The following is a 57,671-nucleotide window of genomic DNA, read 5'->3' as shown; positions in this document are numbered from 1 at the left end:
GTAAGACCACGCTGTTAACCATACCTGTGGGCTCAATCAAGGCTCAGGGGGACACTAGCGCGAATATAATGAAGAGTATCGGCCAAGCGTTGGTTGCTGCCGGTTATAACTCTGATCTAAAGACTTCTTTTCGATCCGCCAATGCAGGATATCTTCGCGCCCACGTTGAAGAGATCAAATTTGGCAACTTCTTCTTTTCAAGCTGGGGGACAATTATTTTGCACCTGCGCCTAGAAACCCGCGACGGCGCATTGCTCTGGAAAAGGCGTGTACGCACATCAATCAATGCCATCAACAACTACGACCGAACGGCTATCGTAGCTATGAACCAGCTGGTAAAAGATATGGCCAAGATTTTTGTAGAGGATGAGTTCTACGCTGCTACCCAGAGGGTTAAGCGGCACAATGACTTTTTAAAAGATAATGCGCCAGCAACAACGTCAGAAGCACAACAGACTTCTAGCCTATAGTTAGGTCCTGTTAACAGGACTTAACGTCCGAAAATTGCATCGCCAAAATTTATATCAAATACAAAACACCAGACACTAATACCATCGAAATCATTCAAGGTTACGCCGTTGGGCAAGTCGATTGTTATTGTCTCGTTAACATAGGGCCGACCATTAATCGCAGCACCTAGAGGAAAGCCTATTGGCGAAGAATAGTCACCATCAGTACCTCCATAAAACGCTACAGCAGGTCCTCCACCATCGTAATTAAAGTTAGTTATTTCAATGCGGCAGTTACTAACTACTCTTAAGTCGCCACTAACATTATGCTGAAATGTGGAAAATGTCGCTGTTGATCCGACTAGCGGATGGTCATTACCACAACCAGCAGCAGCATTTAACATCTCCAAAGTCTGCATAAGGTGGCTAACAGCATTTTCAGTAGTTTGTAGCGCTGTTCGAGATGAGCCGCTATTTGCTATTAGATTCACCACATCGGTATCGAAGGAAGTTGCTGCAAAATCAATATTTAACCCCATACTCATTTCATGGGCTTGATCAGCAATAGTAATACCATTACTTGGATCATCATCTACATCTAACGATTGCAATAATCGAGCAAGATTAGCCACGGATGTGTTAGAGAAATCTGTAGTATTAAATACTTCTAGGGGAGTAATTAAACTTGTAGCTGAAATTGTGGGAAGATCAATATCACCAATGGAGAAAGTAATTTCCTCTCCCGCGATATAAAGGAATTCCCCATCACTGTTAGTTGTACCTTGCTGTGTCTGCGTTCGATAACGCAAGCCTTCAACCGCAGAATCAACAAATCGTCCGGTAACAGCTACGGGAGTGGGCGTTGGTGTTGGGCTTTGAACAGGAGTCGGGGTTGGAGTAGCTGCAGCTGCAGCGCCAGATCCACTATCGCTGCCACCGGAACCACCACTGCCGCATCCATATAATGAAAAGCAGAAGACTGCTAACAAACACGAACCGTACTTATTCAACATTTAAAACTCCCCACAGATAAAAGAAAAATATCGCGTACGGGAAACTTTAAATAAGCATATTTTTATGCAAGCGTATACTGCAGCAAAAGCTATTTCAGGCCTATTAGCACTAATTTGATAGCCCCTAATATCCGTACAATTATCGTGCAAAGAGAGTTACAAAACGCATTAGAGACTTCATCACAAAAGTGTAGCCAATGTATCACCTTTATTTACTTCTAAAAATATGGATATGGCAATGTATCCACTAACTTTTAAGCACCTTAAACGTGTATTAGTAGTCCGTAGTAAAATAGGGCTAGTTGTTACAGCATTCGCACTTCTCTTTGAGGGAAGGGTATAGCAACTTTATTTTCTTGTAGGGTATCCCAGATAAGTTTATTAATGGCAAAGCGGGAAGCTATCGCTCTATTTGTCAGAGCACTATATCGTACTTGTAAATTGACACTGCTATCAGCAAACTCTTTAATTCCAACTTGAACAGGAATTTTTTCATCGACCAAGTCATGCTTTTCAACTACTTCTGTTAACACGTTAATTACTTGCTCTAAATCGGAGCTGTAGCTAACACCCACATCAAGTTCCACTAGAGTTACTTCATCAGAGTTGTGGATAATCTCACCGACAATATGCTTGTTAGGTATTGTAATTCTTACATCATCTTCATTAACGAGAATTGTATAAGCAAGAAAAATATCCTGTACCTGACCGCTCACACCCTGCACTGAAATAGTATCGCCTACAATAAATGGCCGCGTTAAAATGATATTGAGACCAGCCCCATAATTGGAAAGTAGGCCTTGAATTGCGAGACCAGCGCCGAGAGATAGAGCACCGATAGCAGCCACTAAAGGAGTAATGCTAATACCTATCATATTCAGACAGATAATGCCCACCATAACCACAACGACTATTTTGGCGATATTTGCAATAAAGCGTGAAAGCGTAATATCTAATTTTTTACTTTCACAAGCTTTTAAAACTAACTTATTAACTTTATTAGCTACGAATAGACCCACCAACATAACCAGTAGTGCGCCCAACAGCTGGAAGCTGTATGTGACCAAAAAATTTACAATAATATCGTAGACTTTTTGAAGCTGCTGAATATCAGCGCCAAGGTTTTCCATAGCATCCTCATTCTTTTATGTTTGTTTGGCCTTCTTCAAAAGGCTCTAGGGCATCTCTATAATGAGAAAGGATTATCACAGTTTCTATGTTCAAAATACACTCTCATTATTATCGATGGCGTGTATGAATATTCACATTGCGGCTATTATCATTTGCTTTTTCTACAGCATCTATTGTTTTTGTGTGAGTAATATCAATAAGAGGGTTTTTACTCAGTAGCAAAAAACCTGTTTAATAACCTAAAGCTATTTTCACTGAGCTAGTCTTCATCCAATGTGGTTCTTTACATAGCCTAAGAATGGGCCTTTCCCTTTTTTACCAAAGCTTCTGTTTGGTTCAGTTTGGTGATGTCACAAAAGCTCTGGCCACATGCGGTCAGCTTTTATTTCGTTCCGCCATTTGAGTGGCTTTTAGCGCCGGCCATCTCTCTGATTGAAGTCCATCAAACCGGTAATCACATTATTGTCCCGTACCACCGATCACAGTATCAAAACTATCGACCGACCCAAAATCGAGACAATTTACCTCTTATTAAGTATCACTGTGGGATGAATTAACTTAGTCTCACCACATCCGGCCAGAAAGCTCACATTAGCAATAGCGGTTTTAAAAGAAACCCAATTGAACAGAGTATGATCCACAGCCTTTTCATGTTTACAGTTACACACTGAAAGCAACTACTCACTTACATCAATTTGGTCACCCTCATTAGCACAATTAAAAATACAAGGCGCACAGTGACCACCTTGTGATGATGTGCTTTGCTAGTTTATTGAAAGTGTTTGCAGAAATGATCTACCCAAAATCATCACCTTGATGTCGTCATTCAATGTTATCGGCGATCATATTTCAGCAAGGCAAGGCTATTAATGTGTCTATATAGGCCAAATTAGATATACAACTGATCCAAACAAAGCTTAGGTGATGGTTTTCCAAGCAGCTTTGAGGAAAATTGGCGTAATATCTAACATACAAAATAACAATATAACTATTACTTTATTTCATCCCGCCCGCCCCTCAACCTAACGAAATTAGAACTTCACTGGTGAGAAGCATTTTGAATAATCCATTATGCTTGCCACTAGTACACTTATCTATATCAAACAGATGGCCTTATTGATAAAGTGGGAAATTACAATGAATAGAAATAGAACATACATTTAAATAAGAAAAATATGCCCAATATTCTATTAAAGGCTGTTAAAGGCCACAGGCACATTGTTCTTATTTATTAACTGAGCGCAGACAATAGAACATGAAGTTTTTGTCTTATATTCCGAACAAATATCGTGCTATTGTCCGTGAAAAGGCAATAAGTAGAGCTAAAACACGTATTGTGATTGCAGGACGTGACCCTGAAGATTTTTCTCAAGAAGACCTCGAAGTAGTGGTACATGAGGAAGAAAACAAAATTAAGAGCGAGTTAAAAGAGAAAGGCTTGTTAGCTGCATTGGCGCTACTGGGCTTGAACTTTTTTTCATAGACAATGTTTAAGCACGTTATTAAATATACGCTTGCCGCTGTAATTTGGAAAAAGTATCGAAAAGTCATTATTGCCACGATAATGCTGCTCTTATACTGGTGGATCGTCAGCCGGCTGCATGGAGATTTCATCGCTTATGCAGAGTTGAAAAATGCTGAACAGCATATCGGCTTGTCATTTATTGTAAAATGGCTGATGTTCGGCCTAGGTTTCGCGATCTTTATCACTTTTTCTTTTATCGCTTTGAGGCCAGAGAAACCCTCAGAACCAGAGAAAAAAGCTGGTGAGACAAATCAAGCTCAATCTCAGCCAAAGAAATCCTCAGAAAAACCTGATCAAAATGATACTGTATTCGATTCTGTACGTAGTAAATCATCGCTACGCAGTAAATCAGATATGATTATTGAGAAATATCCCAAAAAGAAATAGGGCTTTGTTATCGAGGAAAATCTCTACATCGCCATGGATCCCCCTATTATTGTTGACCTCAACTTAACTTGAGGTCTTATGCTCCTCTGAAATCTAATTCAATCGATACTAATGAAGGGGAGCTAGAATGAAATATAATTATGGCAATATTGCAGAAAAATACCGGGAAAACTTCTGTTCTCAGTTGAAGGCGCTAGAGAATAGCAATAATCCTGTAAAAAAAGATTCACATGAGGAGTTTTGGGTTAAGACTAGGGAATTTTTTAATAAATTGATGAATCAAAAATAATATAATAATGTCTTATTGATACAATTCTACCTATATAGATATAGAGCTAATAATAATCGGCCTGGATACACTCAATGACAATTCGTTTCGATCGGCTTTTACAAGACTGGTACCCACGCAGGGATGAACTGGACTGGGTATTAGGTACTATTGTCGGCACCCAAAAATCTACTTATAGAAAAGCTGGTGCAATGATGTTATTCAATAGCCTAGGTCAGATGTACGGCATGTTGAGCGGTGGCTGCCTAGAAGGAGAACTTGTAAACCAAGCGCGTAAAGCCTTGATGATGAATAAAGTTCTTATCGAGGAGTATGACTTACGCCACGAGAGTGACTCTGGTTGGCAGCGCGGTATTGGCTGCGGTGGAGCGGTTCGTATAATTCTGCAACCTCTCACAGCAGAACATAATTATTTAGGCCTGGATAAAATCCACCATAGCTTAAGCCAAAACAAGAGTAGCATTTATCTACAAGATATTGATCCTCCCGGCACCGATGCCCATAACTGGAGCGTTGAAGCTGCAGAATCCGATCAAATTTTTTTTGAAAAAAAACATAAGTCACAATCAAAACTGATTACTAAAGATGGCAAAAAATGCTTAGCGTCGCTTATTTGCCCAGCGCCTCATTTGTTAATTTTTGGCGGTGGTCTTGATGCTCAACCTCTGGCATTATTGGCTCAAAATATTGGCTGGCGGGTTACAGTTGCAGATACGCGTGTTGCGTACGCAAAGTCGAGTGACTTCCCAAAAGCTACCATAATCCGAACTGCGGCGAATACTTGGCAAGAAGACCTAAAGCCCGATGCTATCGTTATTATGACTCATAGTTTACAACTTGACGCTGACGCGTTAATTTATGCACACAAATCCAAAGCGCGTTACATCGGTATCTTAGGGCCAGAACATCGGCGAGAAAAAGTTGAAAGTATTGCAAAAATCAATAAAAGAGATTTTAGTCAATATTACTGTGGGCCAGCGGGCTTAGATATCGGGGCAACACTGCCAGAAACTATCGCGTTATCTATTTTGTCGGAATGTCATCAAGTTATTGAAGGTCGGGTGAGAGTATCTAATTTCGAGAACAAAATACAAGGAGCTTAAGTATGAGTCATCACCCAAGGTTGGCGTATGTGTTACTCGCCGCAGGTAGCTCGCGCCGATTTGGTAGCTGCAAACAGCTAGCCACTATTGATTTTAAGAAAACCTTACTTGAACATAGTTTGGAAAGAGCTCTAGATGTGGCTCCAGGTGAGGTTAACTTAGTCCTGGGAGCCTATCTTGATGAAATTATGGAAACCTGTGCAATAGAAACACGCTTTCCAAGAGTCAATGTTGTTGTTAATAGTAATTGGCAACAAGGGGTTTCAACATCGATTGCCTCTGGTATTCGTAAAATTAGTGATGAAGCTTACGATGGTGTATTAATTTTACTGGCGGACCAAATATCAATCACCGCTAGTCAACTAAAAGATATGCGAGAAGTTTGGTACCAGCAGCCTACTCGAATCGTTGCTGCGCACTATAACCAAATACTCGGAGCACCCACTATATTTCCGAGACAATATTTTAGTGCACTACTAGAATTACAAAGTGATAAAGGTGCGCAATGGCTTATTGAGCAAGAACAGCAAAACGTAACAGCCTTTGCTCTTGAAGAAGCAAAATACGATATAGACACAGAGCGCCAGCTTAACGATTGGCAAATTGATACATTATAAGACCACCTCTTTATTAGGATTATTAGAGCTGGCCATAAATTAAATAACTTTCGCAGTAACTTATCCGCACGATCATTCAATATAAACTTTTATTGATACAGCAAACTACCGTTGAACCAGTCTGTTATACGGAGCTAAGAGTTCAAAAGGGGAAATTCTATGCAAACACTAAAAATAAACGATAAACCAGTCGAACTGGATGTCGATCCCAATATGCCATTACTTTGGGCGATTCGAGATATAGCCAAACTCACAGGAACTAAGTTCGGTTGCGGAAAAGGCTTATGCGGTGCCTGCACAGTATTACTGGACGGTAGCCCAATACGCTCTTGTAGCTTGCCGGTATCGGCTGCAAAAGGTAAATCAGTTACAACCATCGAAGGTCTATCAGAAAATGCCGATCACCCAGTACAACTTGCATGGCGTGAACATAAAGTGCCTCAGTGTGGCTACTGCCAATCTGGCCAGATGATGTCAGCAGCTGCATTGCTAGCAACCAATGCAATGCCCAGCGATAGTGAAATTGATGTGGCTATGTCGGGCAATATCTGCCGCTGTGGCACCTACCCAAGAATAAAAAATGCTATTAAATCAGCAGCTAAGATGAAGAAATAGGAGCTTACTATGACCATATCCAAAATTTCTCGTCGCGACTTTTTATCTCTTACTGGCAAAGCCAGTGGTGGACTAGCACTTGGAGCATCGAGTTTAACGGTATCCTTACCTGCTGTTGCTAATGCACCTTTCCCAATCGCACCAGAAACACCGAAAGATGCGCTTGCGATGAATATTTTTGTCCAAATTGACTCGGATAATACGGTCTATATCGTTGCTCACCGCTCTGAGATGGGGCAGGGCTCGCGTACAGGTTTACCCCAGGTTGTAGCCGATGAACTTGAAGCCGACTGGGATAAGGTAAAGGTTGTGCAAGCTCGAGGAGATGCCGCCTACGGTAGCCAAAATACAGATGGCTCGCGCAGCGTAAGAGATTTTTATTCGGTGATGCGTGAAATGGGGGCTACCGCAAAGCTGATGTTACGAAAAGCTGCCGCCGCTAAATGGAACATTCCATTAGAACAATGTGAGGCGGAAAACCATAAGATTATCAGAAAAGGAACGAAGGCTAGTTTCACTTATGGTGAGCTGGCTGAAGCTGCAGCGAAAATACCCACGCCTAAAACTGCAGAGCTAACATTCAAGTCGACAAAAGATTTTCGCTATATTAAAAAGCCTGTTGAAATTGTTGATTTGGAAAAAATCCTGGTTGGCGATACTGTCTACGGTATGGATGTTGATTTACCCAATATGGTGTATGCAAGTATCGAACAGTGCCCCTATCTCGATGGAGGAGTGACATCTTTTGATGCTAGTGAAGCGAAAAAAGTCCCCGGTGTTATTGATGTAGTTGAAATTAAAGCACGGCCAATGCCTGCGGTTTTTCACCCCCTTCCCGGAATTGCAGTTGTTGCAAGTAATACTTGGGCAGCTTTTGAAGGTCGCAAAAAACTTAAAATTCAGTGGAAAAAAAGCTCTCACCAAAACCATAACTCAGCTGAATATATGGCGGAGATAAAAGACTCCATCAAAAATGGCAAAGCGAATATTGTGCGTAAGAAAGGGGATATCGATAAAGCGTTTGCTGCGGCCAATAAAGAATTCGAGGCACTCTATACTGTGCCCTATCTCGTCCATGCTCCAATGGAACCTATGGCCGCCGCCGCAATTGCCACTAAAGATAAGATAGAAGTGTGGGCAAGCACACAAACACCTCAGTCGGCGCAAAAAAATCTAATGGAGCGCTTCGGACTTAAAGACGATCAAGTTAAAGTTAATGTGACCCTGTTAGGAGGCGGCTTCGGCAGAAAATCAAAGCCTGATTTTATTCTAGCAGCAGCGGATGTATCCATGGCATTAAATGGACGCCCTGTGCGACTCATGTGGAGCCGTGAGGACGACATTAGACAAGGCTACTACCACGCTATTAGTGCGGTTCGACTAAAAGCAGCCATGGACAAAAAGAAAGATATCACTGCCTTCCATGCCCGTGCTTGCTATCCTTCCATCGGCTCCCTTTGGAATATCAAAGGCGATAATCCTTCAAACTCAGAGCTGGATCTTGGTTTAACAAATACGCCTTTTAATGTGGCTAATGAACAGGTGGATACCACCCCCGTTTTCGCCCATACCCGAATTGGCTGGATGCGTTCTGTATGTAATATCCAACAAGCCTTTGCTTTGGGTAGTTTCGTGGATGAGCTGGCAAAGGAAACAGGCCACGATACTGTGGACATGTGGATGCAAATGATCGGCAGTGATCGCAATATGGATTACGCCAGTCACGGCTACAAGCTTTCTAATTACAGTAAATCAATGGATGAGTATCCGTTTGAAACACAACGTTTAAAGAACACCTTAAAGTTGGTTGCCAAAAAATCTGGCTGGGGTAAGAAAACACCCAAAAACGAAGGTTGGGGAATTTCCTGTCACTATAGCTTTTTGACCCATGTGGCAATAGCAACCCATGTTACCTTAATGGATGGAAAACTAACGGTAGATGAAGTGCACTGTGCAGTAGATTGCGGACTTGCTGTCAATCCGGATCGCGTGAAATCTCAAATGGAAGGAGCGGTTATTTTTGGCTTAAGTGCAGCACTTATTGGTGAGATAACCTTTGCAGATGGTAAAGTAGAACAATCGAATTTCCATGATTATCCCGTTCTACGTATGTCTCAGTCACCTGAGATTCATATCCATTTAATAGACCGCAACGACGCCCCAAGAGGTGTTGGCGAGCCAGGTGTTCCCCCCGTAGCACCTAGCCTTACTAACGCCATCGTCGCAGCAGGTGGCAAACGTATACGCGATTTACCTGTTAATAAAGTCTATAACGTTTAAACCATAAACTTAGAAATACGGCCTTTGAGCTTCGAATGTTTCAGCAAAATACTTACATCTTTATTGATGATAAGTATTTTGCTTGCCTGTGCTCAAATCAAAACACCAGCCAAGGCGCCGAATAAGCCTTCTATAGAAAAAAATAATTACTCATATACCCGAGAGCATCTTGCTTGGATGATAGACAGGGAAATGAGGAAACATAAAATTTCGGGGGTCAGTGTAACGCTTGTTGCCGGACAAGATATCGTATGGCAACAAGGCTTTGGCTACGCTAACCGAAAAACACAAGAAAAAGTCGATCAACAGACTTTATTTCGCGCAGGTTCTATCGCCAAGCTTGTTAATGCCATCGCTGTTATGCAACTGGTAGAGAGAGGCCAGTTAGAACTTGACCGTAGTGTAAATGAGTATTTACCCGAATTCCAACCGAAAACACGTTCACCTCTATCTAAACCCATTACTATTCGATCGCTACTCACTCATCAATCTGGATTACCTTCAGATTTAATAAAAGGTATGTGGAGTTCAACACCGGCTAATTTTCATAGCGCCCTTGATTACCTTAATAGCACTTACGTTACACGAGATATAGATACGGCATTTTCGTATTCTAACCTCGGTTTTGATGTTATCGGCGCTGTTATTGAAAAAGTCAGTGGTAAAAGTTATGAAAACTATATGAATACATTGTTAAAAAATTTAGGCATGCAAAGCTCAGCATTTAGCCCAACCCCACATATTCCCAGAACAGCGGTAGGCTATAAAAAAAATAAGTTCGAGCAAGAACTATCTATTCGCGATGTACCTGCAGCAGGCTTAACAAGTAACGGGCGAGATTTAGCAAAATTGATTATGTTATTTAATAATAACGGCGTCTTAAGTAAAAAAAATATTTTACAAAAAAAGAACATTGAACATATTTTAGATGATTACAGTTCCGATAAAACTTTAAATTTCGGCAAGAGAGTTGGCTTGGGTTTATTTTATTACGATGGCATTTTTTATCGAGGAAACTCAGTTGTTGGCCATGGCGGTGCTACGGTAAACCACCGCGCACTTATTAAATTTTCACCCAAACATAAATACGGTGTGATATTACTCTCTAATTCACGCAACGCCAGCGCGAGCTTACATCGTATTGCTAACAAAGCCTTAGTCCTAATGCATGAGGCAAAAACAGGAAAGCCGGCACCAACCCAACATAGCTATTGGCCCCAGGTTTCTTCACAAGACCATATTAGCGATCAAGATATTATTGGCCACTACGCTACAGCCGCAGGTCTAGCTAGAATTTATCGAAAAGGAAACAAACTCTACGCTACAATAGCCGGTAGAAAGCTACGTTTACACCAACGCCAAGCCAAAGGTTTTTATTATTTAAGTTATCGGTTTATGGGTATATTCCCCATAAATCTAGGTGGCTTAAATAATATCGGCTTAGCAATACGAAAAGTAGATAACAAAGAAGTTCTAATTGGTGTTAATACACTTGGACTAACTGTGTTACTAGGAGAAAAAATTCTTCCTACGCCCATTCATACAGCATGGCAACAACGCATAGGCAAATACCGTGTTGTTAATCCACTGGAAGTTATTAATTTACCTTCAGGCGGTTTAAAAATACGTGATGGTTTTATTATCGCTTATGCAAAAACAGAAGAGGGAGACAAATTAGAATTTGTCTTGCAATCACAAAGCAATGATCAGGCTGTCATTGCAGGAATAGGGCGCGGATTAGGAGAAACTGTATTTGTTGTTAACCCAGATGGAAAGGAGCAGTTAAAATATGCCAATTTAATCTTTGAAAAAATTGAATAATAAAAGCCTTATGTAAAAACTAATATTTTATTATCTGTACGTAAATTTCATACCTCAATACCATTTCGCTCTTCTCGATATATACAAATTGGACATACCAAATTAATTAATTTTTGTCTTAATGTTAATAGAAAATAAAAAATTAATAACTTATATTGTGTGTTTTATCCAACTACTTACTTATTTTTGTAATTCAAACTGGTAATACCAGTAAGTTCTATACCTGGAAATAAATAAAAAAATATATATTGGATTTACCAAAAATCTAGCTAATGGCTGCCCGCAAATAAGCCCTAGCTAATTAAAATAATGAAAAACAAGGTTAGGTTATGAATATGTTAACTAAGAAACGTTTGATAAAACGTTGTTTTCTTGCGCCCATATCTTTTCCAGTTTTTTTAACACTGTTATTTTTTAGCGCAACAACACATGGCATTAGTGTCAGTGCCAGTTCACACGACGGTAATATACCTGCCAATACTCTCGATAATGATTTATCTACGCGATGGTCAGCATTTGGAGATGGTGAATCTATTACCTATGATTTAATGTCCGTTAAAAATGTAGATAGCCTCGATATCGCTTTTTATCGCGGCAATGTTAGAAGAACACGAATAGATGTCGAAGCCTCATCTGATAATAATAATTGGCAAAATATTTGGAGTGGCGATCAGCCTGAATTAAGCCTAGACCTCCAGAAGATAGATGTGACAAATATCACCGCCCGCTATATTCGTATAGTTGGCCATGGCAACGATGCCGGTTCTTTGTGGAATAGCCTGACCGAAGTAAAAATTAATGAAGTGCCAGCGACGCAAAATACCATTCAAGTTACGGCTAGCTCCGATGATGGCAATTCACCTACAAATACGCTGGATAATGACCTTAACACTCGCTGGTCAGCGCTTGGTGATGGCCAATGGATAAGATACGAACTACCAACACCTACAATAATTGATAGTGTCGATATCGCTTTTTATAGAGGCGATAGACGACGCACCAACATCGATATCCAAGTTTCTGCTAGTGGTAATACTTGGCAAACTCTTTGGAGTGGCGACCAACCTTTAAAAATACTGGCTTTGCAAAATTTTAACCTCAACAATACAGAAGCCAAATTTGTTCGAATTGTCGGCCATGGCAACGACGGCGGAAGTCTCTGGAATAGTCTTACAGAGGTGCGAATTAATACTTTGTCTGGCACACCACCTAGCCCCACCACCACACCCGTGCCAACCCCTACACCAACATCGACACCAAGCCCAACCGCTATGCCCACTCCAACGGTGACACCCACACCAAGCCCCACGGCAGCACCAACATCTACACCTTCGCCGACTCCAGCACCTAGTACCACACCTTTACCACCCTCTGTGCTCAATACTGTGCCGGATATAAATTGCACATTGACTGTATCAAATGCTTCTCAACTGGAATCCAATACCGACTCGTCTATCAGCCCTGGCACAACAATATGTATTACCGATGGCATCTATAAAGACATTGAGCTGACGATTGAAGGTAATGGTACAGAGAATCAGGCCGTCACTGTCGCAGCGGTCAACCCCGGTAAAGTGTTCTTTGAAGGGGACTCACAGGTAAGGATGTCAGGAAGCTATGTGGTATTCCAGGGAATAACATTCAGAAATGGTAACTCCTCTAGTAGCGATCTGTTCCAAACGCGTGGTCGCGGCGGCGCGGTGTGCAACCACTGCCGTATTACCGAAATTACAGTTATCGATTGGGATCAACAGTTCCAAGGTAGCAATAGATGGTTTTTAATCTACGGCCAGCACAACCGCATAGACCATAGTTGGTTTAGCGGCAAAGCTAATCGAGGGGCATTGCTGACTGTGGATAGAGGAGTAGTTGACCCTGACTATGCACAAATAGACCACAACTATTTTGGTAACCGCCCTCCTGTTGATGGGAAAGAGTTTCCCGATACATCAGATAATGAGTTTGAAGCTGTGCGCATGGGCACCAGTGGCACACACCAAGCCGCCGCTTACTCGCGAGTGGAGTACAACTATTTTGAAAAAATTCGTGGCGAAGCCGAGATTATTTCTAATAAATCCAGCTTCAATGTTATCAGTCATAACACCGTGCGTAACAGTTATGGATCAATTGTCTCACGCCATGGTAGTGATGCAGAAATTAGCCATAACTTCATATTCGCCGATGGCTATCCTTTCACTGGTGGTATTCGCTTGACCGATGCTAATCACCGCGTATTTAATAATTATATTGAAGGTTGTAGTTTTGAAGCCAGTAACTTTAACGGTGGCATAGTATTAACCGATTCGGACGGTTCTAGCGACAGCGGTTATCAGCAAGTGGACAATATTTTTATCGCACATAACACTATTGTTGACTGCATCAATAGTATTAATTTCGCTGGCGGTAAAAGCAGAGCTTCACGTCATCCCACCAATATTACAATGATCAATAATATTGTTGCCAAAGCCAAAGGCCCGGTATTTATTAATGTTGATGAAGGGATTCCCAAAGGATCAAAGTTTGCTGGTAATTTTATCAGCGGCGACTCATTTTCTGATGGTAACCTGTCATCGTTAACGGGCTTTACCTTTATCGATCCTCAGTTATTACGCGCTAGTGATGGTCTCTATCGTCCGCAATCAACAAGCCCTGTTTTATCTGGCGGCAGTAATGATTTTGGTAGTTTCCCCTTTATTGGGGTTGATATGGATGGCCAAACACGTCGAGCAACCAACCCCGATGCTGGTGCCGATGAAGTCTCAAGCGATACCATCAGAAAACGGCCATTAACGTCAAGGGATGTCGGTCCGATAAACTATCGTCCATAAATATGTTTTAACATCACTCACCCGAGTGTTGAAAAAGAAGGCGTTGCATTCTTACAACGCCTTTTTTATGCATTGATATTACCTGCAGTTAGCAGCGTATAATGGTCGAAGTACGTTTTTGATCGCATTTGAATAGCAGGGTTTAATATGAATAACTTTAATTTTTACAATCCAACAAAAATTATTTTTGGCAAAGATAGAATTTCGGAGCTTGATAAACTCATCGACAGTAATGCAAAAGTTCTTGTTCTATATGGTCAGGGTTCAGTAAAACGAACCGGCGTTTTGGATAAAGTAATCGCGGCTCTAGGCGAGCGAAAAGTTGTTCAATTTGGCGGTATTGAACCCAACCCAACATACACTACATTAATGAAGGCTGTGGAAATTGCCAAAGCGGAAGGAATTGATTTTCTTCTCGCCGTCGGTGGCGGTTCTGTTATGGATGGAACAAAGTTTATCGCTATGGCTATAAGCTACCAAGGTAAAAACTCAGAAGACTTATTAAAACCTGGATTTGCTTCAAAACACGTCATTCACGCAATTCCTTTGGCCACGGTAGCCACACTTCCAGCTACAGGCTCAGAAATGAACTCTTTTGGAGTTATCAGTCACAAAGCAGCAAAATACTCGGTTTCTAGCCCTTTAGTTTTTCCACAATTTTCCCTACTTGACCCTTCAATAACATTTACACTTCCGCCAATTCAAGTGGCTAACGGTGTGGTCGACGCTTTTGTTCACACAGTCGAGCAGTATGTTACCCAACCAGTAGATGCACGCTTTCAAGACAGAACAGCTGAAGGCATTCTTAAAACACTTATTGAGATAGGTAAACAAACTGTTGATCACCCTACGGACTATGATGCTAGAGCAAATTTAGTCTGGTGTGCGAGTAATGCACTTAATGGGCTTATCGGAGCCGGTGTTTCTCAAGATTGGGCCACCCATCTTATTGGTCATGAATTAACAGCAATGTTTGGGATTGATCATGCGCAAACTTTAGCAATTGTTTTACCTTCTCTTTGGCGAGTTAGAAAAGAAAATAAACATGCTAAGCTTCTTCAATATGCACGTAGAGTCTGGGATATTAATGAGCAAGATGAGAGTACAGCTATTGATTTAGCGATCGACAGAACCCAAGAATTTTTTGAAAGCTTGGGCATCAAAACAAAACTTTCTAACTATGGTATAGAAAGAGATAAAATTGACGATGTTATAGATGCTTTAAATGCAAATGGTATGACCGCTTTATCTGAGACAAGAGATTTAGGTCTAGATGTGTCGAAAGAAATTTTAAATCTCGCCTACTAAAAAGATCACAGTTAACACTTATTTCTCTGCAAAAAATAAAACGCCGCTTCTATGTAATTATTGGTCAATCAAAATGAATGACCAATAATTATTCTGTAGATAATCATGTAATTTCAATGTTCATAATGCCATATTTATTTTTTCATCATCTGGCAAATAAATAGTGTACGTATAAGTGGAAAATTAAAAACTCACAGAGGAATTAAAATGAATAGCGTAACAAAAGTTATAAAATATTTATTTGTATGTTTAACTTTAACAACACTTTATGGCTGCAAAGTTCAAACTGTCGCTTATGTCGATATTGAGCGTTACATGGGGTTGTGGTATCAAATTTCGGCTAATCCGAGTTTTTTTAGTGAAGGTCTTGTAGGTATAACGGCAGAGTATTCTTTGCAAGAAGATGGCAGTGTTAAAGTTGAGAATAAAGGCTTTGTTGGGAGCTTTGATGGTGAGGTAAGTGAAATTACCGGAAAAGCTGACGTTTTTGATACAGAAAGCAATGCTGTGCTAAAAGTGACCTTTCCAGGTCAACCAGATTTACCTCTTCCCAATTACCTGATCGTGGTTCTAGATGAAGTAGACTATCAATATGCGGTTGTTACCAACCCTTCCACCACGTCACTTTTTGTATTGAGCCGAACTCCAACTATCGATCAAGATTTATATGAAAATATACTTTCAGAATTAGAAGCCAAAGAAATTGATACATCTAAATTAGAATTGACACCTCAGAGCTTATAGTAGCTATAGAATTCCTAAGAGATGTGACCAATTGATATAAAAATTTGAACTCAAACGCCTATGTAGAGTCTTAGGGCCAGTTAAAAGGCCCTAAGGCATTTCGGTAGATAAATATAGATCGGAGTAAAGTTCAGAATGACAAGTAACAATATGGTTTCTAAGCTTTCGACTTATAGCGTCAATGAAACTATGGACAAATTTGAAGCTATTATTAAAGAAAAAGGCCTAGGAGTAGTAGCACGAGTGAATCATCAAGCTAATGCACAAAAAGTAGGCCTGGAAATGAATGAAGCCCAGGTCATCATTTTTGGTAACCCTAAAGCTGGCACATTAATCATGCAGAAAAATATTGCAGCCGCTCTTGACCTGCCAATGCGGGTCGTCGTCTATAAAGACGATAGTGGTAAAGTTTATATTGCTTATCGCTCGCCCAAAACAATAGAAGAAAGCTTCGCTATTGCTGATTGCCCAGTATTCGATCAAATGTCAGAAGCTTTGGACAAGCTAACTTCGGCTGCAATCGCGTAATTAAATGAATTTGTATAGCTTTTATACCCGGCGGCAGTATATATCAGGACGATATATGTAGCCACCAAGTTAATAGAGTAAAAAGATCGGACAAAACTATTGGAAATAACACTACAGGAAGTCACTAAGGCCAACTACGAAAACGTATGTGATCTTGATGTATCAGAGCATCAGCAAGACTATGTCGCTTGTAATATGTGGTCGTTAGTAGAATCAATGTTTAATCAAAACCATACAACGAGAGCTATTTATAGGGATGAAACTCCCGTTGGTTTCTTTATGTGGGTGCGAGAAGATACAAATAAGGTATCCATTTGGCGTTTTATGGTGGATAGTAAGTATCAGGGCCAAGGTATAGGACGAGCAGCTCTGCAAATAGCACTGGAAGAGATTAAAGCTGTCGAAAATATCCAGCAAATAGAAATCTGTTATAACCCTAATAACCCAGTTGCTAAAGATTTTTATGGCAGCTTCGGCTTTATTGAAATAGGTATGGATGAAGATAACGAAGACATGCTCGCCGTTATCACTCTATAATTCCAACATTTCAACTAATGTTTCGTTGTTTACCTTGAGTTAGCACGTTTTTCTTTTTTTATCATTCTCTTAAAAATGATTACTTCATAAATTTTTAGGAGAAGTAAAATGAGTATATTGAAAGTAAGAACAGCGAAGTGCCTCAGACCTTCTTCAACCGCAAATATTTTGGTCGGTAAAGCATTTACTGCTATTGGCGCAGTGAGTAAAAATGAAACTACATTGTCAGAGGCCACTATCAGTGATGGGGCTTATACTGATGAGGCATTTAAAGGTGGGGCATTGTTAACAGCTATCAGCCAAGCTCCTGAAAGTCGCTTTATTTTCAAAAATTTGGCGACTTTATTTCAAAGATCAGATGACTTTTGTATGGAAGTCGACAATGAGCGCTTCTGGCCCCAGGTAGAAGATATGTACATGGCATCTGCAGATACAGCTTATATCAATAGAACTCTACCATTTGAGAATATTATCCGCATCAATTTGAAAAACCATCAAAATTCAGAATTTAAAGATAGCTTAGCTTTTTTAGAAATAAATACTAGCAAATTGGAAACAGACTTCATCGATAGTACATTTATTATTGCTAGCCCAAAAGAAGAGTGTATCTATGAATTGGATATATATGTGGAAAAATAATTTCAGAGTCTGCATTTATAATAAAGTTGTACGATATACTCTCATTTGTTTTTAGTATATGAAGCAAAAACAAAGAGAACTGCCATGCTTATCCAAGCTCAACAACTGCAAGAAGAGTTAAGTAATATTAACCTATGTATTTTTGATTGTCGGTTTGCAATGCCGGGTCCAGATTTCGACCCAAACTACGGGCGTGAGCAATATCATCAAAACCATATTCCCGGTGCACAGTATGTAGATCTTGAGCAAGATTTAAGCCGAGAGGTGACACCTCAAACCGGTCGCCATCCTTTTCCCAATGACAATATATTTTTGGACAAGCTGCAAAAATGGGGGCTGTCACCAGAGAAAAAAGTCGTTGTTTATGATGACAAAGGTGGTGTCATTGCTGCACGTTTATGGTGGATGTTGCGTTACTGGGTAGATCATAAAGATGTCCACCTATTAGATGGGGGTTTTACGAGCTGGCAACAAGCAAAAATGCCAATAACAAGTGAAGCACCTGCAGTCCAAACAAGCAGCCATCGCTATACAACCACACAGCAGTATTTGCGCTCTACCACTGAGGTTCGAGCTAATATCGAAGAGAAAAAAGATATTGTCGTTGATGCTCGCGCTCGTCCCCGTTTTATGGGAGAGCAGGAAAATGTTGATCCTATTGCAGGGCATATTCCGCAGGCATTGAATCTACCTTGTATGGAGAATCTTGATGCATTTGGGAAGTTCTTAAAACCAGAACAGCTAAAATCCCGTTTTTCCCATTTACTCGAAACAGTTGGCGAGCAGGGAAAAATTATTCACTCTTGCGGGTCAGGCGTAACAGCGTGCCACAATATTTTTGCCATGGACTTAGCAGAAATTCACGCTAGCCTCCTCTACGCGGGTTCTTGGAGTGAGTGGATTCAAAACCCCGACAATCCTATAGCGGTGGGTGAGTAAGCACCGCTATTGAGAATACTGCTGTAAAAATGGGCTTCAGGCTAGAGTCTGTTAACTAGCCCGAAAGTCTTGTTGAAAACGCTGGTGTTGCTGTTTCACTTCTTGATCATCATTGTCGTACAAAGCATTTACAACAAATATCGCAATAGAGGAGAAAAGAAAACCAGGCACTAATTCATAAAGATCGAATATACCTCCTGAAATCCCTTTCCATACAACAACTGTTGTACCTCCAACAACAATGCCCGCTAAAGCGGCAGTCCTACTCATACGAGAAGAATAGAGGCTAATCAATATCGTCGGTCCAAATGCTGCTCCTAAACCAGCCCACGCGTAACTGACAATATCCAACACCTTACTATTGGGGTCTAGAGCAAAAATAAGAGCAATAAAGCCAATGACAAATACAGATATTCGACCGAGCATTACCGGGTTGAGGAATTTATGCTGCTGATGAGTTTTTCCCGCTAGCATATCTTCTGCAATTGCTGAAGAGCAGACAAGTAGCTGCGAATCTGCAGTGCTCATGATCGCCGCCAAAATAGCCGCCATAATCACTCCTGCTATAACAGGATGAAACAGGGTATTGGCAAGAATCATAAAAATTTGCTCATTATCACTAATCGCGCCATTTTCATTGAAAATGACTACAGCGAATAGTCCCACACAGATTGCACCTGCATTGACAACTAAGGACCAGATAATCGCAATAGAGGATGCCTGTGGAACTTCGCGATGTTCCCTAATTGCCTGAAAGCGCGCCAGAATATGAGGTTGACCGAAGTAGCCAAAGCCCCAGCCTACAAGGCTCATGATACTAATCCAGCTCAGAACTTCGCCCTTAGAGTTTGTAAAAGGGTTGAGTAATTCTGAGTTTAGAGTAGCCACTTGCTGCAGGGAAGCACCCACACCATCATTGGCAACTATCACCATTACCGGTGTAATCAATAAAGCCAGCAACATTAGCAGACCCTGCAGCACGTCGGTCCAGGATACCGCCAAAAAACCACCGATAAAGGTATAAATGACAACAAAACCAAAGGTCAGCCAAAGTCCCCCCTGGTAGCCGGTATCAAAGACGGTGGAGAATAGTTTAGCGCCAGCGACAAAGCCTGAACTGACATAAAATAAGAAAAACAACAAAATAAAAAACGCGGTCACTAAACGCAGCACTGGCGTTTTATCGTTAAAACGTCGTTGCAAGTAGGTAGGAATGGTCAAGGCATTATCGAGCTGTTCGGTATAACTACGTAAACGTCGTGCCATACTCAACCAACAAATAGCAAGCCCCAGACATAAGCCTCCAGACAACCAAATGGATTCCAAACCGCTGGCAAAGGCATATCCTGGCAGTCCAAGCAACAACCAACCACTCATATCCGATGCTCCAGCGCTCAGTGCCGCCGTTGTAGCAGATAGCTGACGTCCACCGAGGAAATAATCTTCCGAAGCAGAAGTCTTTTTATATGCCCACCAGGAGATATACGCAACTAGTATCAAATACAACAAAAACGTCGATGTTAGGATCATAGAAATTATTTACCTAGGCGATTTTTATTTTTTCTTAATGATATCTTATTAACGCTTTAGGAGGTATTTTCATGAAAGCGAACTTTCCTTTATTTAGAGCTACCCACTGTACATATGGATTACTACGTTAAGTGCGTAAATGTACTTGCACACATCTGGTTTAAAACGGGGCCAATATTATGAAGACAATGCTTCCAGCTACTAGATTTACCGGCCCTGGTGCGATATCCAAGGGGTTTGAAAAATCGCCCATTGATACCAATACTGCAAACTTGGTCAGCGCAAAAACCTCCAAACCTAAGATTTTATCTAAGCCAATAACTAAAAGCTTATTACAGCCGTTGGGAGAAAATGGCCGAAGAAAGAATGCTGCTCGTACAGCAGTTGCTCTGGGAATAAAATATGGTGGCAAACAAGCAGCAATAGCGGCGGCGGCACCTTACGGTCCAGGAGCAGCTTTAGTAGCTAATATAGCCATGAGTAAACTTCAGGCTAAAGCTGAAAAAGATCTAAAACAAGCAGCTCAAAATGGTGAAAAAGGTGCAGGTATTGCAGCAGCTATTACCAATAACCCCATTGGTGGTAAAGGCGCTAAGCTGATTATCGATCGATTATCAAAGTAATTCTCTACAAGAAATTCCTGACAATTTACCTAGGGCCTGTTCACTTTACAAACAAACCTTAATACAAACGGCTCAAAGCCATGCTTTAGTAAGAGGAGATTAAAAGGTTGACAGTTATTAGTAGACCTGCATTTTTTATCCCGACTCAGACTGCCCTCAGAGATACTAGCGCTGAGACAAGCAATGTAGATAAAGCTTCAGAAGCAAGTAAAGTATCAGATAGGTTAATCGATTCTGTAAATCCGCAGAGAGCATTTGTAATTTTTGCCCATGGCAGCGGACAAAGTCGCAATACCAAAGACTCAACAATTGCACATATAGCGAGCCAAATTAATGGTAATGAAAATGAAGACTATATTATTGTTGATGGCCCAGCGGCCGGCAAACCTCCAGGTAGCTATGCATATAACGATTTAGATAGAACCATGACTCGAAAAAATATGCGAGAGACATTTGGAACGATTGCAGGTAGTAGTTATAAAACTGCAAAAATAAAAGCATTTGTGACAGGTAAAGGTTCAGAAAATAGTGCAGCGACAGCTGTCAGTAACATCATTGATTTGAAAGACAAAGGGGGCATCCCAGGCACAGTTAACATTATAGGTTACAGCCGAGGTGCTGCTGTAACAGCAAGCCAAATTGTCCATCAACTCAAATCAATTTTTGGCTACAAGCTCCCAGAGGAGGAGTCACAGCCACTGAAAATTAACTTATTTTTGATCGATCCTGTCGCCGGAGGGAGTAAAGGTAAACAACCTATCAATAAACTTAGCCTCAACGGTGAGAATGACAACGTGCACATAAAATCTCTATATGCCCTTTATTCTAGAGATGAGGAAAAACAAACGTATGTACCCCAATACCCAAAGGACTTCAATATCAGTGATGACGTTAAAACGGGGTTCTGCGAACTCCCTGGACGTCATGCTACACTGGGTAGATCAAACACCAGCTTAAAAGACCCTACAGGCTCAAAAGAAATACCAGAAAATGAAGAAGGTAGTCTTGCATCACCATCTAAGTTAATTGCAAGTTATGCACAAATATTTCTTGGCAATAATGGTATAAAAATTCAAGAGCCCGAAGATTCTTCTACTATTTCAGATGAGCATGATAAAATTTTAGATGATCCTGAATACAAAAAGTTAAAACAGAGTAATATCAAAAAGCGTTCTAATGATTATGCTTTTTCATTATTACTCGGAGGATTAAAACCGTTCAAGCCACGTGGAGGCGATGAGAGAATTAATAATCCAGATAACTTTTTAAGGAGTCTTAAAGGTGAATAATTGGGGTAATAACTACACCTTATTTATATAAATATGAGCATGATTACTGGTAATCATGCTTCAGGGACTTTTGCACAACTTGATTAATAAGCTCTGGTATTGCCGCATAGGCGGCTTTTATAGAGTTTTCATGCCTGACATCACCAAACTCTTGGTATTCAATTCCTAGCTCATAAAACTCTTCTACCCCTAGATATGTGCCAGTCGTGCGAATATGTGGGCCTAGATGATTCATTTCTCTTCTTACCCCATCTTTTCCAAATCCGAATTCCCCACAAGAAGTTAATAGTACAAGTGCTTTACCGGACATTGTAGGTTGCAATGGAAAATCACCGCGCTTTAAGTCGAAACTAAAGGTCTCATTGACCCTGATAACCTGGTCAAACCAGGCTTTCAAATGTGCTGGCATACCGTAGTTGTACATAGGTGTTGTTATTACAATAATATCTGATTGGGACAGTTCTTTAATAAGCAAATCTGACAGAGCAATAGATGATTTTTGCTCATCTGTTCGAAGTTCACATGGAGTGAAAGCGGCTTCGATCCAGGCTTCTGAAATAAACTCGGGAGGTTGTCTTCCAAGATCCCGATAGATCACTTTATCTTGAGGGTATTTAGCTTGCCATTGTTTGATAAATTCGCTTCCAAGAGCTTTAGATATTGAACGTTTAACACGCACGCTAGATTCTATATGTAGTATTGTTGCCATAGAAACCTCCGTTGATAGCACTCTATTAATTACGAGAAATTATTACCAAGCCCCAACTGTTTGACAAATGATAGAATTTCACATATAGATGAATTTAATTAACTTATAATGAGTTTTCTATGTTTTCTCACCTTCCACAGCTAAATAGTCTTAAAGTGCTCGAGTCGGCTGCACGTTTGAATAGTTTTAAAGCTGCTGCAGAAGAATTAAATATCACACCAACAGCTATATCCCACCAAATAGCCAAACTAGAGGAAAAGCTAGGGGTGTCGTTATTTATACGTCAAACGCGTTCGATAAAACTTACAAGTGAAGGTTCTAAGCTCGCTCAATCAGCTCATCAGGCATTACAACAACTTTCTTCTACTTTGGAAGAGATATCTAATGTTCAATCAGTTTTGAGGATTGCTACAACTACGTCTTTCGCTTCGATGTGGTTGGTTCCACATTTACAAGAATTTCAAACTTTGTATCCAGAAATTAATATTGAAATTAAAACAGGAGAAGAGCTTGTAGATATAGCAACGGATCGTCGCATAGATATTGCCATACGTTATGGGTGTTTCGATGACGCAGATGATAGCTGTATTAAATTAGCAACCGAAACATTTGATGCCTATGCTACTGAAAACTACTATGATAACTGTATAAATTTGGCCCATGCTAAATTTATACAAGCTAAGTGGAAGAATAAAAATTTACCATCAATCACTTGGCAGAAATGGTTTGAGCATAATAAACTTTATGATCCTTGTTCAGCAATAATATATTTTGATCAAGAGGATCATGTTTTTCAAGCCGCTCTAGCAGGGCAGGGGGTAGCTCTTATAAGCTCAGTATTAGCGCAGTCCGCACTTCAATACGGTTGGTTAAAAGCTTACAAAAACTCTCGCTCTCTACCTGGTCTAGATTATTATTTACTTATATCGCCTTTTAGCAAAGGTTTAAGCAAAGTAGATTTTTTTCAAAGTTGGCTAGTGAAAAAGTTTAGCGACTGTACTTTTAAGTAATATGTTGTGTGAAAACTTAGCGTCAGGCTGTAGTGTAGTTTTACAATTTTTAAAATACTATACTAGGCTTGACGCTTTCTAAATGTATAAAATAAAAACAACTCTAGTTACGCGTAAGAACGAGAGCGTCTATAGTTTTGACGACTATTAATTTCGTCTATCTGGCCATTTAAGGTCCAATAATCATACAGCACACCTAGACCAAAGAATCCTAAAGTGACAAGGTATAGTAAACCGGAAATCCATTTACCCATGTACATCCTATGTACCCCGAAAAATCCTAGAAATGCCAGTAATATCCAGGCTAGAGAAAAATCTATCGAACCCTCTTCATAGCGAAAGTCTGCTTCTTCATCCATGGAAGGAATAAGAAAGAGGTCAATTATCCAGCCAATGAAAAATAAACCGAGAGTAAAAAACCAAATCGTTCCTGTAATAGGCTTGCCGTAGTAAAAACGGTGTGCTCCCATAAAGCCAAAGATCCATGCAATATAACCAATAACTTTCGAATGTGTGTTGTTTTCTCTCATCTTCCTTTCCTTTTTACGATCTAAATACTTTTTCTATTATCTGGCTCTGATTTATTTCTCTACTCTCGATTAAAAATAATTTAATCGAAACAGCAATAAAAGACATTATTCCTAGCATCCAAAAAATAGAATTATTTGTTAATTTCTCTAAAGCTAAAAAAGCAATAGCAGTAAGTGTTAATGTTGTGCTCTTAAGTAGTTGTAGGCTCATAGTAACCTCACAGACTACACGCTGCTATGTTGTGGCTCCAATACTTTGGACCATGCTGTAAACTCAATCATCAGGGAGCATACAACCAATACAAAAAGTGTGATGCTCAAACCGAAAACTAAACAACCACTTGCTAACAGCAACAAAGCGAACTGAATAAATCCTCTATATTGCATGGTTTTCTCCTTACTTTTCCAAGTCTGCAAATTGTCGATTAAGATTAAATTTGTTTGATGTTACATAGTGTTCCATATCGTCTACTCGATTCATTATTTTTTCGAGTTTAGATTTGGCTCTACTTAACCGCTCACTCGTACTTCGACGATAGCGAAACATTTTTTTGCGGCGATAACAGCGTTCACCTTCATCATATTCATAGTCCATTTTATCAGCGCCACCTTTACTCAACTCTCTATCACTTAGAGACTTAGGCACCAATACAATCCATGCAATAAAGTATCCCCAAAAGGCGATGGGACCTGTAAAAATGACCGCTGCGACAAAGGCGATACGCATAATGTTATGATCGATCTCAAAATGATCTGCTATTCCAGCACAGACGCCACCAATCTTTTTGTCTTTAGTATTGCGATATAAGTTCATACTAAAGCCGTTGCGACGAGAGTTCATATATCTTTCATATTTTCCATGTGTCATAGCTTATTCCTCAGTTTCTTTTTCCAGTAGATTTGCGCCAATTTGGGTGCTCTGCATCGAGAATTTCTTCTAGTGTTTCTACTCGATCAATCAATTTATCCAATGTTTCCAACATTTCTTCTATATCGCTCACTTCTTGGCTGCTAATTCCCTGAGCCATTTTTGACTTATAACGATAATGAAGAATAAGCCAAATAGGAGCTACGATAACTAAGAACAAAATAATTGGTGCGTAAAAGAATTCCATTGTCGGGTCCTTGTTAGGCCATTTTCTATGGCCTTATTAATTAAGCGAATTTATTTTTTTAATGTCATTTGTTCTTTTAAACGACTTAACTCTTCATTAATAGCATCATCTTTTGCTAATTGATCAATTTCTGACGCAAGATCGTTACGGCCTACATCAAATGATTCTACGTGGCCCTCAAGTTCATCCATACGTTTTTCGAAAAGTTCGAATTTAGTAAAGGCATCATCAATATTTTTCTTATTGATTTGGCGTTTTACTTTATAACGATTCTCAACTGTTTGAGCTCTTAAAATTAATGCTTTTTGTTTGGCTTTAGCATCATCAAGCTTAATTTGTAGTTGGGCAACTTCATCATTTAGTGTGGCTAAATGATCTTCTAAAGATGCAAGTTCAGCTTCTGCTGTGCTTACTTCTTCTTCAATTGCAGATTTTTCTGCAATAGCAGCTCGAGCTAAATCATCTCGTCCTTTACTGATAGCAAGCTTTGCTTTGTTTTCCCACTCACTAGCTTCCTGTGTTAGACGAGCTAAGCGACGATGCAACTCCTTTTTATCAGCAATGATTCTTGCGCATGAGCTTCTGACTTCGACTAAAGTTTCTTCCATTTCCTGAATAATTAGACGAATCATTTTCTTTGGGTCTTCTGCATTATCAAGTAATGCATTGAGATTCGAATTGATAATATCTGTAAAGCGCGAAAAAATTCCCATGTTTGAGACTCCTATTTAATTGACTTATCTGACTTACGCTTTATCAGCGATTGTCATACATACCTTTACAGATACCATGCCAACTCTTTTAACTCATTGTTTTATATAGGAAAGTCATTTTTCGACCAATAAAATGAAAATTTATATTGGTTTTTTTAACCATTAAATGGATAATAAAATCACACATAATGGCTAAATAAACCAAACTCATGCAAAGAATTATTGGAGAATCCAGCACATTAACCGAAACCCTCGACCATGTTTCAAGGGTGGCTGCGCTCAATCGCCCTATTTTAATTATTGGCGAAAGAGGAAGCGGTAAAGAGATGATAGCCGAGAGGCTGCATTTTCTATCTAAGCGTTGGGACGAATCTTTTCACAAAGTGAACTGCGCTGCTATTAGCGAACAATTGCTCGATAGCGAGTTATTCGGCCATGAAGCTGGCGCGTTTACTGGTGCTAGCAAAATGCAAATGGGACGCTTTGAGCGCGCCGACGGTGGCACGTTGTTTCTTGATGAATTGGGAACAATGCCATTGCGCATTCAAGAGAAGTTGTTGCGTATTATAGAGTATGGGGAGTTTGAACGTTTAGGTGGACAAGAGACGCTAAAAGTAGATATTCGCATTGTGGCGGCAACAAATGCGGATTTACCAAAACTCGCAGATAAAGGTAAATTTCGGCACGATCTTTTAGATCGTTTAGCCTTTGATGTTATTAACGTTCCCCCCTTAAGGGAACGTATAGATGATATTCCAACGTTGGTAGATCATTTTGCGACACGAATGTGTTTAGAATTGGAACGGGAATATTATTCTGGTTTCTCTCAACAAGCTCTAAGCGAACTGACAAATCATCGATGGCCAGGCAATATCCGTGAACTTAAAAACGTTGTGGAGAGAAGTATATGCCATTGGCATGATCCCGATACACCGGTAGAAGAAGTGATCATTAACCCTTTTAAAAGTAATGAAAACTCATCACTTCCTTCGAATAAAGAAGACATACAAACGCCTTCCATTATGCAAGCCACGGACGAGGTTTGCATAAACTTTCATGACCAAATTAAAAATATGGAGTTAGAACTCCTAAAGAGAGCTTTGACTGTTTGTAAAAATCATCAGAAGCAAACGGCAAGCTATTTAGGAATGAGTTATCACCAACTGCGTGCTTTACTAAAAAAATATAAAGATGAGATTTAATAAAATTTAGAATTGATTTGCTTACATAGATAAAAATGTACTTATCTAGTGGTAGCTTTTAGAAAAAAACCTTATTTTTTTCATATTACCATTGAATATAATAAGTCTTTACGTAACGGAAATAACGTTTCTTTATCTTATTGTGCAGTGTGATCTAGTGTCTAATTTTGTGTAAAAGATTTTATGGGTATGGCTTTTGGGACAGAAGAGGGTAGGCGTCACTTCAAACTTGAGTGAATCGAAGAAAAACAATTTTAAGGAATATGTCTCAATTCCACTATTTACTTAGTTTAGCCTAAAGTATCAGTATTTGTATATAACTCCTAAAAAAACCTGATATTTCAATGTTTTACTAATGAATACAGCAAAATTACTTCAATAATGTGACAAAAACTTAATTCATCTGCAATAAAAAAATTTTTTTTTACTATTTACATATGATGACTAAACTGCAATAGTTTTAATTAAGAAGGTATCGGATTGGAAACAATTAGATACTAAAATTTATTCATATTAACTTGTATAGATTGTTAAAGGAGGCGGTCGAAAAAATCTCACCACGTTTATCGCTACCAATAGGGGTAGCTGATTAAATGACCAAAGCGGAGAACACTATGGCGAAAAAGTCCCGTGCAAGACGTAGTTCTTATTCTTCACGAGAATATGAAAGCAAGCGTACAAAAAATGGTTCATCAAAAAAGCGAAACAATGAAAGTGCACAAATAGTTGAGCTTAATGCTCACTTACAAAACTTCGACACAGCTTATTCCCCTAGGCAGGATAAAGCTCCCCTCAAACCCCGCACCAGTGCTCAAAAAGCATATATCAATGCGATAAAAAATAACATGTTAACCTTTGGCATAGGCCCGGCAGGTACAGGTAAAAGCTATTGTGCTGGCGCCCTAGCAGCAGAAGCGCTTGAATCAGGTAGTATCGAGCGGATAATTTTAACTCGTCCCGCTGTAGAGGCAGGTGAAAATTTAGGTTTTTTGCCCGGCGATTTAGATGAAAAGTTTGCTGCATATATAGACGCTTTTCGAGATATTTTAAATGAGCGTCTCGGTGCCGGTACTGTCAACTATTGCCTACGCCATGGCCGTATTGTGGCAGCACCTCTGGCGTATATGCGTGGTAAAACCTTCAATGAGGATACTTTTGTCATTCTCGACGAAGCGCAAAACACGACACCAGAACAAATGAAGATGTTTTTAACCCGCATTGGCGAAAACTGTAAAGTCGTTGTTAACGGCGACGTCAAACAAAGTGATATCAAAGGACGCAATGGTTTATCAGATGCTATCGAAAGGGTAGAAGGCTTACCTGGCGTACACATCCATGAATTTGAGCGCCACGATATTGTCAGAAGTGGTCTAGTACGTGAACTAATGGAGCGTTATGAAGTTACATCGGAATAATTCCATAAACAAAAATCAAATATATTAAATCCACCCACAGGCGCTCAAGCAAACTTTGCCTGGCAAATTTATTGGGAAATAGATATGTTTGAGCCGCCTCTAGCATGAGATTTATACACTTAAGAGCTATAAATTATATACATAGATTTTATAAGTGTATAAATTTCAAACTATACAAAATGGGTTTAGAATTCCATAAAAACGTCACAAACGTAAAATTCCTTGCGGTTTGGGGTTTGAAGGGCTAGCTATAAACGTCTGTTAAGACTAGACTTAGCCAGATAAGACAATTTACCAGCCATTTCGCCTTAATAAATTATGGACAAAAAAACAGAAGGGCGGGGTGCGAGTCATCTCCCGCTTACTACAGTAAACTCGGGTAAAGATGAGCCTGACAGTGATCAAACTGTAGTCAAAACAGGCGCTACTGTAGTAGACGATAAAACTCGCGTAAAATCCTCTGATTCAATACCTTCTTCGGATGCCACCCGAGTCAAAACTCCAAGCTCTCAACCCACAAAGGTTGAAGGCGCGACCTCGACTTCTTCGCAAACCAAACTGCGCAGTCCTCAAACACTTGCTGGTAATCAAACATCGAGTACTACCGGGCTCAGTGAGCTTGCTGACGCACCTATCACCAAGATAGAGCGTATGGAACGTACCCCAAGGCCAACCGGGTCCCACCGAGAAATTGATGTTGGTAGTGTAATCCGCGACCGTTTTGTACTGCAGGAAGTGCTGGGACGAGGTGGAATGGGTGCAGTTTATCGAGCTTTGGACTTGATAAAAAAGGAAGCGGGGGATGATAAGCCCTATATTGCTATCAAATTGTTAACAGGGGGTTTTAGGGATCATCCACACGCTTTCGTAACGCTGCAACGTGAAGCCCGAAAAACTCAGGAGTTAGCGCACCCAAATATCGTAACCGTCTATGATTTTGACCGTGAAGAAGATGTTGTTTATCTCACGATGGAGCAACTTTCTGGTGCGCCTCTAATCGACGTAATCAAAGGTAAAACCAACAAGTTTTTGGATGATAAAGAGAAGCTCGATATCATTGAACAGATAGCTAAAGGCTTAGCCTATGCTCATACTAAAGGTATCGTCCACTCCGATCTAAAGCCTGCTAATATCTTTCTCACCGATGATGGTGTGATAAAAATCCTAGATTTCGGGATTGCCAGAGCAGCTAATAAGGAGCTTTATCAAGACAGTTTTGATGCAGGTCAGCTAGGTGCTCTAACACTCAGTTACGCCAGCCCAGAGATGATTCGTTTCGAACCACCTCATCCGTGCGATGATATCTACGCTTTAGGTATTATTATTTGCGAAATCATGGGAGGACCTCATCCGTTTGATCGCAAAGATGCAAAAACAGCTTTCGAAGAAAAACTTTCACCTAAAATTCCAGAAATTAAAAATCCTTTTCTAAAGAAATGCTTATTGGACACATTATCTTTAGAAAGAGATTCTCGTATTCCCGATGCGAGTGTATTTTTAAAACGTTTCAACAACGCAAATTCTGCACCGAAAAGAATAGCATCGATTACAGCAATTATTGTTTTAGCTATCATAGCTAACTTCTTTTATATACAGACGATAGAAGTCGAAAGTGTGCCCTTTAGCTCTTTACCTAAAGAGCAGCAAACACAATTTTACGAGTTATTGGAGCAGGGCAATACTGCACTCAAGTTTAAAGACATGCAAGGCGCCGTGGCGAAGTTCAATTCAGCATTTGAAATTCATGGAACAAATGACGATATAAAGAAAGCAAAAAAGAAAGTCGTTGCTATTTTTAAAGAAAATTTAGACAAAGCAGGCGATGAAAAAAGCAAAGAGTTTTTAAAATCGCAACTTAATGATTTAAAGCGCTACCCAGCGTTTGCCGATTTAGATGAGCTATAGTTCTAGATTTTTTATTTACTAGTGTTTGCAGGACCTGTTAACGGGTCCTAACTAAATAGAGGCTTAAAAAAACTTCTTTGGTAACTTACGATGCAGCGAGTTTTCTTCGCATAATCAAAAGCTGCTATACATTCCTCGTCTTTAAAAGAGTCTTCCCGATACTTCTCATAGTCACTAAAACTTGGAAAAGTAAAAAGAGCTAAAGCTATATTATTGGCACCTTCTAATGGCAAAAAATAGCCATTGTGTTGACCACCAAACTTATTCACCAATGGAATCCACAGTTTGGCATAATGCTCAAACTCTTCAAGCTTATAGGGATCTATCTCATATCTGATAAAACAAGTAATCATATTATTTTAAAATTTAAATTAATCAGCTTTTACTGCGGTACCCATAACTTTTATTTTACCACCAAAAGGTAGTGCAGACACTTCGTAGACGGTCCTGGCTGGTCGTTTATTCTCTGGAAATAAAGATATAAATAATTCGTTAACTTCGTGCAGAAAATTTAGGTCGCAAAAGGCAATATCAACAAAGACAATGTCCTCTTTAGAAAAACCTGCTGCTTCAACTGCAGCAAAAAAATTTCTAAAAGCACGCTTTGATTCTTCTTTCATTGTTCCAGCGATATATTTACCATCCAAACCTACAGAAAGCTGGCCACTAACAAAACACATATTGTTAGCAACAACGGCGTGACTTATAGGGTTGTTCCAACTAGGCAAGGATTTACTTTCATAAATAAATTTTCTTTCACCCATATCACACCTTTCTTATCTAAAGCACCTTTTATTTACAGAATCTTTATTTACTGCACCTCAAACAAATAGAGGACATTTGTTTGGGGTAGAGATTAGTTATCTACAGCACCTTCTTCAAGCCAACGAAGAATAGCCAACCCATCATTATTGAGGTCACTGATACTGGTGGGTGAACCTGCGACATTACACAAGCGATTACCTCCTGTATGTCCGCCGGAGCTATTGCACGAATTCTGAAACAAGACACTACCTAGCAGTTGCTGAGTTGTAGTTGGCTCAGCTAAGGTAATTTCGGCTGGATCGTAAGGTATAAATTCTGTATTTGTTGCGGCCAAACGCACATTATCAATTTGCCTCCAATCTGGCGCTCCGGCTGTATTACCAACGTGACAACTACCGCAACCTGTGGCTCCTTCTCGACCAAAAACACCATCGCTAGCAAGAAGAGAGGAGAAAGTTTCTGTAGCATTGATGGTTACAACCACTGTACCGCTATTTGTTCTCTGCGACAGTGAACTATCCTGTACCGTGTATGAGAAGCTATCCTGACCGACGAAGAAACGGCTAGGCGTATAAGATATCACGCCACTATTACTTACGGATACGGTAGAGTTTGTCTGTGTTGGCGAACCAACACTAATAACTTGCAAGCTCAACCCATCGGCAACAGTATCATTGGCAGAGGGATTGAGACAGGGAACCGAACCAAATACCACCGGATAACTATTTTCGTTAAAGGAGCTGATAGCATCCATTGAGCAGGTATCCGGTCCAACAATCTCAGGCCCATCCAATGAGTTAACTGTAATAGAAACATTAGCCGAAGAGGAACTCTCGCCGAAACTGTCCGTTAATGTAAAATTAAATTCTCCAGCACCCAAAAAGGAAGCAGCTGTTGAAGTGAAAGTTACAATACCTGATGTAGCATCAGTAACACTCGCCGTACCATTAGTCACAGCACCAGTAATTTCGATTGAAGGAACTTCACCACTGCGAATATCTCCAAATACTGATCGGCAAGATTCGCTATCAGGAGATTGGCCAGGGCACAGGCTATTAAATATATCAATGGCAACCGATGCACTTTCGTTGACACTTTGTGCAGGCACACCTTGAGGATTGGGAACATTGTTGTTGACTAAGACTGAGCGTTGTACCGTATTAGAAACCAACGCAACACTTGTGTTAGAAGCAATAAAACTAACTTGGGATTGTGTGCCAGGTTCACCAGCTGTGAAAACGAATTTTTCCTCGTTACTCACAAAATTACCATCAACACTCCATTCGTACGCATTAGTAAATAAACTATCACTCGCATCGAATAATACTGTGCTACCAAAATCTACAATAACATCCGCTGCTAGCTCAGCATTTTCCGATGGCGAGATATTCGCCACAGGGTAACCAGGAAGTGTTTCAAGAGGTACATCATTATTAGGGTTGGTATCGCTGTTAAGGTGATTACGTAATATCTCTGCTGGCGAGCTATTGCCATAAAAGTCGATCCAGAAACGATCCATTGTTAAACGAGAGAGTGGCATTGTGCCTTGCTCAAAAACAAAGGGAATGAGTCGTTTATTATTAATGAATTCATCGTAGCTATCAAAATCAATTGCTTGATTACCTACTTGAGCGTGGCATAGGCGGCAATTGCGGACAAATACCTGACGATACAAATCTTCTTGCCCATGCCAACCACTTTGCACGTAGTCACTATCAAATGGATTATTAGGCAAAGTAGAAACTTGGCTTTGCAGTGTCGTCAACTCTTCAGAGCTAAGTGGATTTTCTTGACTGCCAAAATTCAAATTTTCTACAGCTTCACTATTGCCATAAAAGCCGTGGAGCATTTTGATGGGTGTTTCAAAACGTTTTAAGTTATTGGTATGGTGGGTAAAGGTATCCAGCACCATTTGATTTTGCAAACGAAAAGCTTCTTCTTGAGACTCCCGGCTATATTGCACGGTAATTTCATCGGATATTTCTGCCGAGCTATAGACGGGGTCGATCACACCCACTTCATTACTTTGTGTATATAGAAGGGCGTCCAGGTCCCAAGGAATAAAGCTAGAGTCTAGATCGGCTGCAGATGCATTGATATCATTTAGGTTTGCAGCATTAAATTGATCTGAGTTTGTATCGCCATAGTGACAAGCGACACACACACCGGGAACCATACGTTCACCACGCCCATCAAAATTCATACTTGGTGCTCTTACATACTCACCGGTAACTGTATCTGGTACATAGGAATAGAATTTGACAATTTTCTTGCCGCTAACATCATCCTCAAATGTTCCATCGCCACAATTTCCCGTAGGAGCAGCACTATATTCCATGACCACTATGGCAAACTCATTGCGCCCAGAAAAAATATTTTCCAATGAAGGATAATTGGTAACATAGCTATATACATTGCCATTATCATCTTTGCGCACATACATATCACGACCAAAATTTAGATCGTAGTTATTAACATATGAAGTATGTACAACAGAATCAGGATAAGCATTAAACCCAGCTTGCTCAATCCATTTAGTAAGAGTGTCGGCTCTTGTTTCTGGGTCTATACAGTCGTAATAGTTGTTGGCGGAACGCCGCGATTCCACTTGTAGGTTTTGACGCAGCCATTCGTCGCTAAAACTTAGTTGGCCGGCAGCTGTGCGTATAGAACTAATATCTAGTAGTTCAAAACGTGCATCGTTATCACGGGCTAAATAAACGTCGATAGCGCCAGTGGACTGTTGTTCCAGGGAGAGTGTAATATTAAGCACTGCATTTTCCACATGCTCGAACTCTAATCTGCCGCCTCGTGTCGCTCCTTGGAAATTTACATTAATTTCATCGGCATCCAGAAGAGGAATAGGCACTTTATAAAAAGTATTACGTGCATCTGAAACTTCAAGCACTTGTCCTGCAGCAACACTTCCAGAGAAGTTTTTACTATCCACATTAATTGTTTGTTGGTTACCGTCGCGGTCCGTCCAGCTAGCTGTAGTCATCATATTGAGTGTGAACGGTATTTCGTTTGCAAGCGCAGTATTCGCAGCTGCAGCAACAATTACCACAAAATTTTCGTCAACATTGGGATTTAATAAGAATTTATTGGAATCGTAAGCCGGTTTAACACGAACACCCACTTGATCAGTTGCTTCTTTTCCATCTGCATCTATCACTGTTAATTCAAATTGCAGAAGTACTCCACCGGCTTCAGTCAACGGCACCTGGGGTGCGGTAAAAACTGTTGAATTTCGTGTACGTTCGTAAAATTCTACAGGGTAATCTCCAGTGTTCACCTGTTGCCATTGAAAGGAGAGTAGAGGGTCATCAATACCATCACTATTAAAGCCCGACAATAACACATCTTTTCCCGAGCGAACTTCAATTTCACCAGACGTCGCTTGACTTGCTCCAAATACTTCAGCCGTAGCAATAGGAGAACCATCACTTTGACTACCCACATCGCTACCACCGCCGCCGCAGCCTACCATGGTAGACAGGCACAGGGCAGAAAATACTTTAGTAAAATGGACCGTCAACAATTTATGTAGGTGTGTCACTTTGCGCTCCAGGCAACCTAAAATATATTCGGTTGCAAATAATTAATCCAATAACAGTTCTATCAATCTGACATATAACATGTCTGGCAAAAACTAAATGTCGAATAAAAATTATATTTTTATTTCTTTTACCAAAATTCTTTAACACATAAATTAATTTTGGGTTTTTTAAAAGGTATAGCGTAAGCCGAGGGAGTAGAGATCGATATCAAAACCCTCCAAGCCTTCTAGGGATTTATAACTAATAAAACCTTGAATATCACCACCAACTGCGCCACCAGCTTGCCGCTGACGACCGCCACGAATAACCGATGACATACCTACTGTATAGCTGTAGTAGGAGCTGTCCAATTCTTCGGTTGGAACACTAAAGGCAGTTGTGCCAGTTGTATCTTGCGCATAATAAGCACGGATATTACGCGATGCATCATCGTTTTGAGTAATAAGTTCAAGAGTAATATACGGCACAAAAACCCCAAAGGATGGGGTCAAGGTGTACTGAAATTTGGTACCAAAAGTAAATTCTTGAGAGGTTATATCCTGGCTTTCTATTACCAAATCAAAAGCATCGTTATTAACATCATCTTCAATAAATCCATCCACGCTGGTATCGCTATATGTAATATTAGCGAAAGGCTCTACGGCAAACTTCTTCCAAAACCATGTATATCCTGCTTCTACAAACAATGATGTCACATTAGCGTCAGTATCACTGACAGCCAAAGTGTTAATACTTTCTAAATCTAAGTTAAACGATGGATATCGTATCGCTCTTTCTGAATCAAAAGATATTTGTTGCCAACCTAAAGAAGCACTTACATACCAAGCATCTTTTTGATACATAACAAAAGGCATGATGCTTACGCCATCTGCTTCGATTTTACCTTCGACGATGCTCAAGGCACTATCAAAATCAATCTCTTGTATAGAGTTACCTAAGACAAGGCCGGCAATCCAATTATTATTTATTCTGTAATCCATTCCCAAAGTAAATTGGAAATTTTCAAAATCGAAAGCATCTTCTCTATTGGTAGGTTCACGACTACCACTACCAAAGTCCACATTGAGGAATCCTCCCCAAGGGCTATAAGCATTGCCGTCAGAACTGGCACCCGCACCACGATTACCATAGGCTGAAGCAAGTGCACCATTATTATTCTGCTGCCAGGTACTGCCGATACCAATAATATTAAAGCCAGACGCACCGGCTCTTAAAGCTGTTAAACGAGCTGCTAAACCGGAAACTTGACCACCAACAAATTCACTGGAGAGATTCCCTTGCGCGGCGTACTCTTCTGCAGCGGTCCAACGCAGAGAAAAGCCTAAACCTTCGATATCAGCCCCTAAACTAAATGCAGTAGGTCCTGCGCCTGTAATCTCATTAGCAGTATGAATCAATTCTCGAACATTATCGAACAGCTCAAAAGTTTGGCCTGAACAAGTACCTGTACCAATCCTTTGAGAATCACTGCAACCACCATCACTAATTAGTCTGTTGTATGTGATTAAAGCTGCAGACGCGGCTTCTCGTTCAAGATCGTTAAAAAGATTTTGATCAATTAATTGCTGGATATTTGCATGTGTAGGAGTAGTAATTATTCCTAAAATTAATGCACTTGATGCCAGATAGGGTGTTATACCTTTAGGCCTCATGATTCTTCCTCAAATAGTATTAGTCGGACTTTTACAACAAACGACAGCAAATATACCTAGAAATAAGTCTGGGGTCCGTCCAATGAACCCCAGGTATTACTTAATAGCTGTTATGTAATTTTAGATTATTAGGAGGCTTTTCTTACAAAGAAAAAATCACCTACTTCGTGGCCTGCGCCTTTAATTGCTTTAAATTCTGGTATTTGGACTACACCAGACTTTTTCGATCTTTCAGATACTTTTTCACGAACTTTTAGAAATAATTCAGGACCGCTAATAACTCCCTGACTATTTTCTAATACCTCTAGAAATGCTCTGGCGAACAATGAGTTACCGCGACCGAAATTATCTAATACTGGTGCATCACCACCAGAAGAAAGTAGCAAACGAGACTTTTGCGGTAATTTATAACGCACGTAATCAAGAGAATAATCTGCGTCATCTCCCATAAAGAGATAACCTGGTGCGTTTGATAACAATCCGGCATAACAAGAATCGGCGACTACCATGACACGTTTCGCTTTTAAACGCGCTAAATGGCGAGTAACAAATTCATTGGATACCCAAAATGTATCATCTGGTGGCGCACCAGCGTTAACAGGTAGCCAATAGCCCGCCTCATAATCACCAGTGGTGATGCGGCTACCATGGCCGGCGTAAAATATTAACAAATTGTCTTTTTCTGTGAGCTTATCATTGAGCTCATTAATAGCACGCATAATATTGGCATTATCGGCATCTAAGAGAACGGTCACGTCAAAGCCGTATTCCTTTTCCAGCAGCTCTTTTGTTTTCACTGAGTCTGCATGCGGCGTAAATAGATCTTCAATAGAGTCGTAATTTTGGTTACCAATAATTAATGCGTAATATTTACCAAAGTTAATATCTTTCAGTGAAACATTATCTGTGCTTCCTGCTGTACGAATTTGTTTTACAGGTGCCGCGCTTGGTTTGCGGTAACGAGGTAGTTCTTCGATACCTGCCACAGTTAACTTACGTTCTTCCTCTAAGCGAGCGACCCATTCTTTTAATTGTTTTATCTCTTCCTTTGCCGAATCATTACTAGCAATTTGTGTATTCTTTTTTTCTAGGTCAGAAATTTGTCGGCTAAGCAATTTAATCTGGGTATTTTTCTCAGAAAGTGCTTTATTCAGTTGCTCACGCAGAGCTTCTTGCTCTTTATTAGCCGCAGATTGATAAATCACATTGTCTTCGGGTAATCCCCAGGCCTGGCGATAGTAATTAATTGCAAGTAACTTATTTTTTTCAACACCTAAACCCTGTTCATATAGGGTTCCCAAATTAAATTGAGCACGAGCATTACCTTGTTTAGCGGCCTTTTCGTACCAAATAACAGCCGCTTCGTAGTTAGGTTCGCCACCTAAACCACGCTCAAATATCTGCCCAACATTTACTTGCGCTTCAGCGTCTCCTGCCTCAGCAGTTTCCATCCAAACATTTAATGCTGTCTTGTAGTCTGCTCTATCGTAGGCGACATATTCTCCGCCTCTGATACGACAATCTGCTGCGGTCGTTTGGGTAGGGCGACGGGGTGTTAGGTAAGTGGAATTACCTAGCTTTCGTACTTGCCCAGGCAATAAGCAATCGACAACTTGCAGGTCCGAAATGGTTTGCGCAGCGCCTTCTACCACATTGTCTTTCTGCTGTTGATTACCACAACCCAACAAGCCTACAGACATACCTAAACTTAGGCTTATAGCCCTAATTAAAGTACTATTTTTTCTTACTGTCATAATAGTGCTCTTCCTTGTTAAGGAACGTTATCTTTATAAATATGTAGGTCGTACTACATTAGCCTCGACTTACTTGTTATTGTTTACTCGCCTTCAAGCTTATCGGCTATAAGCGCCACGATAAATAGTCTTTAAGACTAATAACAACAAAATAAATAAATACATGAAGTCTATCGCTCCGCCGCCAGATGATCCGCCGTTGCTATTATTATTATCGCTACCAGCACTAGTGGTCTGCGCTGGCGTGGCAACGCCACCGGGATCTTGAATCACTCCATTTGCCGTTGCATCAGCATCATTTGGACCGCCATCTTCAATGGTTAATTGCACACAATCATTTCCAGCAGTTAAACCATCTTGATAACTTTCAGCGCCAGGCCCTGGGCAAACATTCTCAACCGATGGGGCAGAGGCAACTTTATTGTTGTCATCTACAACAAAGTCATTCCACCCAGAAGTAATAGAAAACTTCCGATATACGGCATTTTCCGGGATACCCGAGCTTAAAGGAAATATCACACTGACACTTTGACCTGGGAAACTCAAGTTGTCGATAACAAAATCCAGTAAGTCGCTACTGAAAGTAAAGTCTGTTTGCGCATTGGCTGGCTGACCAGAATCACCGAGGTCTTGTAGCTCTTGCAGACTCACGGTGAGGCTATCTGCTCCTGCATGAATCGCTGTTTCTCCTAAACGCAATGACAATGTTGGTTCTGTTTCTAAAGAGGTCGTCTCTGTATTTACTTGCAGTACAAAATTTTCTGTTGATTGGTCGACAGCGTCATCAATACCATTAGAGTTTGCATCGACAGCGGCATTATCGCTAACTCTAATAATGACTTCGTTGCTGGATAGCCCCCCACTACTATCAGCCACAACCACGCCGACTTTATATATTCCCTCGGCTAGATTCATAGGATCAATGACAAAGCTACTTTGACCAAGCCCGATGACAGAACTAAGGCTGTTATCAGTATTACCCCAGTCATAGGTAAAACTTTCATTGATGTTCGGATCACTTACTGATGTATTAATGGTAACCAATCCACCATTTCGAGTTACAATTAAGCCAGGCATTCCTGCTTGCTCAACACTTAATTCAACTGTGGGAGCAATATTCGACTCCACAATATCCAACTGATGAATAATGCTATTGCTAAGGGTGGCATTGACGGGATTTGCCAGTGTTAATATAAGGTTTTCTGTGCCCTCAACCACGTTATCTGCCAATATATTAAAGCGCAATGTTGCCGTTGCACTTGTTAGGGCAAGAGTACCATCAACTAAGTTGTGGTCATTGCCATCGGCAGTGCCTGATAGGCTATAGTCGACAGATACGGGAAATCTCACTGGATCACCATTGAGCGCGAAAACAACACTGGCAATTTGCCCTTCCTCAATACTCTGATTGCTAACTACACTAATTTGCGGAATCACATCGACTATCTGTTCTGCTGTAGCACTATTACCCTGAGCATCAGTTGCTGTCCAAGTAACAATATGACGTCCACTACTAAAACCACCCGAGGGCATGCTAGGGGTTGCAGTCACAGGACCGTCTAAAGAGTCGGTAGCAACCGCCTGACCAACATCTACGAAAGTTTCGAAGCCTGTTGATAAGCGCAAAATATTAGAAGGCGCAGTTACCACAGGAGGCGTATCATCGATATTAGGATTGCGATTGCTGTTGAACTCTTCAAGGTTGGTCAAGCCATCATTGTCCGGGTCTTCACTAGCATCGGAAGGATCGAAAGGATTCAAGTTATTAGCCACTTCAAATTCATCAGAGATCCCATCATTATCATCGTCGCTATCACAAGCGTCTCCGTTGCTGTCACCATCATTATTGGCCTGATCTGCATTGGCAGTGGTTCGACAATTATCTTCGTCATTAGCGACACCATCAGAGTCAATGTCAAACACCACCGTTAAAGTAAATGTTTGATTAACAGGTTGAACACCATCCTCAGCGCCATCTATAACCGTTACAGTAATGGTTGAAGTAAGAGGACTATTTTCATCGGTAGGCCATGTAATCAACCCAATGCGTGAAATCGCCATACCTGTAGGGGCATTTGTTAACGAATAACTTAGGCCTAAGCCATCATTGTTATCATCTGGATCCGTTACTGCTACTTGATAACTGAAGGTTTCATCTTCATTGATGGTGGTTGGTGCAGTGGAAGTAATGACAGGTGCATCATTCACAGCGGTTACTGTGATAGTGATTTGTTCCTGCGCCGAAGCAGCATTATCTTCACCACCATCAGTTACAATAAGCGTAACAGTACCTGAAGTTAATACGCCTTCGGTAGGTGTCCAATTAATCAGGCCAGTATTACTTACTGTCATTCCAGTTGGGGCGTCCATCAACACAAAGGTTAAGGCACCGCTGCCGTCGTTGGGATCATCAATATCATCTATCACCACTTGGTAGCTATAGGGAATATCTTCTGTTGCTGTGGCACTAGCTTGCGAAGTAATGGCAGGGGGCGTATTGAACTCAATAACATTGATGGTGAAATTTTCTTGCGCCGCTTGTGCGCTATCTTCTCCACCATCACTTACTGTCACAGTCACTTGCCCAGATGTGCGCGTGCCTTCACCTGGAACCCATTCGATTAAGCCGGTATTACTAATCGTCATCCCTGAGGGGGCATTACTGAGAGCAAAGTTAAGGGCACCGCTGCCATCATTGGCATCATCGGGGTCAGTCACAGTAACAAGGTAGCTGTAGCTATTTAATTCCACTACTGCGGTGGGTGCAGTGGAAGTAATTAGCGGTGCATCATTCACCGGGGTTACTGTTATGGTGAATGTTTCTGTCGCAGGCGCAGCACTGTCCTCACCACCGTCAGCAACGGTGACAGTAACAGTATTGGAAGTTAATACACCTTCGGTGGGTGTCCAGCTAATTAGACCGGTGGTACTGACAGTCATTCCTGTCGGAGCATTAGTTAAACTAAAGGAAAGATCAGCACCATTGTTAGGGTCATCAACGTCACTGACACTTAGTTGATAAGTATATTCAATATCCTCAGTTGCTGTGGTCGGTGCGGTGGAGTTAATAGAAGGAGGACTATTAAAAATACCTACAGAAATAGTAAAACGTTGCTCGGCAGGAGCAGCACTATCTTCACCGCCATCGCTGACAGTCAAAGTTATTTCACCTGAAGTTGTTGCTCCCTCGGGTGGAACCCAGGTGATCAACCCCATATTGGAGATATTCATATCAACAGGAGCATTGCTAAGAACAAAGTTTAGATCTGTTCCGTTATTGCTATCGTCAGGGTCTGTAACCGTTACTTGATAACTATATTGATTGGCTTCTAAACCAGAAGTGGGAGCCACAGATGAAATCAAGGGCGCATCGTTTACGGCAGTAACATTAATAGTGAAATCTTCTGTCGCAGCAGCTGCACTGTCTTCCCCACCATCACTGACACTCAAGGTAACCGTGCCGGAAGTGCTAACACCTTCAGTAGGTGTCCAGGTGACTTCGCCGGTAGACGATACCACCATACCACTGGGTTCGTTGGCTAAGGACCAAATTAAATCTGTACCGTTGTTGCTATCATCAACATCGCTCACCGTCGCAGTATAAGTATATAGAGTATCTTCTGTTGCCGTGGTGGATGCGGTTGAGGTAATAGAAGGCGGATCATTAACGGCTGTAACAGCAACGGTGAAGTTTTCACTAAATGCACTTGCACTATCTTCTCCACCATCTGCCACCGTAACAGTCACTGTACCAGAAGTTGAAACGCCTTCTGTTGGGGTCCAACTAATTGCACCCGTGGAAGAAATCGTCATACCGGAAGGCTCGTTCGATAACGACCACGTTAGATTCGTACCATCATTGGCATCATCAGGATCAACAACTGTCGGTGTATAGTTGTAGGCGATATCTTCCGTTGCAGTGGTTCCGGCAGTGCTGGTAATCGTAGGTGCATCATTAACACTGGTAACGACAACACTAAAAATTTCAGTATCGGGTCCTGCGCCATCTTCACCGCCATCACTAACAGTTACTGTAACTGAACCAGAGCTCGTCACGCCCTCTGTAGGAGTCCAGGTAATTAAGCCAGTGGAAGAAACTGTCATACCGCTGGGTTCATTGCTTAGTACAAAAGACAAATTGGTACCGTCGTTAGTATCGTCCGCATCTGTTACCTGGACTTGGTAGCTGTACTGCACATCTTCGGTGGCTGTCGTTGGTGCAGTAGATGTAATACTAGGTGGTGTATTGAATGCGGCAACTGTAATAGTAAACATTTCTGTTGCAGGAGATGACCCGTTTTCTCCCCCGTCTTGCACCGTTAACGTCACGTTACCCGATGTGGATACTCCATTGCCGGGTGTCCATGTTACTTGGCCAGTGCTCGATACCACCATGCCCGAAGGCTCATTCGATAACGACCACGTTAAATTGGTACCGTCATTGGCATCATCAACATCGGTAACACCTGCTGTATAGGTGTAGAGGTTGCCTTCTGTTGCGGAGGTCGGCGCTGATGTTGTAATAGAAGGTGGATCATTGACCGCTGTTACTGAAATAGTAAAATTTTCAGTGTCGGGGCTAACACCATTTTCCCCACCATCCTGCACAGTTAGCGTAACAGTGCCGGAAGTGCTAACACCGTTGCCCGGTGTCCATGTCACTCGTCCTGTAGATGACACCACCATGCCACTGGGTTCATTAGAAAGAGACCACGTTAAATCAGTGCCGTTGTTACTATCATCAATATCGCTAACAGTTGCGGTATAGGTATATAAAGTATCTTCCGTTGCCGTGGTGGATGCAGTTGAGGTAATAATAGGAGGATCATTGACTGCCGTTACTGAAATAGAAAAATTTTCTGTGTCGGGGCTAGCACCATTTTCCCCACCATCCTGCACGGTTAACGTAACAGTACCCGAAGTGCTAACACCATTGCCCGGCGTCCAGGTCACTTGCCCTGTGGACGAGACCACCATACCGCTGGGTTCATTTGCAAGTGACCACGTTAAATCAGTACCGTTATTACTGTCATCAACATCACTTACCGTTGCAGTGTAAGTGTAAAGCGTATCTTCTGTTGCGGTGGTCGATGCCGTGGATGTAATAGTAGGGGGGTCATTTACCGCCGCGACAGTAACCGTAAACGTTTCTGTCGCTGGTGTTACGCCATCTTCGCCGCCATCGGCAGCACTAACAGTCACGGTTCCCGATGTTGTTACGCCGTTGGTAGGAGTCCATCTTATTAGGCCTGCTGAATTTATCGTCATGCCGCTGGGCTCACCACTTAAACCATAGGTGAAAGAGCTATCATCTGAGTCGGTTACTAACACTTGATAACTGTATTGCACATCTTCGGTGGCGGATGTGGGCGCGGTGGATGAGATAACCGGCTGAACATTACAGGCACTGGTGGTAAAGTTTTGTATACCGTTACTTCCTTGTTGGCTGCTATATGTACCATTGGCGTTACTTTGCCCACGATAATAATAAGTGGTGCCGCATGTTAGCGATGAAATGCCAATAGAAATACTCGCACCCGATGTACCACCTCCGGTTCCACTGCCTGTACTCGATGAACTTGTCAGCGCTCCACTTAGGTTGGATGCAGTGGAATACTGAAAAACCATCGACGTTTCTACGCCGTTCTCAAACAAGGTTCCAGTCAAGGTTGCTGAAGTTTTAGTAACACTTGTTGCCGAACCTGTTGTGACTTGGGGCGCAGCATTTTCGAGAGCTCCGTCACTATTCCAGGAACTTGCCAAAGAAATCAGAGTCCCACTTAACTGTCCGCTAGGTGGCATGGGGCTTCCGGCACTCCCCATCCTTGTAGCTATCAGTGCGCTATTGCTACTGGCAGCAGAAAAGTTGGTGAGGTTCGGCGATTGTGCTCCATTATGGCAACCGCTGGTAGCGCAGTTACTTGAGAATATTTGGTTAAACACCCCTTGAGTACCATCGTAAGTCACGGTGGCATATGTGTGGTTAGAAAAAATTGCCAGCACGAGCATAAGAACACTATTACACAGTAGTGCAATACATCGACGTGGTTGTGGCTGATATGGCAGTGCTATGATTGGTGTATCCATGTCCTTTATATGCCCGAGCATTGTTATTGAAAACCTTTATTTTAGTAACGCCTTAATTACGCTAGTAACGCCTAATTTTTCACCTATTTTTTATAAATATGTGAAACATTACATAGACAAAACAGTTATTTTTAGAGTGATAGTCCTAAAACTTATATATTTTAAGGTAATTTAGACGACATAAATAGTTTCATACTATAACTTCAATGGAAATAGGATTTTGCCCGTATTTCTTGTAAGCCTTAAACACTAATATATTTTAGAACATAACTTGATAAGAATTTTTACGTGTAACTTATTAATATTAATAGCAATTAGCTGGAGGTAACTTAGTTATGAGAGTAGTTAGATATCTTGCTCTTTTCCCTCTCTTGGCAATTTTTTCATTTGCTTTTGCCGATAGTCCAGAGATTTATTCCCATAAAAAAAGGGGTGCAGTAAAAGGCATTGATGTAGTCGCATACTACTCATTACCCCAAGGTGCAAAAGCCGTAAAAGGCTCTAATGATTATACTTATGAATGGAAGGGGGCCACCTGGAAATTCTCTTCGCAAGAAAATCTGGATAAGTTCCGTGAAAGTCCGGAGGCTTATGCGCCGCAATATGGTGGCTATTGTGCATTCGCCGTTGCCCACGGTTTTACAACCTCTCCAAGACCAGACAATTGGCGAATAGTAGATGGTAAATTGTATCTTAATAATAATCGCAGCTCGTTTAAAAAGTGGTTAGTTGATCAAGATAATAAGATAGCTAAAGCTGACGAGAACTGGCCTAAAGTTCTAGAAAAATAGTCATTTACGTTATATCCAGCTATAGCAGACCTAAGATGCATACGACATGGTCTGCTAAAGCACCCCATCATTTCTATAGCTCTTCTTTTTATTTACCTTACAATCATCAAATTGAGGGCCTGTCTGTATATTTTTGTAGATATTTTTTTATTATTAACCTTTATTATGTTGGCAAGATTAATTCTATTTTGATGTTGTATATTTTTATAGTTTTATGAAATAAGCAGACATAACAACTTTTACTTTATATTGGGGGATTTTTAATGAAACGTCTTTTTTTATTAAGTGCAATAGCACTTTGCGCAGCTTGCGCGGAAAAAACAGAAACAACGGAGGAAAGCCCAGCAGTAGAATCAAAACCAGCAGTTGTAGAAGAAAGCGCAGCTGATACAAAAACAATGGCACAACCATCATTAGATGATGTTCTGGCCATGCAAGATCAAGATTCCCAAGCCAGATACCCCCATAGACATCCAAAAGAAACATTAGAGTTTTTTGGTATCACACCAGGTATGACAGTTGTTGAAGCTCTTCCAGGAGGAGGTTGGTATAGTAAAATATTATTACCTTACTTGGGAAAAGAAGGGAAACTCATCGGTGTTGATTACGACTTAAACATGTGGCCGAACTTTAGTTTTGTCGACGAAGAGTTTTTGGAGAAACGTAAAACTTGGTCAGAAAAATGGAGCGGCGATGCCGGACAATGGTATGGAGATGATACCGAAACTGCTGCTATTTCAGCCTATACCTTTGCGACTCTTCCCGAAACAATGAGTGAATCTGTAGACGCAGCATTGTTTATTAGAGCACTGCATAACCTCAATAGGTTTGAATCAAAAGGCGAGTTTCTTACAAACGCACTAAAAGAAATGTCACGGGTACTGAAACCTGGCGGCATCGTCGGTGTTGTTCAACATCAGGCACCGGAAGATAAAGCAAGTGAGTGGGCAGATGGCTCACGAGGCTATTTAAAAAAATCTTACCTTATCGAAGCTTTCAAAAAGGCAGGTTTTTCCTTAGTTAGTGAATCAGATATCAATGAAAATGCGAAGGATCAACCAGGGGAGGACGATATTGTATGGCGCCTCCCACCAAACTATTCAACCAGTAGAGAAGACGAAGAGAAGAAAGCCCAATACACCGAAATTGGCGAGTCTAACAGAATGACCTTATTATTTAAGAAGTCGTAAATAATGAGAAAGCCAAGGAAGGCTGAGCTTAAGCAGGAAATATTATTCCTGCTTATATTTAAGATGAGCAAGAATGCCGTCAAGCTCATCTAAATTGTTATACTTGAGCACCAACTTACCTTTCCCTTTAGCGCTGTGCTGAACCATCACCGGCACACCTACATGTTCAGAAAGACCTTCCTCAAGGTTTTTTAAATCCGGGCTAGTTTTCTCTGGTTTACTATTATCCGACTTAGAGTCTTCTTGAATCTTTTTCGCTAATGCTTCAGCTTGACGAACCGAAAGACTCTTGGAAACAATAATCCGTGCAGCTTCACGCTGTTGATCCTCTTCTAAAGTGAGTAGACAACGTGCATGCCCCATTTCCAGATCACCATGTTCCAATAAAGTTTTCACTTCTGTTGTCAGGTTGAGTAGGCGAAGTAAATTAGTAATCGCTGTTCTTGATTTCCCCACCGTTTCAGCGACTTCCTGTTGCGTTAGTTCAAACTCTTCTTGCAGGCGCTTAAGAGCTGTTGCTTCTTCAACAGGGTTGAGATCCTCACGTTGGATATTCTCGATAAGTGCCATAGCAATAGCAGTTTCATCGGGAACTTCGCGGATCACCGCAGGAATCTTATCTAGCTCTGCAAGTTGCGTCGCTCGCCAACGCCTTTCACCGGCGATAATTTCATACTTATCTTTGCCAATGGGCCGCACAACAATTGGCTGCATTACCCCTTGAGTTTTAATGGACTGAGATAATTCTTCCAGCGCTTCAGGCGACATATCTCGCCTAGGTTGGTACTTACCCCGCTGCAAAAACTCAACAGGAAGATGTTTTAACTCTCCATCTACGACCTTACTGTCGTCATCTTTAATTTTAAGGGCTTCGGTTGCCGAGCGAATGGCCTCCGCGCTGGAAACACCTGTCGCACCAGAAATTAAAGAATCGAGGCCGCGGCCTAGTCCTTTGCGTTTTGCCATATAAAAACCTTAACCAAGTAGAACCTTTAAGAGGATACCTTTTATTTTATGCTGATCTCGCCAACGCAATCAGCTTGCGGTAGCGAGAGGCTCAGGGTTGGGGGCATCGTTGCGGCGAATAATTTCACCAGCTAATGCAATATAAGCGAGTGCTCCCTTAGAATGCTTATCGTAGGATATGACCGGCATTCCAAAGCTCGGCGCCTCAGCTAGACGCACATTGCGCGGCACACACGTGCGGTAAACACGATCCCCAAAATGGGCCGCTAATTGTGCTGACACATCGCCTGTTAAGCTATTTCGCGGGTCGTACATGGTCCGTAAAATACCTTCAATTTTCAGATCGGGATTCAGCACACTCTGTATTGTGTTAATAGTATTGACCAAGGCTGATAGGCCTTCAAGGGCATAGTATTCGCACTGCATGGGAATAATGACACCATCACAGGAAGCGAGGGCATTGACTGTCAACATATTCAGAGACGGTGGACAATCAATAAGAATGTAGTCGAACTTATCTTTTACACTTAGTAGGGCATTGCGCAGCCTGTGCTCTTTATTTTCAAGCGCTAGCATTTCTACTTCAGCAGCAGTCAAATCGCTATTAGCAGGTAATACTAAATAGTGGCCTTCAGGTGATTTTTGCATTGCGCCCTCAGTGCGGGCAGTGTCCATCAGGACATCGTAAACCGTATATTCCAAGCCGTTTTTATCAATACCACTTCCCATAGTGGCATTACCTTGAGGATCGAGATCGACAAGGAGAACTTTGCGTTTTGTTGCTGCCAGAGACGCCGCTAGATTCACACAAGAAGTGGTTTTTCCAACGCCACCTTTTTGATTAGCTATTGCGTAAATATTTCCCACATTTTGGCCCTAAGAAATTTCAGTGTTATTAGAGTCTGTTGACATTGGTTAGCACTTTTTAGACTCCAATCAGGAGTGATCATGAAACATCAACAAACCTTGGGTTTTATGATCAGCAGACAACGTTCTCCAACGTCGCCGGGTACCTGCAGTTTTGAACAGGACTCGACCATATAGTGTTTTTCTACATCAGACAACTCATCTTGTGGAAAAACGCCTTTCATCGCCCAAAACTGGCCATCCGGTGTAAGCAAGTGTTTACACCATTGAATCATATCCGTTAGTGAAGCAAAAGCGCGGCTAATGACCACATCGTAGCCTTGCTCGGGTACATAGCTTTCAACTCTCGTATTAACAACCTTGACATTCTTTAAGCCCAAAGTATGTACAACCTGTTGCAAAAATCGAGTTTTCTTACCAGCAGAGTCTAATAAGGTAAACTGTTTATCCTCATAGCATATGGCTAATGGGATTCCAGGTAAACCGGCACCCGTGCCAACATCAATAAAATGCTTCGCTAAGCTACCTTCGACAAAAGGGGCAACACTTAAGCTATCGAGCAGATGTTTATATAACATCTGCTCAGGATCACGAATTGCGGATAGGTTGTAAGCAGAATTCCACTTAATTAAAAGCTCAAGATAATCCAGCAACAAGGAAATCTTAGAGGATTCAAGTGGATAATTGATATCAAGGCAGCCTTGCGCAAGCACATCTGCAAATGTCGATTCTCTTCCCACCCGAAACCTAACCCGTAATAGCGCTCTTGGCGTTAGTTAGCTGACCACGTTTTTTAAGATAGACCAATAGCAAACTAATTGCTGCGGGTGTGACGCCAGGAATTCTCGATGCTCGAGCAATCGTCTGTGGACGTGCATCACTGAGCTTCTGTTTTACCTCGTTTGATAGCCCTTCGACTGTACTATATTCAAAGTCACTGGGTATCGGTGTATTTTCGTACTTATGCAGGCGTTCTATTTCTTCTTGCTGGCGGTCGATGTAACCAGAATATTTTGCAGATATTTCGACTTGCTCGGCCACTTGTGAATCTTCTATACCTTCCCCCTTAAGAAAGGCTAAATCGGAATAACTAAGCTCTGGACGTTTAAGCAAGTCCATCAATGAATATTCCCGTGTTAAGGGAGATGATACTTTCTTCTCCAGTTCAGCCGCTTCTTCGCTGCCTGCTTGTATCCAAGTAGACTTCATACGCTGAGTTTCACGCTCAACTGCCTCGCGTTTGTCAATAAACGCTTGCCAGCGAAGATCATCGACCAAACCTAATTCGCGCCCTTTTTCCGTGAGGCGCATATCCGCGTTATCTTCACGAAGTAGAAGGCGATACTCCGCACGGCTGGTGAACATACGGTAGGGCTCTTTGGTGCCCATGGTAATCAGATCGTCTACCAGTACCCCCATATAGGCCTGATCTCGCTGAGGACACCATGGATCTTTATCCTGGGCGCGCAAAGATGCATTGGCACCGGCAACCAGGCCCTGAGCACCAGCTTCTTCATAACCGGTGGTACCGTTTATCTGACCGGCGAAAAATAAACCTTGGATGCTTTGTGTCTCAAGACTGTACTTTAGATCACGAGGGTCAAAGAAATCATATTCTATGGCATAGCCGGGCCGCACAATATGTGCATTTTCAAAGCCTTTTATAGATCTGACAAAACGCATCTGGATATCAAACGGCAAACTAGTGGAAATGCCATTGGGATATAACTCTGTGGTATTAAGTCCTTCCGGCTCAATAAAGATCTGATGGCTATCTTTATCGGCAAAGCGGTTTACTTTGTCTTCGATAGAAGGGCAATAGCGTGGACCAACACCTTCGATCACTCCTGTAAACATTGGTGAGCGTTCAAAGCCACTGCGGATAATATCGTGTGTTTCGCTACTGGTGTGGGTAATCCAACAGCAGGTTTGCTTAGGATGATCATCGAGTGATCCCATAAACGACATGGTGGAGTCTATTTTATCTCCCCACTGCTCTTCGAGGCCCTCAAAATTCACCGACCTCGCATCTATCCGCGGAGGTGTGCCGGTTTTAAGTCGATCAACCCTTAAGGGTAATTCACGTAAGCGATCAGCTAAGGCGATAGAAGGGGGATCACCTGCTCGCCCTCCAGAATGATTATCCATACCTATGTGAATTTTGCCGCCGAGGAATGTACCTGCAGTTAATACCACACTGGGAGCATAAAACTTCAAGCCCATTTGGGTAACTACACCTCGGACTTGATCACCTTCAACAATCAGGTCATCAGCGGCTTGTTGGAAAATATGAAGGTTAGGCTGGTGCTCAAGTATTTCTCGTATAGCAGCCTTGTATAGCACTCTGTCTGCCTGAGCGCGAGTAGCCCTAACGGCAGGGCCTTTGCGGCTGTTTAGCACCCTAAATTGAATACCACCTTTATCAGTGGCTAATGCCATAGCACCACCAAGAGCATCTATCTCTTTAACAAGATGACTCTTTCCTATTCCTCCAATTGCAGGATTACAGCTCATCTGACCCAGCGTATCGATGTTATGTGTCAGCAATAAGGTAGTACTTCCCATCCTTGCAGCAGCAAGAGAAGCCTCGGTACCGGCATGTCCACCGCCGATTACGATGACATCAAAATGTGTTGGGTAGTCCATAGATATAGTGGTGCTAAAAGAAAATAGGCAAGCATTATAGAGATGATGGAATGAGAAAAGAACTGAAATTTTTAGAATTATTTATTAATCAAAATAGTGTTATGGGTATATGTATATAGGGTTTTATATTATGTTTTTTATAGTTATTAGTGTACTTCCTACCTGTGTGTAACTAGTAAAACCTTATAAAAATCAGATAGTTATTGAGAAAATAATTGCTGTATATCTATTTTACTAGCTGCTTTTTTGTTGCGTTTTTGTTGTGAATAAAAGAGTGACTTATCCCATCGAGGAAATTGAGCTAATTTATCCACAGATACTGTTCACAGCTTAAAATACGGAATATTACGGTACGTTTTAACAATTTATGCACATAAGTAATTCCATTGTTAACAGTAATATCCACAAGGTGTGTGTGTTTTGATTATAAGGTGTGGGTAAAAAAATGAACTTTGGTAAGTTGTGGATAAAGTGTAGGAAAATATATTTCGCTGTGATTAAGTGGGGGATAAGGTGTAATTTAAATGTGCACTTAGCTGTATTTATGAAGTGGTAAATTAGGCGTGAAAAAAGAGGATATCAGGAGTGTGGAAAAGAAATTATTTTCCGATACAGAAACTTGAGAAAATTTTGCCTAGTAAATCGTCAGGAGTGAAGCTTCCAGTGATTTCGTTAAGGTGGTTCTGGGCATATTTGAGGTCTTCAGCAAGAAGCTCACCGGCTGCATTTTGTCTTAATTGTTGCTGTCCGTTAGTGAGATAATCTTTGGCCTTCTCAATGGCGTTTATATGTCGACGTCTCGCGCTGAAACTGCCTTCGGTAGTGCCTTCATAGCCAATAACTGCTTTGAGATGTTGCTTGAGTTCGTCTATTCCATCGCCCGTAAGTGCCGATATGGCCATTATCTTATTGTCGTTATCATCCTTAGCAAGGTCGAGGAGGGATTGATCTATCTTGTTGTAGATTATGGTTAACTTGCTGGCATATGCCTTGTTATCAAGTAATTGTTGCCAATGCTTGTTGATATCAAGTTGTTCTTGATCTGTGCTGTCGATCATCAATAGGATGCGATCAGCTTCTTCGATTTCCTTCCAAGCCCTTTCTATACCTATTTGTTCTACTTGGTCGGGGCTTTCCCGCAAGCCCGCTGTATCAGCGATATGAATCGGTAGACCATCGATATGAATATGCTCTCTGAGGACGTCACGTGTAGTGCCAGGAATATTGGTAACAATTGCCAAATCCCTCTGCGCTAGTTGATTCAATAAGCTGGACTTACCTGCGTTGGGTCTTCCTGCAATCACCACCTTCATCCCTTCGCGCAGCAGCACACCTTGCTGGGCTTCACGCAGGGTATCATCGGTCAGGGCCAATATATCCGTTAACATCCCCTCGACTTTGCCATCGTTGAGGAAATCTATTTCTTCCTCAGGAAAGTCGATAGCTGATTCAACATACATCCTGAGGTGTATGAGTTTTTCAACGATACCCTCAATTTTCTTTGAGAATTCACCCTTGAGTGAGTTTATCGCCCGTTTTGCGGCTTGTTGGGAACTAGCATCGATGAGATCCGCTATCGCTTCTGCTTGGGCAAGATCCAACTTGTCATTTAAGAATGCTCGCTCAGAAAATTCTCCTGGATTAGCTAGACGCGCGCCTTGAGCAGATATTTCACTTAGGATCATATCCATGATGACAGGGCCGCCATGTCCTTGCAGTTCAACTACATCTTCACCTGTAAAAGAGTGGGGGCCAGGGAAGAAGAGGGCAATCCCTTGATCTAATACTTTTCCACCAATATGAAAATCTGTGTAGTGGGCAAAGCGTTTTCTTGGTGTAAATTTTAGGATGTGTTGAGCGATCTTAAGACTGTCAGGACCTGAAATTCGAACAATGCCAATACCACCACGTCCTGGCGGAGTTGCCAGGGCGCAAATTGTATCTGGGTGGTAGTGGCTCACGTTTATGAATTTTCTATTTGCTTAGTAATAATGTATTGCTGGGTAATAGATAGAGCATTGTTTGTTACCCAGTATAGTACTAAGCCTGCTGGGAACATCATAAATAAGAAAGTAAAGAAAATAGGCATCAACTGCATTACCTTCGCCTGCATAGGATCTGTTGGCGGTGGGTTGAGCTTTTGTTGGAAGAACATACTGGCGCCAAAGATAAGTGGCAATATGAAGTAAGGATCTTTAATGCTCAAGTCCACAATCCAAAAGAAGAAAGGAGAGTGTCGTAATTCAACACTTTCCATAAGCGCCCAATACAATGCGATAAATACTGGCATTTGCAACAACATAGGCAAACATCCACCCAGAGGATTCACCCCTTCTTTTTTATAAAGCTTCATGGTCTCCATGCCCATACGTTGACGATCATCACCATAGCGCTCTTTAAGTTCTTGCATAAGTGGCATCACTTTGCGCATTTTTGCCATGGATCGATAAGCCATTGCAGAGGGATAGAAGAAGATAATTTTGACCAGGCAAGTCAGTAGAATAATGGCGATTCCCCAATTGCCGACAAAGCCATGGATGAAGTCTAAAGCAAGAAATAATGGCTTAGCGATAAACCAGAGCCAGCTGAAATCGATAGTTAAATCTAGATGTGGAGAGACTTTCTCCAGATTCTTAATAATTTTGGGACCGACATAAAAAGAAGAAGAGATTGTTTCTTGTTGACCGGGAGCCACAGAGTAAAGTGGACTGGTGTATCCCATCAGGTAGTATTTTTTATTGCCGCTTTTTTGCAGACTATATTTGTTTTCGTCTTCCGGGTTAGGTACCCAGGCACTGACAAAGTAGTGCTGAATCATTGCCACCCAGCCGCCTTTATTGCTGTGCTCAATCTTGCCTTCGTCAATATCTTCGAAGTCTATTTTTTTGTAGTTTGTTTCAGCGGTAGTGATAGCGGCACCTAGATAAGGCTGCACACCAAAGCCGGTTTCGGAAGGAGGCTCGTAACCATCGCGTTTTATACGGCCATACATAGCGGCCTTCCAGGTTTCACTGGAGCGGTTGTTCACTATGTATTCTACTTGTATCAGGTAGGAATCCCGTTTAAAAGTGAAGCGCTTGGTTATATCTACGCCATTTTGGACCAATGTTAAATCGACGCTTAATTCATCTTGGCCTTCGCCTAGTTGGTAGCTAGTGGCAGCACTGCTATATAGTTGTCTGCCTGTTTTTGCAGTATGAGTGCCATTGGGACCGACAAGATCCGACTCTGCAACATAGGTATGAGAAGCACTGCGATTGAGTAGAATAAAAGAGCTTTCTTTATCTTCGATGTCGGCTAGGTATTTCGCTAGAGATACTTTGACAATGTCGCCACCTTTGGGATCGATCAAAATGTGGAAACTGTCAGTATCTACTTTAATAAGTGCAGTACTTTTGGCTGGTTGATCATCATCTTGTAGGCTCTGATCAGCCTGATTCGGCGCTAAAGGAATATCTTCATCAGAAGCTGCTACCGCGCTAGGGGTTTCTATAGCATTGTTTTCAATTGGTATATCTGCATCTGCAGTAATGGTTTCTTGGGAAGCTGCATTTATGGCGACTTTATTTTCCTGGAATTCGTTCCAGCGAATAAATAGCAAAAAAACAACAACTAAAATGCCCCCAATCAAGGCGTTGCGTAACCAATTCATCTTGAATCACTACCCATTAATAATCAAAAATTTGTGTATTTACTGTCTTTCCTTTGTCGGCACTGGATCGAAACCACCTGGGTGCCAAGGGTGACATTTGATAAGTCGTTTGAGCGCATAGCCTATTCCACGAATTATGCCGTGGGTTCTGATAGCTTGTTCAGCATAATTTGAGCAACTTGGTTCAAACCGACATCGAGGACCTAATAAGGGACTTATTAGGTATTGGTAAAACTTTATGGGAACGAGCACGCAAGAAATCAACGCTCCCGTTCTTTCGGAGGATTGTTTTTCTGAGCTTTTTTGGCTGCACGACGCCATATCCCCTCTAATATCTCCAGTATCTGTTCGTTTAGCAATTCTTCGTTACCCCTGCGCGCGAGCACTATAGCATCTATTGTTGGAAGATTGTTCTGTTTATTACGGAAAGTCTCTCGTATCAATCTCTTAGTTCTATTTCTGTTCACAGCTAAGCGGATATTCTTTTTGGCGACGACAATGCCTAAACGAGGATGGTTTAAATTATTAAATTTTGCGAGGAGGAGAAATTGAGGATGATGAACCTTAAATGAAGGTTTATCGAATACCGGGGAGAAATCACTGGAGTTAAGCAGCCTTAAAGACTTGGGAAAACTGAATTCCTTGCGCAAAAGGAACTATAACTCCAGAGATTAATTATATTAAGCGGCGAGTTGCTTACGACCTTTAGCACGTCTGCGTGCCAAAACTTTACGGCCGCCTTTGGTAGCCATACGAGCACGGAAGCCATGAGTGCGTTTACGCTTTAAATTACTTGGCTGAAATGTTCTTTTCATTTCAAAATCACCTACAAAGTGTGTACTAAGGGTTAAACCACAAGGGGCGTATTATATTCCAGTTTTTGTCTGGCAGAAACTGGGTACTGTTTGCGCACATAAGATAAAAGCTTAAATATGCAGCGCTCTAAAGGACGCGGGATGATATAGAACTCTGTACACAAAATCAATTTTAATTTGCATTAATTTTATTTACTGTTTAAAAAACACTCTTTTTCTGTCAGGCCCTTGTGTAATAAGAGCTTTGGACCGTCGGCTTTTTAAAATACACTTTTTAAAAACAATTTATTAATATTTTATCAACAGATTTATCCACAAAAAATAAAATAAAAATGGCATGTGAATAAATACCTAATTGAATTTTCCTTCTATTCTTATGTTGTTGGTTTAACAAGATTTTTTTATTTATATTTGCAGATAAATAGCCATATTTGGCTTAATGTCTGTGGATAAAATTGTGGGACGAGAGTACAATTGTCGGTCGCCGTACAAGGTAATGGCACGGATTTCTGCACTGCCAAATTTCCATTCTTTTTATCATCTGAGCTTCGTAAGCTTTTATTTATTGGGGTTTTAGGAATTGCCACATTCTGTTTGGGATTACTGCATTTCTCATTTGCAAAATGAATTGCCTTCGCAGCAATTTAACACGTGGATTCGCCCTCTTCGTGCTGAAGCGGTGGATGCAAGTTTGTTGCGCCTTATAGCACCTAATCGGTTTGTATTGGATTGGGTGAACGATAAATATAAGGGTCGAATAGAAGACTTAATTAATGACAGTAGTTCTACTGTCAAAACAGCCCTTGAAATAGTGGTTGCCAAGAAAGCGGCTGCCTTTGAAAGCCCTAAATCATTCTCTCGCCAAAATGAAGAGACTACTGCGCCTTCAGAGAAGGAAGAGGCGGCTGCACCACCCTTGATTCCTGAGCCTCCGTCGCCAACTCAGGAACCTGGTTTACAGGCCAACTCTATTTCTATTCTTAACCCTGCTAATAAACCATCGCAACGTGAATCCAATTCGTCCTCTAATTATGATGTATCTGAAACCCGTACCCGCGTTAATAAGTCGGATGTGGAAGGGGGCTTGGAGCACAAATCGAATTTAAATGCGAATTTTATCTTTGAGAATTTTGTTGTTGGTAAATCTAACCAATTAGGCTTAGCTGCGGCGACTCAGGTGTCAGAAAATCCAGGTGGTGCGTATAACCCCTTATTTATATACGGTGGCGTAGGCTTGGGTAAAACTCACCTTATGCATGCCGTTGGTAATGCCCTTTGCCAGCGTAAGCCTGGCGCTAAGGTGGTATATCTGCACTCCGAAAGATTTGTGGCTGATATGGTTAAGGCATTGCAGCTAAACGCTATTAACGATTTTAAACGTTACTATCGCTCTGTTGATGCGTTGTTGATTGATGATATTCAATTCTTTGCTGGCAAAGAACGTTCACAAGAAGAGTTCTTTCATACTTTCAATGCGCTTTTAGAAGGCGGGCAGCAGATTATTGTAACGTGCGATCGCTATCCAAAAGAAATAGATGGTTTGGAAGAGCGGTTAAAGTCGCGTTTTGGGTGGGGGCTTACTGTAGCTATTGAGCCACCTGAGTTAGAGACCCGGGTAGCAATCTTGATGAAGAAAGCTGACCAAGCTGCGATGAATCTCCCTAACGATGCCGCTTTTTTTATTGCCCAGCGCATACGCTCTAATGTGCGCGAATTGGAAGGTGCTCTTAAGCGAGTTATCGCTAACGCTCATTTTACAAATCGAGAGATATCAGTAGATTTAGTCCGTGAGGCGCTGAAAGATCTATTGGCACTGCAAGATCGCTTAGTAAGCACCGATAATATACAGCGTGTGGTGGCTGAATATTATAAGATAAAGGTGTCTGATCTTCACTCTAAGAGAAGAAGTAGGTCTGTAGCCCGGCCTAGACAAGTGGCTATGTATTTGGCTAAAGACCTAACTAATCATAGTCTTCCTGAAATAGGTGAGGTATTCGGAGGGCGGGATCATACTACAGTTTTGCATGCTTGCCGCAAAATTAAAGAGCTGTTGGAGTCTGATGCTGATATAAAAGAAGATATTAAGAATCTTTTGAGAATTTTGACCACCTAGATCCAAAGCTTTCATATAT

48 protein-coding genes (1 of these 48 running past the window's edge) are annotated in these 57,671 nt (G+C 41.3%); 25 read left to right on the top strand and 23 right to left on the bottom strand.

The annotated features are described in order from the left end of the window. Positions 1-470 carry the 3' portion of a hypothetical protein gene (locus tag BVC89_RS00240; RefSeq protein WP_158657724.1) on the top strand. Its footprint begins 160 nt before the window's first position, so only the last 470 of its 630 coding nucleotides appear in the window; its start codon lies off the left edge, out of view; its stop codon occupies positions 468-470. Between the two features lie 20 nt (positions 471-490). Here the strand turns inward: BVC89_RS00240 and BVC89_RS00235 are convergent, their stop codons facing one another. Then, complete coding sequence (locus BVC89_RS00235; protein WP_086929298.1) at positions 491-1,462, bottom strand: DM13 domain-containing protein; 972 nt, start codon at positions 1,460-1,462, stop codon at positions 491-493. Positions 1,463-1,767: 305 nt separating this feature from the next. After that, a complete protein-coding gene (locus BVC89_RS00230; protein WP_086929297.1) occupies positions 1,768-2,592 on the bottom strand; it encodes a mechanosensitive ion channel family protein in 825 nt (274 codons plus the stop codon). A gap of 1,256 nt (positions 2,593-3,848) precedes the next feature. Here BVC89_RS00230 and BVC89_RS00225 point away from each other — a divergent pair. The 15 genes from BVC89_RS00225 to BVC89_RS00160 all read left to right on the top strand — a co-directional run bounded on the left by BVC89_RS00225 (position 3,849) and on the right by BVC89_RS00160 (position 18,753). After that, complete coding sequence (locus BVC89_RS00225; protein WP_086929296.1) at positions 3,849-4,076, top strand: hypothetical protein; 228 nt, start codon at positions 3,849-3,851, stop codon at positions 4,074-4,076. A gap of 81 nt (positions 4,077-4,157) precedes the next feature. Beyond that, entirely contained in the window at positions 4,158-4,505 is a 348-nt protein-coding gene (locus tag BVC89_RS00220; RefSeq protein ID WP_158657723.1) for a hypothetical protein, read from the top strand. Between the two features lie 127 nt (positions 4,506-4,632). After that, positions 4,633-4,794: a hypothetical protein gene (locus tag BVC89_RS29470; protein WP_158657722.1), complete on the top strand. Its 162-nt coding sequence runs from the start codon at positions 4,633-4,635 to the stop codon at positions 4,792-4,794. Positions 4,795-4,868: 74 nt separating this feature from the next. Continuing rightward, entirely contained in the window at positions 4,869-5,897 is a 1,029-nt protein-coding gene (locus tag BVC89_RS00215; RefSeq protein ID WP_086929294.1) for an XdhC family protein, read from the top strand. A gap of 2 nt (positions 5,898-5,899) precedes the next feature. Continuing rightward, entirely contained in the window at positions 5,900-6,514 is a 615-nt protein-coding gene (locus BVC89_RS00210) for a nucleotidyltransferase family protein (RefSeq protein ID WP_086929293.1), read from the top strand. 159 nt (positions 6,515-6,673) lie between these two features. Beyond that, entirely contained in the window at positions 6,674-7,129 is a 456-nt protein-coding gene (locus BVC89_RS00205) for a (2Fe-2S)-binding protein (protein WP_086929292.1), read from the top strand. Between the two features lie 9 nt (positions 7,130-7,138). Beyond that, complete coding sequence (locus BVC89_RS00200; RefSeq protein WP_086929291.1) at positions 7,139-9,409, top strand: xanthine dehydrogenase family protein molybdopterin-binding subunit; 2,271 nt, start codon at positions 7,139-7,141, stop codon at positions 9,407-9,409. A gap of 192 nt (positions 9,410-9,601) precedes the next feature. Next, on the top strand, positions 9,602-11,230 hold the full coding sequence (locus BVC89_RS00195; RefSeq protein WP_158657721.1) for a serine hydrolase domain-containing protein: 1,629 nt from the start codon (positions 9,602-9,604) through the stop codon (positions 11,228-11,230). Between the two features lie 329 nt (positions 11,231-11,559). After that, the gene (locus tag BVC89_RS00190; protein ID WP_086929289.1) at positions 11,560-14,058 is read left to right on the top strand and encodes a chondroitinase-B domain-containing protein; all 2,499 of its coding nucleotides are present in this window, start codon (positions 11,560-11,562) and stop codon (positions 14,056-14,058) included. A 147-nt stretch (positions 14,059-14,205) separates the two neighbouring features. Then, positions 14,206-15,366: an iron-containing alcohol dehydrogenase gene (locus BVC89_RS00185; RefSeq protein WP_086929288.1), complete on the top strand. Its 1,161-nt coding sequence runs from the start codon at positions 14,206-14,208 to the stop codon at positions 15,364-15,366. A gap of 207 nt (positions 15,367-15,573) precedes the next feature. Next, entirely contained in the window at positions 15,574-16,110 is a 537-nt protein-coding gene (locus BVC89_RS00180; protein WP_086929287.1) for a lipocalin family protein, read from the top strand. Positions 16,111-16,245: 135 nt separating this feature from the next. After that, entirely contained in the window at positions 16,246-16,638 is a 393-nt protein-coding gene (locus BVC89_RS00175) for a DUF302 domain-containing protein (RefSeq protein ID WP_086929286.1), read from the top strand. A gap of 99 nt (positions 16,639-16,737) precedes the next feature. After that, the gene (locus tag BVC89_RS00170) at positions 16,738-17,175 is read left to right on the top strand and encodes a GNAT family N-acetyltransferase (protein WP_086929285.1); all 438 of its coding nucleotides are present in this window, start codon (positions 16,738-16,740) and stop codon (positions 17,173-17,175) included. A 108-nt stretch (positions 17,176-17,283) separates the two neighbouring features. Further along, the gene (locus tag BVC89_RS00165) at positions 17,284-17,814 is read left to right on the top strand and encodes a hypothetical protein (protein WP_086929284.1); all 531 of its coding nucleotides are present in this window, start codon (positions 17,284-17,286) and stop codon (positions 17,812-17,814) included. 84 nt (positions 17,815-17,898) lie between these two features. Beyond that, entirely contained in the window at positions 17,899-18,753 is an 855-nt protein-coding gene (locus BVC89_RS00160) for a sulfurtransferase (RefSeq protein WP_086929283.1), read from the top strand. A gap of 51 nt (positions 18,754-18,804) precedes the next feature. Here BVC89_RS00160 and putP read toward each other — a convergent pair whose 3' ends face one another. Further along, positions 18,805-20,283 (bottom strand): sodium/proline symporter PutP, encoded by a 1,479-nt coding sequence (gene putP, locus BVC89_RS00155; protein WP_086929282.1) that lies wholly within the window; start codon positions 20,281-20,283, stop codon positions 18,805-18,807. Between the two features lie 179 nt (positions 20,284-20,462). Between putP and BVC89_RS00150 the strand changes: the two genes are divergently transcribed. Next, the gene (locus BVC89_RS00150) at positions 20,463-20,906 is read left to right on the top strand and encodes a hypothetical protein (RefSeq protein ID WP_086929281.1); all 444 of its coding nucleotides are present in this window, start codon (positions 20,463-20,465) and stop codon (positions 20,904-20,906) included. Positions 20,907-21,013: 107 nt separating this feature from the next. After that, the gene (locus BVC89_RS00145) at positions 21,014-22,195 is read left to right on the top strand and encodes a hypothetical protein (RefSeq protein WP_086929280.1); all 1,182 of its coding nucleotides are present in this window, start codon (positions 21,014-21,016) and stop codon (positions 22,193-22,195) included. Positions 22,196-22,238: 43 nt separating this feature from the next. Here the strand turns inward: BVC89_RS00145 and BVC89_RS00140 are convergent, their stop codons facing one another. After that, on the bottom strand, positions 22,239-22,904 hold the full coding sequence (locus BVC89_RS00140; RefSeq protein ID WP_086929279.1) for an FMN-dependent NADH-azoreductase: 666 nt from the start codon (positions 22,902-22,904) through the stop codon (positions 22,239-22,241). A 119-nt stretch (positions 22,905-23,023) separates the two neighbouring features. On the opposite strand from BVC89_RS00140, the gene BVC89_RS00135 reads away from it, so the two are divergent. Then, positions 23,024-23,914, top strand: a complete 891-nt coding sequence (locus BVC89_RS00135) for a LysR substrate-binding domain-containing protein (protein ID WP_086929278.1) — start codon at positions 23,024-23,026, stop codon at positions 23,912-23,914. A 107-nt stretch (positions 23,915-24,021) separates the two neighbouring features. On the opposite strand, the gene BVC89_RS00130 is transcribed toward BVC89_RS00135, so the two are convergent. The 4 genes from BVC89_RS00130 to pspA all read right to left on the bottom strand — a co-directional run bounded on the left by BVC89_RS00130 (position 24,022) and on the right by pspA (position 26,272). Beyond that, positions 24,022-24,444 carry an NINE protein gene (locus BVC89_RS00130; protein ID WP_086929277.1) on the bottom strand — a complete coding sequence of 141 codons (423 nt, stop codon included), beginning with the start codon at positions 24,442-24,444 and terminating at the stop codon, positions 24,022-24,024. A gap of 397 nt (positions 24,445-24,841) precedes the next feature. Then, entirely contained in the window at positions 24,842-25,312 is a 471-nt protein-coding gene (locus tag BVC89_RS00120) for a PspC domain-containing protein (RefSeq protein WP_086929275.1), read from the bottom strand. A gap of 10 nt (positions 25,313-25,322) precedes the next feature. Next, on the bottom strand, positions 25,323-25,559 hold the full coding sequence (gene pspB / locus BVC89_RS00115) for an envelope stress response membrane protein PspB (RefSeq protein ID WP_086929274.1): 237 nt from the start codon (positions 25,557-25,559) through the stop codon (positions 25,323-25,325). Between the two features lie 50 nt (positions 25,560-25,609). After that, positions 25,610-26,272, bottom strand: a complete 663-nt coding sequence (gene pspA / locus BVC89_RS00110) for a phage shock protein PspA (protein WP_086929273.1) — start codon at positions 26,270-26,272, stop codon at positions 25,610-25,612. A gap of 209 nt (positions 26,273-26,481) precedes the next feature. Here pspA and pspF point away from each other — a divergent pair, with 209 nt between their 5' ends. The 3 genes from pspF (at position 26,482) to BVC89_RS00095 (ending at position 30,794) form a co-directional block, all read left to right on the top strand. Then, positions 26,482-27,474, top strand: a complete 993-nt coding sequence (gene pspF, locus BVC89_RS00105; protein ID WP_086929272.1) for a phage shock protein operon transcriptional activator — start codon at positions 26,482-26,484, stop codon at positions 27,472-27,474. A 614-nt stretch (positions 27,475-28,088) separates the two neighbouring features. Then, entirely contained in the window at positions 28,089-28,889 is an 801-nt protein-coding gene (locus tag BVC89_RS00100) for a PhoH family protein (protein WP_086934447.1), read from the top strand. A gap of 318 nt (positions 28,890-29,207) precedes the next feature. Beyond that, complete coding sequence (locus BVC89_RS00095) at positions 29,208-30,794, top strand: serine/threonine-protein kinase (RefSeq protein WP_086929271.1); 1,587 nt, start codon at positions 29,208-29,210, stop codon at positions 30,792-30,794. Positions 30,795-30,841: 47 nt separating this feature from the next. On the opposite strand, the gene BVC89_RS00090 is transcribed toward BVC89_RS00095, so the two are convergent. From BVC89_RS00090 to BVC89_RS00065, 6 genes are all read right to left on the bottom strand, one after another. Further along, positions 30,842-31,147 carry an NIPSNAP family protein gene (locus BVC89_RS00090; RefSeq protein WP_086929270.1) on the bottom strand — a complete coding sequence of 102 codons (306 nt, stop codon included), beginning with the start codon at positions 31,145-31,147 and terminating at the stop codon, positions 30,842-30,844. A gap of 18 nt (positions 31,148-31,165) precedes the next feature. Continuing rightward, a complete protein-coding gene (locus tag BVC89_RS00085; protein ID WP_086929269.1) occupies positions 31,166-31,558 on the bottom strand; it encodes a RidA family protein in 393 nt (130 codons plus the stop codon). A gap of 92 nt (positions 31,559-31,650) precedes the next feature. Next, positions 31,651-35,118, bottom strand: coding sequence for an Ig-like domain-containing protein (locus BVC89_RS00080; RefSeq protein ID WP_158657719.1), 3,468 nt, complete (start codon positions 35,116-35,118; stop codon positions 31,651-31,653). 168 nt (positions 35,119-35,286) lie between these two features. Continuing rightward, on the bottom strand, positions 35,287-36,771 hold the full coding sequence (locus tag BVC89_RS00075) for an autotransporter outer membrane beta-barrel domain-containing protein (protein ID WP_086929267.1): 1,485 nt from the start codon (positions 36,769-36,771) through the stop codon (positions 35,287-35,289). A 128-nt stretch (positions 36,772-36,899) separates the two neighbouring features. Continuing rightward, positions 36,900-38,525, bottom strand: coding sequence for a caspase family protein (locus tag BVC89_RS00070; protein WP_245929266.1), 1,626 nt, complete (start codon positions 38,523-38,525; stop codon positions 36,900-36,902). Between the two features lie 99 nt (positions 38,526-38,624). After that, entirely contained in the window at positions 38,625-44,612 is a 5,988-nt protein-coding gene (locus BVC89_RS00065; RefSeq protein WP_158657718.1) for a beta strand repeat-containing protein, read from the bottom strand. Between the two features lie 335 nt (positions 44,613-44,947). Between BVC89_RS00065 and BVC89_RS00060 the strand changes: the two genes are divergently transcribed. Further along, entirely contained in the window at positions 44,948-45,403 is a 456-nt protein-coding gene (locus BVC89_RS00060; RefSeq protein ID WP_086929265.1) for a YHS domain-containing (seleno)protein, read from the top strand. 263 nt (positions 45,404-45,666) lie between these two features. Continuing rightward, positions 45,667-46,593, top strand: a complete 927-nt coding sequence (locus BVC89_RS00055) for a class I SAM-dependent methyltransferase (protein WP_086929264.1) — start codon at positions 45,667-45,669, stop codon at positions 46,591-46,593. A gap of 42 nt (positions 46,594-46,635) precedes the next feature. On the opposite strand, the gene BVC89_RS00050 is transcribed toward BVC89_RS00055, so the two are convergent. The 9 genes from BVC89_RS00050 to rpmH form a co-directional block, all read right to left on the bottom strand. Continuing rightward, a complete protein-coding gene (locus BVC89_RS00050; RefSeq protein ID WP_086929263.1) occupies positions 46,636-47,559 on the bottom strand; it encodes a ParB/RepB/Spo0J family partition protein in 924 nt (307 codons plus the stop codon). 69 nt (positions 47,560-47,628) lie between these two features. Further along, a complete protein-coding gene (locus BVC89_RS00045) occupies positions 47,629-48,426 on the bottom strand; it encodes a ParA family protein (protein WP_086929262.1) in 798 nt (265 codons plus the stop codon). A gap of 89 nt (positions 48,427-48,515) precedes the next feature. Further along, positions 48,516-49,115 carry a 16S rRNA (guanine(527)-N(7))-methyltransferase RsmG gene (gene rsmG / locus BVC89_RS00040; protein ID WP_245929448.1) on the bottom strand — a complete coding sequence of 200 codons (600 nt, stop codon included), beginning with the start codon at positions 49,113-49,115 and terminating at the stop codon, positions 48,516-48,518. 58 nt (positions 49,116-49,173) lie between these two features. Continuing rightward, positions 49,174-51,072: a tRNA uridine-5-carboxymethylaminomethyl(34) synthesis enzyme MnmG gene (gene mnmG, locus BVC89_RS00035; protein ID WP_086929261.1), complete on the bottom strand. Its 1,899-nt coding sequence runs from the start codon at positions 51,070-51,072 to the stop codon at positions 49,174-49,176. A 599-nt stretch (positions 51,073-51,671) separates the two neighbouring features. Continuing rightward, entirely contained in the window at positions 51,672-53,039 is a 1,368-nt protein-coding gene (gene mnmE, locus BVC89_RS00030; protein WP_425428404.1) for a tRNA uridine-5-carboxymethylaminomethyl(34) synthesis GTPase MnmE, read from the bottom strand. Continuing rightward, a complete protein-coding gene (gene yidC, locus BVC89_RS00025; RefSeq protein WP_086929259.1) occupies positions 53,036-54,724 on the bottom strand; it encodes a membrane protein insertase YidC in 1,689 nt (562 codons plus the stop codon). The genes mnmE and yidC overlap by 4 nt, the downstream gene beginning before the upstream one ends. 39 nt (positions 54,725-54,763) lie before the next feature. After that, positions 54,764-55,045 (bottom strand): membrane protein insertion efficiency factor YidD, encoded by a 282-nt coding sequence (gene yidD, locus BVC89_RS00020; protein WP_086929258.1) that lies wholly within the window; start codon positions 55,043-55,045, stop codon positions 54,764-54,766. Further along, complete coding sequence (gene rnpA / locus BVC89_RS00015) at positions 54,985-55,374, bottom strand: ribonuclease P protein component (RefSeq protein ID WP_086929257.1); 390 nt, start codon at positions 55,372-55,374, stop codon at positions 54,985-54,987. The genes yidD and rnpA overlap by 61 nt, the downstream gene beginning before the upstream one ends. Positions 55,375-55,404: 30 nt before the next feature. Then, positions 55,405-55,539 (bottom strand): 50S ribosomal protein L34, encoded by a 135-nt coding sequence (gene rpmH / locus BVC89_RS00010; protein ID WP_086929256.1) that lies wholly within the window; start codon positions 55,537-55,539, stop codon positions 55,405-55,407. Between the two features lie 580 nt (positions 55,540-56,119). On the opposite strand from rpmH, the gene dnaA reads away from it, so the two are divergent. Continuing rightward, a complete protein-coding gene (gene dnaA / locus BVC89_RS00005) occupies positions 56,120-57,652 on the top strand; it encodes a chromosomal replication initiator protein DnaA (protein ID WP_086929255.1) in 1,533 nt (510 codons plus the stop codon). Positions 57,653-57,671 lie beyond the last annotated feature (19 nt).

Origin of the sequence: Agarilytica rhodophyticola (genome assembly GCF_002157225.2) — a bacterium.
Taxonomy (GTDB): Bacteria; Pseudomonadota; Gammaproteobacteria; order Pseudomonadales; family Cellvibrionaceae; genus Agarilytica; species Agarilytica rhodophyticola.
Note: the sequence above shows the minus strand (reverse complement) of the source record. Positions and strands in the feature narration are given on the sequence as shown.

Excerpts from the sequence above, each read along its gene's own strand:
- BVC89_RS00235 (WP_086929298.1), bottom strand. The coding sequence starts at position 1,462 with ATGTTGAATAAGTACGGTTCGTGTTTGTTAGCAGTCTTCTGCTTTTCA.
- BVC89_RS00230 (WP_086929297.1), bottom strand. The coding sequence starts at position 2,592 with ATGGAAAACCTTGGCGCTGATATTCAGCAGCTTCAAAAAGTCTACGAT.
- BVC89_RS00225 (WP_086929296.1), top strand. The coding sequence starts at position 3,849 with ATGAAGTTTTTGTCTTATATTCCGAACAAATATCGTGCTATTGTCCGT.
- BVC89_RS00220 (WP_158657723.1), top strand. The coding sequence starts at position 4,158 with ATGCTGCTCTTATACTGGTGGATCGTCAGCCGGCTGCATGGAGATTTC.
- BVC89_RS29470 (WP_158657722.1), top strand. The coding sequence starts at position 4,633 with ATGAAATATAATTATGGCAATATTGCAGAAAAATACCGGGAAAACTTC.
- BVC89_RS00215 (WP_086929294.1), top strand. The coding sequence starts at position 4,869 with ATGACAATTCGTTTCGATCGGCTTTTACAAGACTGGTACCCACGCAGG.
- BVC89_RS00210 (WP_086929293.1), top strand. The coding sequence starts at position 5,900 with ATGAGTCATCACCCAAGGTTGGCGTATGTGTTACTCGCCGCAGGTAGC.
- BVC89_RS00205 (WP_086929292.1), top strand. The coding sequence starts at position 6,674 with ATGCAAACACTAAAAATAAACGATAAACCAGTCGAACTGGATGTCGAT.
- BVC89_RS00200 (WP_086929291.1), top strand. The coding sequence starts at position 7,139 with ATGACCATATCCAAAATTTCTCGTCGCGACTTTTTATCTCTTACTGGC.
- BVC89_RS00195 (WP_158657721.1), top strand. The coding sequence starts at position 9,602 with ATGAGGAAACATAAAATTTCGGGGGTCAGTGTAACGCTTGTTGCCGGA.
- BVC89_RS00190 (WP_086929289.1), top strand. The coding sequence starts at position 11,560 with ATGAATATGTTAACTAAGAAACGTTTGATAAAACGTTGTTTTCTTGCG.
- BVC89_RS00185 (WP_086929288.1), top strand. The coding sequence starts at position 14,206 with ATGAATAACTTTAATTTTTACAATCCAACAAAAATTATTTTTGGCAAA.
- BVC89_RS00180 (WP_086929287.1), top strand. The coding sequence starts at position 15,574 with ATGAATAGCGTAACAAAAGTTATAAAATATTTATTTGTATGTTTAACT.
- BVC89_RS00175 (WP_086929286.1), top strand. The coding sequence starts at position 16,246 with ATGACAAGTAACAATATGGTTTCTAAGCTTTCGACTTATAGCGTCAAT.
- BVC89_RS00165 (WP_086929284.1), top strand. The coding sequence starts at position 17,284 with ATGAGTATATTGAAAGTAAGAACAGCGAAGTGCCTCAGACCTTCTTCA.
- BVC89_RS00160 (WP_086929283.1), top strand. The coding sequence starts at position 17,899 with ATGCTTATCCAAGCTCAACAACTGCAAGAAGAGTTAAGTAATATTAAC.
- putP (WP_086929282.1), bottom strand. The coding sequence starts at position 20,283 with ATGATCCTAACATCGACGTTTTTGTTGTATTTGATACTAGTTGCGTAT.
- BVC89_RS00150 (WP_086929281.1), top strand. The coding sequence starts at position 20,463 with ATGAAGACAATGCTTCCAGCTACTAGATTTACCGGCCCTGGTGCGATA.
- BVC89_RS00140 (WP_086929279.1), bottom strand. The coding sequence starts at position 22,904 with ATGGCAACAATACTACATATAGAATCTAGCGTGCGTGTTAAACGTTCA.
- BVC89_RS00135 (WP_086929278.1), top strand. The coding sequence starts at position 23,024 with ATGTTTTCTCACCTTCCACAGCTAAATAGTCTTAAAGTGCTCGAGTCG.
- BVC89_RS00130 (WP_086929277.1), bottom strand. The coding sequence starts at position 24,444 with ATGAGAGAAAACAACACACATTCGAAAGTTATTGGTTATATTGCATGG.
- BVC89_RS00120 (WP_086929275.1), bottom strand. The coding sequence starts at position 25,312 with ATGACACATGGAAAATATGAAAGATATATGAACTCTCGTCGCAACGGC.
- pspB (WP_086929274.1), bottom strand. The coding sequence starts at position 25,559 with ATGGAATTCTTTTACGCACCAATTATTTTGTTCTTAGTTATCGTAGCT.
- pspA (WP_086929273.1), bottom strand. The coding sequence starts at position 26,272 with ATGGGAATTTTTTCGCGCTTTACAGATATTATCAATTCGAATCTCAAT.
- pspF (WP_086929272.1), top strand. The coding sequence starts at position 26,482 with ATGCAAAGAATTATTGGAGAATCCAGCACATTAACCGAAACCCTCGAC.
- BVC89_RS00100 (WP_086934447.1), top strand. The coding sequence starts at position 28,089 with ATGGCGAAAAAGTCCCGTGCAAGACGTAGTTCTTATTCTTCACGAGAA.
- BVC89_RS00095 (WP_086929271.1), top strand. The coding sequence starts at position 29,208 with ATGGACAAAAAAACAGAAGGGCGGGGTGCGAGTCATCTCCCGCTTACT.
- BVC89_RS00090 (WP_086929270.1), bottom strand. The coding sequence starts at position 31,147 with ATGATTACTTGTTTTATCAGATATGAGATAGATCCCTATAAGCTTGAA.
- BVC89_RS00085 (WP_086929269.1), bottom strand. The coding sequence starts at position 31,558 with ATGGGTGAAAGAAAATTTATTTATGAAAGTAAATCCTTGCCTAGTTGG.
- BVC89_RS00075 (WP_086929267.1), bottom strand. The coding sequence starts at position 36,771 with ATGAGGCCTAAAGGTATAACACCCTATCTGGCATCAAGTGCATTAATT.
- BVC89_RS00070 (WP_245929266.1), bottom strand. The coding sequence starts at position 38,525 with ATGACAGTAAGAAAAAATAGTACTTTAATTAGGGCTATAAGCCTAAGT.
- BVC89_RS00065 (WP_158657718.1), bottom strand. The coding sequence starts at position 44,612 with ATGGATACACCAATCATAGCACTGCCATATCAGCCACAACCACGTCGA.
- BVC89_RS00060 (WP_086929265.1), top strand. The coding sequence starts at position 44,948 with ATGAGAGTAGTTAGATATCTTGCTCTTTTCCCTCTCTTGGCAATTTTT.
- BVC89_RS00055 (WP_086929264.1), top strand. The coding sequence starts at position 45,667 with ATGAAACGTCTTTTTTTATTAAGTGCAATAGCACTTTGCGCAGCTTGC.
- BVC89_RS00050 (WP_086929263.1), bottom strand. The coding sequence starts at position 47,559 with ATGGCAAAACGCAAAGGACTAGGCCGCGGCCTCGATTCTTTAATTTCT.
- mnmG (WP_086929261.1), bottom strand. The coding sequence starts at position 51,072 with ATGGACTACCCAACACATTTTGATGTCATCGTAATCGGCGGTGGACAT.
- yidC (WP_086929259.1), bottom strand. The coding sequence starts at position 54,724 with ATGAATTGGTTACGCAACGCCTTGATTGGGGGCATTTTAGTTGTTGTT.
- yidD (WP_086929258.1), bottom strand. The coding sequence starts at position 55,045 with ATGGCGTCGTGCAGCCAAAAAAGCTCAGAAAAACAATCCTCCGAAAGA.
- rpmH (WP_086929256.1), bottom strand. The coding sequence starts at position 55,539 with ATGAAAAGAACATTTCAGCCAAGTAATTTAAAGCGTAAACGCACTCAT.